We start from the raw sequence: 57,671 nt of genomic DNA, 5'->3' as shown, positions 1-57,671 counted from the left end.
CGTCAGCGGGGCGACCGGCAACCTCGGCAGCAGCGCCGTCGCGCTCGCGCTGGCGATGGGGGCGGGCCGGGTGGTCGCCCCCGGCCGCAACCGGGCCGCGCTCGACCTCCTCGCCGACCGGTTCGGCCCGCGGGTGCGCCCCGTGCCACTCACCGGGGACGAGGCCGGCGACCGCGCCGCGATGTCCGCGGCGGGCGACGGCCCGATCGACCTGGTGCTGGACCTGCTGCCGCCGAGCGCTCCCAGCTCGGTGGCGGCCACGGCGGCCATGACCGTGCGCGAATACGGACGCGTGGTCCTCATGGGCGGCGTCGGCATGCTCGGCGGCGACGACCTCGCACTCCCCTACCCGTGGATCATGCGCAACTCGATCACCGTGCGCGGCCAGTGGATGTACCCGCGTACGGCGAACGTCGGCATCATCCGGCTGCTCGCCTCGGGCGCCCTGGACCTCGCCCCCGAACGGGTCCGGTCGTTCGGCCTCGACGCGGTCAACGAGGCCGTCGCGTACGCCGCCTCGCACGGCGGCCCGTTCGACCGCACCGTCCTCACCCCGTCGGCCTGCTGACGGGGCCGCAGCGGGGAAGGCAGTCGGCCGGCGGGCAGCAGTCCGGTGGGGACGTGCGCGGGGAGGTGGTGGACGACCATCTCGGATCGTTTCGTGTCCGGGGCCGCCGACACGTTGTGGCGCTCGAAGCCGGTCTCCCGGTCACGGTAGACGGGGCGCTCGGCCCTGCGCATGACCACGGCCCCGCCGGAGGCGGCCGTCGGCCCTGTCCTGACCGGGTGCCAGGACAGGGCCAGATGTCAGGGCAGGGCCGGGGCCAGGACAGGGCCGACGGGCGACGGGCGACGGCGCACGGGCGGCCCGCTCGCGCTCCGCTCAGGCGGCGCCGAGCAGGGACGCCAGAGCGCCGGCCGTCCCCGGGTGCCGGCCGAGCAGCGCCGAACCCGCCGGGATGTGCGGCGCCGTCCAGGACCCGTCGCAGTCCAGGAGGCCGGCGAGCGTGTCGCAGGTGGCGGGGTGTGCCGCGAGCAGGGTGGATCCCCGTCCGGCGGTGCTGCTGCCGGGCCGGGCCGGCTGGGGCACCGGTGCGAGCCACGGCGGCACCCAGGCGTCCAGTTCGGCGAGTCGGCCGGGGAAGATCCGTCCGGCTTCCTTGGTGAGCTTCGGGGCGAGCTCGGCGCCGCCGCTGCGCAGGGTGGTGATCAGGGTCGGCAGCCAGGGCAGCAGGACCGGGTCGGGCAGGCGGGCGAAGGCCTGGGAGACGGCCTCGACGACGAGGTCGACCAGGCTGGGGACCGGCTCCAGCGCGTGGAGCAGCCCGCTGAGGTAGCGCGGGTAGGCGGGCAGCAGGAGCGGGTTCCCGAGCAGTCCGTCGCAGCGCTCGCGCAGGTCCTGGCGGGTGAGGTGGCCGAGTTGGACCTGCGCGGCCCACAGCAGGGCGCGCTTGGACTGGTCCTGCGGGTCGGACCGGGCGACGGCGAGCTCGAGTTGGGCGCGGTCGCCGCCCAGCGACAGGGCCAGGCCCTCCATGCTGAACAGGAAGCTCAGCATCGCCGCGACCTGGCGCGCCGTCGCCGTCTCGTCGGTGAACGCGGTGGGCAGCAGGGCGCAGTAGTGGGCGTACCCGGCCTCGGCGAAACGTTCGATCCAGCGCGGCAGGACCGGCTCGCTGGTGCGGTAGAAGGCCAGCAGTCTCCGTACCCGGCGCAGCACCTCGGGGGCGCCGTCGACGCCGCGCTCGGTGGTGAGCACCTGGAGGGCGCGGGCGCCGAGTTCGTCGGCGAGCCGCCGACTGCCGAGGTACCGGGTAGCGTCCTCCACGGTCCGCAGGACGAGAGCGGCGTCGGCCTGCGGGGCGGTGGCCTCGCGGCGCAGGCGCTGCTCGAGGACCTGTTCGAGGGTGACGCCTTCGTAGCCGAGCTCGATCAGGGCGCGCTGGTGGGTGCCGAGCGAGAGGTCCCAGGACTCCTGCTTGGGTTCGTCGCCGAGGGTGCGCTCGCCCATGATCGGGCGGGCGGCGTCGGGAATCAGGTGGCGCAGCATCCAGAGCACGTCGGAGCAGGGGCGCAGGTCGGGCTGGGACTTGATGTCCAGCAGAGCGCGCTTGACGCCGCGGGCCTGGAGGTTGAGGCCGAGCGGGGCGAGGCGGTCGTGGACGTCGCGGGCCAGTGGGGGCAGCGACTCGTAGCCGACCTGGCCGATCCGGTCGCCGCCCATCATGATCTCGACCAGGCGGCGGACGTCGCGCCGGCCGGGCACGGTGTCCTTCTCGATGCAGGTGACGGCCGCGTCCTGGAAGTCGTACGGGGTCGGGCGGGCGCGGTCGCGCAGGCCGGCGAGGAGGATGGACGTCTCGTAGACGGCGATGGCGTCGGCGGTGGAGGCGAGGTAGCCGTTGCGGCGGGCCGCCCGCACGATCTCCACGGACCAGCCGAGCAGTTCCTCCTGGTCGAGCCGGTCCAGGACGGGCGGGCGCTGCAGGAACCCGGACAGCCTGTCGGTGCTGTCGACGCTGTCGGTGCTGTCGGTGCTGTCGACCTCGGCGACGGGGGCGAGGGCGACGGCCTTCCGGGTGCGGGTGGCCGTCTTGCGGGCGCGGGGGGCCTTGGCACCGGCGCCGGCCTGGCCCTTGAGCCGGTAGGGCTGGACCTGGGTGCGCTTGAGGTTCTTCTCCCACTGGGCGGCGGCGATCGACACCGCCCCGCCTTCGAGGCCGAACTGCGTCTCGATGGCGGTGTGGCTGGAGGGGATCAGGCCGTACTGCCACTCGGTGGCGGTGCGCGGGGGCACGACGAAGGTGTCGGAGCCGTGGAGGCCGAACTCCTCGACCCGGCTGGCGGCGTGGAAGGCGCCGCAGATGTAGACGCTCTGCGCCGGGTCGGCGCCGGTGGCGGCCAGGTGCTCGCGGATGCGGGTCCACATGTACCGCTCGCGGTCCTCGTCCACCCGCACCCGGTCGGCGTCGCCGGGTGCCAGGCGGCGGAAGAGGCTGCCGATCAGGAACATGACCTGCCGGTAGGTGTCGTGGTCGGCGTCGCCGAGCGGCCCCTCGACGTACTGGTGCCACCACTCCGACCAGTGCCGCACCTTGCCGTGGCGCAGCAGGTGCCGTTCGAGGTCGGCGAAGCGGGGTCGTAGGTCGCCGAGTTCGACGCCGACCGCGTCGCCGTGCAGTGCGGCCTCCTCGGAGGGGGTCGCGCCCGGCCCGGCGGGGGTCGCATCCGGGACGGCCGGGGTCGCGTCCGGGGCGGCGGGGTTGTTTCGGCGGGCCTGCCACTGGAAGACGTGGTCCGAGGACCGGTCGACCAGGACCAGGTCCACGCCGGGCGTCTCCAGCGCGTACGCGATGGCCTGGTACTCGGCGGAGGCCTCGGTGATCGGCGCGACGACGGACAGCGGTGCCCAGTCGGCGGGGAACCCGTCGATGCGGGTGGCGAAGGCCTGGACGGCCACCGGCAGGCGGCAGTTGCGCAGCTCGGTGAGCAACGGGGCCATGTCCTCGCACAGTTCGAGGAAGACCGTCCTCGGCTGCCGGGCGCGCAGGTGGCGGGCCATGGCGGTGGCGGAGGCGGGCGAGTGGTGGCAGACCGGAAAGATCTCCAGCGGTTCGCGCAGGGCGCGCTCGACGTCGCTCACCAGGCCGTGGAGGATGCCGTCCAGGGCGCCGGGTCCTTCGGCGAACTCGGCTGCGGCTGCGTCGAGTTGGGCGCGAAGCGCGTCGAAGGCCTCGACGGTCTCGGGGCCGGGGTGCCCGCCGACGGCGGGCACCCGGGTGGTGGCGCGGCTCATGCGAGCGCCTTGAGGGTCTCCAGGCCGGCGGCGAGGAACTGCGGCCACTCGCCGCCCTCCTGCTCGCTGCGCTGGTGGACGGTGTTGGCCAGGTACTTGGTGAGGATGCTGGTGTCCTCGGGCGCGCGCCGGCTGAGCGAGGAGACCAGGGAGGAGCCGAGGGCCTGGGCGGTGAGCGCGCGTTCGCCGAAGAAGTTGCTGTGGAGGATGGCGTCCTCCAGCACGCCGATCTGCTCGGCGGTGGACAGGGCCGACTCCAGTCGCTCGTCGTCGCTGCCTGCCGCCGTCGCGACGGCGCGCAGGTCCTCGAAGGAGCGCAGCAGTACGTCCAGCAGGGTGGGCGGCACGTCCAGTTCGATCTGGTGGCGGCGCAGCAGTTCCTCGGTGCGGAAGCGGACGATCTCCGCCTCGCTCCGCTTGTCCGTCACCACCGGGATCTGGACGAAGTTGAAGCGCCGCTTGAGCGCCGACGACAGGTCGTTGACGCCGCGGTCGCGGCTGTTGGCGGTGGCGATCACCGCGAAGCCGGGCTTGGCGAACACGGTGCCGTCCTCGCCCTTCAACTCGGGCACCGACACGTACTTCTCGGAGAGGATGGAGATCAGCGCGTCCTGGACGTCGCTGGTGGAGCGGGTGAGCTCCTCGAAGCGTCCGATCGTGCCGGTCTCCATCGCGGTCATGATCGGCGAGGGGATCATCGACTCGCGCGACTGGCCCTTGGCGATCACCATGGACACGTTCCACGAGTACTTGATGTGGTCCTCGGTGGTGCCGGCGGTGCCCTGCACGACCTGGGTGGAGTTGCGGCACACGGCAGCGGCCAGCAGCTCGGCGAGCCAGCTCTTGCCGGTGCCGGGGTCGCCGAGCAGCAGCAGGCCGCGGTCGGAGGCGAGCGTGACGATCGCCCGCTCGACCACGCTGCGCTCGCCGAACCACTTCTGGGCCACCTCGCGCTCCAGGCCGTCGGAGGGCTCGGAGCCGAGGACGAAGGTACGGATCATCTTCGGGGACAGCCGCCAGGTGGACGGCTTCGGGCCGGAGTCGACCGACTCCAGGTAGTCCAGCTCGTCGGCGTACTTGGTCTCGGCGGGGGCGCGGAGCATGTCGGACATCGGACAGGAGCCTTTCTGTGGTACGGAGTTGGGGATTCGAGGATTTGTGGCTTCGGGCGTGACGTGGGTGCGGGGCGGGGCGCCGGGTCAGGTGAGGAAGGTCTTGAGCTCGTGGACCAGCTTGCTGATGTGGCCGGAGACCACCGGGGTGCCCTGGTCCTTGAACCGCGAGCGGAACCACGGGTTGACGCTGCCCCGGCCCCCGCTGGTGACCGAGCCGACCGGGATGAACTTCGCACCGGAGCGGTGCACGGCGGCCATCTGCGCGAACAGCTCCTCGCCGCGCCACTCGTAGAAGTCAGAGATCCACACGACGACGGTGTTGCTCGGCTCGGCGATCTTCGGCTGGGCGAGAGCCATGGCGACCGTGCCGTCGGTGCCGCCGCCGAGCTGGGTGCGCAGCAGCGTCTCGAACGGGTCGTGGACCCACGGGGTGAGGTCCACGGCACGGGTGTCGTAGGCCACCAGGTGCACGTCGACCTTGGGCAGGCCGGCGAAGATCGAGGCGAGGATGGTGCAGTTGACCATGGAGTCGACCATCGAGCCGGACTGGTCCACGACCACGATCAGGCGCTGCGGAGTCGTCTTGCGGGTGGTGTGCCGGTAGTAGAGCCGGTCGACGTAGAGCCGCTCGTCCTCGGGGCTCCAGTTGACGAGGTTCTTCTCGACCGTGCGCTTGAGGTCGAGGTTGCGCCACACCCGCTTCGGCGCCACCGAGCGGTCGAGCTCCCCCACCGTGGCCTTCTCGACCTGGGTGCGCAGCACCTCGGCGACCTCGTCGACGAACCGGCGGATCAAGGCCTTGGCGTTGGCGAGCGCGGTGCCGTCGAGGTTGCCCTTGTCGTGCAGCAACTGCTCGATCAGCGACATGCTCGGGGTCAGGCGGGCGGCGAGCTTGCTGTCCGCGAGGACCTCGCGCAGGCGCATCCGCTTGACCAGGTCGGCCTCGATGGCGGCGAGTTCGGGGCCGATCACGGGGATCAGCGTGGACAGGTCCGGGGTGCCGGGGGTGCCGGTGCGTATGCCGGTGCCGGCGTGGCGACCGGCGTGGCGGCCGGCGCGCAGCTCTCCGGGCTTGCAGCCGAGGGCGCGCTCCAGCCATCCCGCGTCGGACTGCCAGCGGGAGAGCTGGCCCGCGGTCACCGTGCCGGAGCCGGTGGCGAGGGCGTTGAGGAGGATCTTGGAGTACAGGGCCGCGCGCCGTACCTCGGCGGCCCGGTCGCGGGCCCCGGCGGGGGCGGCGGCATCGGCGTCGGCCCCGGCGTCGGTGTCGGCATCGGGTGCCAGGAGGCCGTCGAACTCCGCTGCCAGGCCGGGGTGGCGCTGGACGAGCGAATCGACGGACGTACGGGGGTCCAGCAGGCCCGCGGGCAGGCCCAGGTCCTCGACGACGGCCAGGCTCGCCGTCTCCAGGGCGGGCTGCTCCGCCGGGTCGAACAGGCGCGCCAGCAGCTGCCAGTACAGCACCTGTCGGCGGTTCCCCTCGGGGTCCGCGAGGGGGACGCCGTTCGCGTCGGTGGTGGTCGTGGAGATGGTGGTGGTGGAGATGGTGCTGGTGGTGGTCATGGGTCCGGTCACTTCCGCAGCAGCTTGCCGGCGCGCTCGCGCAGCACGGTCACCGTCTCGGTGGCGGCGGTCTCGGCCTTGGCGCCGCTCTTGTCGGTGGTGCCGCCCGCCCACGCACCGGCGTGCAGGCCCACCGCCCGGCGCTTGACGGTGGTTTCGACGGCGAGCGGCTGGAGGACGAAGGCCCCGGCGTCCCAGCGCAGCAGGCCGATGCACGCGGTGGACGCGGCCACTGCCTGCGGCGTGAGCGGGCCGGCCGCCGGGATGCGGTCGGTGTCGACCGCGAGCGGGTGGCCGGCAAGGTCGAAGGTCAGCACCCCGTCCTGCTCCCTGGCGGTGTAGCCCTCCAGGAAGACCGGTTCGGCCAGGCGGACCGGGTGGCGCTCCAGCGGCGCGACCGGCGCGCCCACGGCAGTGGGCAGCACGACCCGGGCGGTGGCGAACGGGTCGGCCTCGGCCGCGGTGCGGGCGAGGTCGTCGCTCCACAGCAGGTCGCCCTCGGCGGTGAGCGGCATGTCCGTCACCGTCATGGCGCGGCCCTCCCCCGCCGCCGCGAGGAGCGACATCCGGGGCCGCAGCAACTGCCAGACCCCGGCGCCCAGGACGCTGTCCGGCTTCGGGACCGACACCGACGCCCGGACCAGGCGGGGCACCGAACCGTCCGCCGGCTCGAACACGGCATGGACCTGGGCCTGCGCGGCCGTCGCGTGCTCGTGCAGGTCGACACCGAGCGGCAGCAGCCGTCCGCTGACCGGCTGCGGGTCAGGGACGGAGCACGCCCCGGGAGTCGTCAGCAGCACCGCCCGCGACCACAGGTCGGCCCAGCGGCGGACCGGCACGCGTTCCAGGCTCGCTCCCGGGCAGGACGCGGCGAGTTCGCCCGCGAACCCGTCCAGCAGCACCGCCAAGCGGCGCAGCCGCGGGTCCGGGAGCATCGCGGAGACGACCTGCGCCGAGGCCGACACGAGATCGTGGTCCATGCCGAGCCAGCCGGCCCGGGCCAGGTCCGCCAGCCAGGCGCGGGCGGCGGTGAGCACGTTCGACGAACCGGCCGGGCCCGCGGCGGGCACCGTCCACGGGGTGGTGGGGCGGCCGGTCGCCTCGGCCACCACGCCGTGGAGCGCGTCGTGGGCCGCGCCCAGCAGAGCGGTGCGGGCGGCGGCCAGGGCGAGCAGGTGGTGCTCGTCCGCAGTGCCGGCGGCCGCCTTCTCGGCGGCCTCGGCGACGAGAGCGGCCAGCGGCGAGTCGGCGACGGCCCCGGCGAGCTCGGCCAGCGCCTGCGCCTGGGCGGGCCGGGGCCGCATCAGACCGTCGGACATCGCCCGGTCGAAGGCGTCGACGACGGCGAGCGCCTCGTCGAGGCCGTCGACCGGCGCGTGGAGGAGGTCGGTGCGCATCACGCCACCGCCGTCCGGGTGGTCGGGAACCAGTGCATGTCCGGCAGCGGAGTGGTCACCGGCTCGAACTCCAGGTACTCCAGGTGGTTCAGGAACCGGGTGAACACCGCCGCCGCAGGGGACTCGGCGGCCTTCGCCGGGCGGGTGGCGGTCATGGCACCGGTGATGACCGGGGCGGTGGCCTCCGCCGTGCCCGGGTCCACCCGCAGGTAACGGGCGACGCGGTCGCCGCCGAACTGCACCACGGCCTCGCCGACCAGCGCCTCCAGGTGCTTGCAGTAGCTGCCCCGGGCGCCGCCGCAGGGACGGTTGTTGTTGGTGCTGCACGAGAACGCGAAGGAACCGGCCTCGACGGCCGACACGTAGACCCGGCCGATGTCCGAGCCGCTGGACACGACACCCTGCAAGCGACCGTCCGCCAACTGCACGAACGGCACCTTGGCGAGCTTGCGGGGCCGGGCGGGCGGAACCACCCGGACCGTACTCGAACCTTCCCAGGCAGGCAGAAGCACACCATCTCCAATGGGTTTGGGGGGGACAGCGCGCCGCAAACACGGCGGCGGCGCTTGTGGTGATGAACGTAGTGGTCACCACCGACAAACGGGCCCGCCGGACGCTCTCCCGGTCCGCAGACACGCCCCCGTGGCACGATGTCCATCGCTCCTTGGCGCCTCAACAGCCCTGCGACTCACGAGCGATGGCTACTGGGCCATCGGTCAGGAACGGGCGAAGCCACTCCATCGCTGCAGTTCGCGAAGGGTCCCTCACCGCACCTGCGGGGGTCAGCGCTGTGGTTCGGCGGATTCGGTGCTGCGTTCTGCGGAGGTCACGCGGTTCTCGCCCCGAACCCCGTTCGGGTGTCCGGGCCTGCTTGCGGGCGTCTGGGGCCTGTCCCGGCGGAGCGTCAGAGCCGGCCCGGTCAGGGTGTCAGCTCGTGGAGCGTTCCCGGCGTGGGGCGGATGTCGAGGCGGGTGAAGTACTCGGTGGCGATGATCCGTTCTCGGGCGTCCGGGCTCAGGCGGGACAGCAGGCCCGGCAGCGGGCGCTCCCGGCCGACCTGGCTCGCGTGGGCGAGCACCGCGGACCATTTCTGGGTCAGCCAGGGGCGGACGTCGACGGTCGCGGTGATGTGCTCGTCGGGAACGCTGAGGACCGTCTTGCTCACCCCGGTCAGCAGCGGGCCCAGGTCGCCGACGGCGGAGTCCGGGTGGGTCGCGCAGTAGAGGGCTCGGGGCTGCCAGGGGTCGCCGGCATCGGGGTAGGCGTGCCGGAGTGCGGCCGCCTGGACGGCGAGCAGCGTGGCGCGGTGGGTGTGCACGTGATCGGGGTGTCCGGTCAGTCCACCGTGGGAGTCGTGCGTGACGACGATCTCGGGCCGAACCTCGCGCAGGATCCTGACAAGTTGTCCGACCACCACGTCCAGCGGCGCGTCGCACAGCCGCGTCCGCCCGGGGGCTGACGCGGGGACGCGGTGGTCGGCCCATCCGAGCAGCCGGGGCTCGCCCGCTCCGAGGAGCTGGGCCGCCTCGGCCAACTCCCGTGCGCGCTGCGTCCCTTGTTCCCAGGTCGCGGTGACGACGGTGGTACGGGCTCCGGCAGCCGCGTGCTGTGCGAGTACGCCTCCGGCCACGAGCGACTCGTCGTCGGGGTGCGTCATCACGGCGAGCAGGCTGGGCAAGCGGGGCAGCGGCACGGAATCCTCCCGACCGGGTTGCGGCGTTGGACCCGGTCGGGCCCCACCGGTCTTGGCGCGACGCGGGTTTCGGGACGGGTGGTCACACACCCCCCGTGCGCCAGACTCCGTACGTCCACTGGCCGTCGCCGGCGTCCTGGAGGCCGACGCGGTGGCGCTGGTCCGCGCCGCTCATGGCGGTGTAGGTCGGACCTGACATGACGGTCGTCCCGTCGTAGGAGACCTTGCTGGTCTGCAGTCGGAAGCCCCAGCCGTTCGACTGGTCGGCCTGTGCCCAGACGGCATGGCACTTCTTGGAATAGCGCAGCCACGCGTGCACAGCCTCGGCATGTCCCGGAGGGACCGCGGTGCCGGGAATCGTCTGCGCGTCCGCCGCGCAGCCCGTCGCCTTCGGGCTCAGGCCGTCGCAGGCGTTGCCGTGACAGGTCTCGGCGGCGACCGCCGGGGCGGGCGCCAGCAGGGGCGGTACCAGCGCCGTGGCGGTCGCGAGAACCAGGGCAAGGGCCGCACGTGATACGCGCATTGTCCGTCCTTTCCGCAGGCAGCACCGGGAGGGGCTGCTCGTCACCCCCTGTGAGTACTGCCGACACCACCCTGTCCGAGCAGGGGACTTCGGGCATTCACCCGAACGGGGACATCGCGCGACAGCATTGACCGCGCGGGAACGCCGGTCCGCCGCCGGTGACGGGAAGAGGACGAGGAGGAGGACGAGGAGGAGGACGAGGAGGACCTCTGCCCGCATCCGCGCAACCCTGGTCGATGTCAGTGGTACCGGGCAACCTGTGCGTATGCGTGCCCCGAGAGTTCAATGCCCGGCCTGCGAGCGGCCGGTAGCCCTCATGCCGACCCGCCGTGCCGGCTACGGCGTGATCCATGACCACAAGCGGGACCGTCGCTCCCTCATCCTCTGCGAAGGCAGCATGAGGCAGGTGCCGCTGGCCGACGCCGTCGTCTGGCAGGACGCCCTTCCGGGGCTCGGCGGGGCCGAGCCCACCCTATTCTGAGCTCGGAAGCCCACGGACAGGGACGCCGAACGGGCCGGTCGGACCCCCCCCTTCCGGGGCGAACGAGGGGCCCGTGGCGGGCGCGGCGCCGTGGCGCGCGCCCCGTGGGCGCTCCCGCGCGCCCACTACCGTGCGGCACCGGGGTGGGCCAGGATGAGCGGCCGACCGTGTCCCCTCCGCGACCGAAGGGAATCCGCATGGGCAAGCACGAGAAGCCGGCGCCGGACCCCGGAACGGCAACCCCGCCGCCCGGGAACAGGGACGGGCAGGTCCCGCCCCCTCCGCCGGGCACCGGCACGCGGCGCAAGTAGGGCACGATGCCGGACGACGAGGACCTGGCGGGCCGCCGGACGCGCCTGGACGCGGTGATGGAGCGCGACGGGGCGTGGCCGGCCGCGTCCCCGTGGGTGCGCGAGGCCATGGCGGCGGTGCCGCGGGACCGGTTCGCACCGGACCGGCTGTGGCGCTGGGACGGCCGGGCCTACCTGCCGCTCGACCGTACGACGGACCGGCGGGGCTGGGCGGACGAACTGTTCGCCGGCGTCCACGACGCGGCCGTCACCCAGGTCCACGGCGGCCTGCCGTCCTCGTCGCTGTCGGCGCCGTCCGTCGTGGCGGACATGCTGGACAGCCTCCGCCCGGAGCCCGGCCACCGGGTGTGGGACATCGGCACCGGGCAGGGGTGGACGGCGGCACTGGCCGCGTGGCGGGTCGGTCCCGGGCTGGTGGTCTCCAGCGAGTTGGACGAGCACCTGGCCGCCGCCGCCCGCCGCCGCCTGGCGGCCGCCGGCCTCACCGTCGAGGTGGTGACCGGCGACGCGACCGGCGGCGGGGTGCCCGGCGGGGTGCCGGTCGACCGGATCCACGCCACCTACGCGGTGGAGGCCGTCCCGTGGGCCTGGGTGGAGGCGGTACGGCCGGGCGGCCGGATCGTCTATCCCTGGGGCCTGTTGGGGCACGTCGCCCTCACCGTCGCCGACGACGGCAAGAGCGCGACCGGCTGGGTCCAGGGCCTCGCCCAGTTCATGGCCGACCGCACCGCCCCCGCCCCGGGACCGGTCGGCCACGCCGCCTACACCGCGGTGCGCGGTACGGCCGAACCGGACACGGAGCGCCTGCTGCCGGCGTACGACCTGGGCCCGTTGGAGAGCGACTGGGACCTGCGCTTCGCCCTGCGCGTGGCCGTACCGGACGCGACGCTGCTCACCGGCCGGGACGAGGACGGCGTCAACGCCTGGATCCACGACGGCGACCGGTCGTGGGCCGCGTTCACCGCGCGCGGCGACGGCTCCGTGCTGCTGTACCAGGGCGGGCCGCGCCGCATCGGCGACGAGGTGACGGCCGCCCGGTCCGAGTGGGAGGAACTCGGCCGCCCGGACCGGTACGACTACGGCATCACCGTCACCCTCGACTCCCAGTGGGCGTGGCAGGGCGGCCCGGACGGACCGCGTTGGCCGATCGGACGGTCGGCACCGGCAGGGCGGCCAGCACCGGCCGGACGGTCGGCACCGGCAGGGCAGTCGACACCGGCCGGACACTGATCGGCGCGCGTGGGCGAAGCGGCCTCCACCCTGGTGGCTGCGCGGGGGTGATGACCGCCGTGCACGTCACCAGGGCACTACGCCGGCGTCCTCGAAGAACTGGCCCGTCGGGCCGTCGTCGGGCAGGGTCGCGAGCTTGATGGCGATGGCCGCGCCCTGTTCGGGGGTGCGCACGCCCCGGAAGCCGTTGAGGTCGGTCGCGACGTAGCCGGGGCAGCCCGCGTTGATCAGGATGTTCGTGCCGCTCAGCTCCCGGGCGTACTGGACGGTGACGGCGTTCAGGAACGTCTTCGAGGGCGAGTACGCCACGGCCACCGGCCCCGTGGTCAGCTCACCGCCGGTCCCGGACTGCCGGGTGAGGGAGCCGACACTGCTGGACATGTTCACGATCCGCGGTGAGGCAGAGCGGCGCAGCAGCGGCAGCATCGCATTGGTGACGCGGATGACGCCGATGACGTTGGTCTCCACGACCGCGCGGATGGTGGCGAGGTCGACGCGGGTGGGCTCCTGGGGCATGCCGCCGGTGATGGCGGCGTTGTTGACGAGCACGTCGAGGCGCCCGGCCTGTTCCTCGACCAGTTGTGCGGCGGCTGTCGCGCTCGCGTCGTCGGTCACGTCCAGCGGTACGCCGAACGCGTCGACGCCGGCCGCGCGCAGTCGCTCCACCGCGGCCTGGCGACGCTTGTCGTCGCGGGCGCCGACGCCGACGCTCCAGCCGAGGGCGCCGAGGCCTGCGGCGATCTCGTAGCCGATTCCCTTGTTCGCGCCGGTGACCAGCGCAATCGTTCGTTCGCTCATGGAGACCATGCTGCTCTCGGACCCCGGCGGGGGTCCAAGACCGATCGGGTGGGCAACGATACCTGTCAGGTATCGATCCGGAGTACCGTGGCCGGATGGAGACCAGGGAACTGCGCTACTTCGTCGCTGTCGCCGAGGAGTTGAACTTCGGGCGGGCCGCGCAGCGGCTCGGGATCGCACAGCCGCCCCTGTCGCGGGCGATCCAGCAGCTCGAACGCCGGCTCGGGGCAACGCTGCTGGATCGGACCAGCCGCAGCGTCACGCTGACCGAAGCCGGCGCGGTGCTGCTGGCCGAGGGCCGGGCGGCTCTCGACGCGGTCGAAGCGGCCGAGCGCCGGACCCGCCGCGCCGCCCTTCCCCCGACCGGCCGTCCCGGCCTGGTATTGGTTACCAAGGCCAGCGCGTCCCGTGAACTGCTGGCGGAACTCCTGGACGCGTACGCCGCCGAACCCGGCGCGGTCCCCGTCGACGTCATCCTGTGCGGCCCGGGCGAGCAGGAACGACTCCTGCGCCAGGGCCGGGCCGACGTGGCGCTGCTGCACCGGCCCTTCGACTCGACGGCCGGGTTCCACACCGAAGAGCTCAGCACGGAGGGCCAGGTGGTGGTCCTCCCGGCCGGGCATCCGCTCACCGTCCGGACCCACGTGCACATGGCCGACATCACCGGGCTGCCCGGCCTGCCCCTGCCGCGCTGGCCCGGCCCCGACGGCTCCTACCCGCCCGGCCCCGGGCCGCAGGTCCGCGACCACGCGCAGTTGTTGCAGCTCGTCGCCCTCGGCCGTGCCTGCGCGGTCTCGCCGGAGTCGTGCCGAACCCAACTGCACGGTGACCTCGCCGCCGTACCCGTGCTGGACGCGCCGAAGGTCACCACCGTGATCGCCTGGCCGCCGCACCTTCGGTCCAGAGCCGTCGCCGACCTGGTCCGGACTGCGACCGGTCTCCGGTAGTTCCCATCCGCCTGGCCCACTACGAGAGCACCTGGCCACCCTCCCCCCGCGCCCCCGGGACGCCGGCGCCCAGCACCCAGGCCGGATAGTGCTGCGCCGCCAGCGCGGGCGAGGGCGGACTGCCCGGGTGCAGCACACCGGCCGGGAAGAACGCCGCCCGGCAGCGCCGGCACCACCAGCCGCACCGCCACCGCTGCACCAGGTCCTGCCAGCGCGCGTGCTGGACCCGTAGCCGCTCCTCCTCCCGCCGCCGAGCGCGCCGCCGGGAGACGGTGCGCACCACCAGGGCTGCGGCCGTCAGCAGCGCCGGGCCGACCAAGCCGCCCAACAGGTAGCCCGCCCGGTAGACGTCGTCGTGACGGCCCAGGTCCGGATCCGGACGCAGCATGGCAAGCACCCCCAGCAGCAGCCACAGCGCCGCCAGCACCACCAGTACGGCCACCGCCGCACTCTCCCGTACGGGCGCGGGCCCCGGCGCGGGCGGCGGGGCCAGGTGGGCGGCCGCCGGTGGGTCCACGGCGGCCGCGGCCACGTCCTCCAGGGCCTCGGGCACGGGCAGGGCGTGCTCCCCGGCGGCGCAACCCGGGCATACGGCGCTCATCGAACAGTCCACTCCTCGGGGTGACTTGTGCGCGAACGAACCTGGCACGCAGTAGACCACGAGGAACTGACGGAACGTCACCTATTTTCCGCAACCGCCGGTGGCGGACGGCCACCGGATGACCCCGGCACCCGGCCAGGACCCTGACCTCCTCGGCCTGCCCCGCCCCCGCCCGGCGGTCCTCAGGCCGACGCCACCGCGCCCGGACCGTACGCCTCCAGATAACCGTCCACCTGCGCACGCCGGTAGCCCCGGGGCACCACCGCGAACACCGCGAACACCGCGGCCGCCGGGTGCCGGTTCGAGGCCTGCGCCAGGTGGGCGTCCACCTGGGCCGGGTCGTAGCCGCGCCACGCCGGGGCGAACACCGGCACCGCTCCCGCCGCTACCCCGGTCGACCTGTGCGGGGTCGTAACCGCGTCGCACGACGCGAAACCGCGGCCCACCCGCACGCCGCCCCGGCGCGGACGCCGACGCCAGGTACGCATCCACCTCGGACCGCTCGTAGCCCCAGCGCACCAGGTCGAACCCCCGGCGGGCGACCGCGTCCACCGGCACCGCAGCGGTGGCACTGGCAGTGGCAGTGGCAGGAGCACCGGCGCCGGCGGGGTGTCCGGCGGCCAGCGCGCGGTCGACCTGGGCCCGGTCGTAGCCGCGCCGGGCGATGGTGAAACGCGGGACGTCCGGGCGCTGGGAGGCTGCCAGGGCCAAGTAGGCGTCCACCTCCGCGCGTTCGTAGCCGCGCCGCACCACGTCGAACCCGCTCCCGCCGCCCTCGGCCATTCGCCCCTCCCGCTGTCCCACCGGCCGTCTGCCGTCCCGTCAGCATCGCACAGACCCGCCCACCGGCCCCAGGACCGGGAAACAGGACCAGGGCCAGGACCGGCACAGGACCAGGCCGACGCCCGCGGCGCCGGGCGGGTGGGTGTCCGTTCCTCGGTCACCCCGCGTCGGGGGCGGGGTGCGGGCAGTAGGATCGTCGGCGTTGTCAGTCGTACACCGCTGGTAGGAGGCTTTTCATGGCTCAGGTCACGCTCAAGGGGAACCCGGTCGAGATCGGCGGCGCGCTGCCCGCCGCCGGCACCCAGGCCCCCGCGTTCACGCTGGTCGGCGAGGGCCTCGCGGACACCTCGCTCCAGGACTTCGCCGGCCGCCGCAAGGTCCTCAACATCTTCCCCAGCATCGACACCCCCACCTGCGCCACCTCGGTGCGCACCTTCAACGCCAAGGCCGGCGCGCTCGACAACACCGTCGTCCTCTGCATCTCCGCCGACCTGCCGTTCGCCCAGGCCCGCTTCTGCGGCGCCGAAGGCCTCGACAACGTCAAGACCCTCTCCACCCTGCGCGGCCGCGACTTCCACGACACCTACGGCGTCGCCATCAACAACGGCCCCCTCGCCGGCCTCACCGCCCGCGCCGTCGTCGTCCTCGACGAGAACGACACCGTCCTCCACACCGAACTCGTCGCCGAGATCGCCGAAGAACCCGACTACGAAGCCGCCCTCGCCGCCCTCAACTAACCCCACACAGCACCACCCCCGGGCCCGCCCCGCACCGCCACCACCAGCGGCACGAGGCGGGCCCAGCCACACCCACAGCAGCGACGCGTCGGCACCGAGATGCGCGCCGCCGTCCTGCACCTGGCCTTCGCGGGCCTGGACGCGCTGGAGGCGACGTCGGGAGCCTTCGAGGACAATGCCGCCTCCTTCGCCGTGTCCCGGAGGCACGGTTATGAGCTCGACGGCATCGACCGCCATGTGGTCCGCGGCCGGCCCGTGACGAACAGACGGCTGCGGCTGACCCGTGACGCCTGGCAGGCGCGGGCGCGCGTCCCCGTCTCGGTCAGCGGGCTGACTCCCTGCCTGTCGATGTTCGGACTGCCGATGGTCAGGTCGGCGCCGGAGATGATGTGACGTCTCGTCACGTGAAGGACTCCTGAGCGGTCGAGCTGGTGTAGAAAGAGCACGAGCGGCACGACCGAGCAGGGGGCTGGGAGAATGGAATCGGCGCGCACACTCGCCCTGGTGGCGGCCACCGTCACCTGCGGACTGACCGCCGGGCTGTTCTACGCCTACGCGTGCTCGGTGATGCCGGCGCTCGCGCGGGTCGAGGACCGGACGTTCATCGAGGTCATGCAGCGGGTCAACGTGGCGATCCTGAACGGCTGGTTCGTGCTCGGCTTCGTCGGCGCCCTGCTCAGCACGGCCGCCGCGGTCGCCCTGCACCTGCCCTCGGACGGTCACCCCGCGCTGCCCGCCACGATCGCCGCCCTGGTGCTGTACGCGGCGGCGATCGGGATCACCCGTGTGGTCAACATCCCGCTGAACGACGAGCTGGAGAAGGCCGGGGCACCGCAGCGGCTCGCCGACCCGGCGGCGGTGCGCACCCGCTTCGAGGCGCGCTGGGTGCGCTTCAACGTGCTGCGCGCGCTGCTGTGCACGGCCGCACTGTGCTGCCTCGCCTGGGCGCTGGTCCTCAACGGGCAGCGCTGAGCGGCCCGTTGACCTGGACCGCCCCGGACCGACCTGGCCGGACTCCCGTGCGGCCCACCGGCGGATCGCCCGCCGGTGGGCCGCACGGGAGGCACGGCGGTTCCCCTCCTTACGCGCCCGCGACCTGCGTCACGAGGGGCTGGCGCCGCGCTGTACGGGACACCCTCGGGCGGACCAGGTCCGTGGCCGTGGCGATCCGGGCCGGTACGACGGTCGGAACCAGCGCGGCGGCCTCTCCCCCAGCGACCTCGACCGAAGCGACCTCGACCGAAGCGACCTCGACCGAAGCGGCCCGGACCGAAGCGGCCCGGACCGAAGCGGGCCGCTGGAGGGTGAGTTCGAAGTCCCGGTGCGCCTTGGCCGTCGGCGTCAGGGCTGGCGGCAGCTGGATCCGCCCGTCCGCGACCATCCGCCGTACGGCGGTGCGGCTGAGGCCGAGCCCGAGCATCAGCAGCCGCTCGACCCGGACCGGCACGGGCAGTTCGAAGCCGACCAGGACGGTGAGCGGCGTCGGGTCGTCGAGCAGGTGCAGGGGCGTCCGGACCTCCAGCTCCCAGGTGCCGGTCCAGTCGAGGCGGTAGCCGTTCCGGGCGGCGAGCGAGGCGCTCGTCGTCAACTCCCGGACCACGGCGGCGTCGTTGGTCTCGTAGGCCACCAGTCGGGCCGGGTCGAGCGAGGAGACGTGGGCGCGTTCGTGGACGGGCACCTTCGAGGTCCGGTCGCAGCCCGCGCAGCTCAGCAGCAGCCAGACGTCCAGCAGCTTCCCGCTGGCGTTGACGCGGATCTTCCCCGAGGGACGGTGCCGGGTGCCGGGGCAGTCCGGGCAGGGACGGACGACGGTGGGCAGCGCGGACTCACGCACGGCCCAGTGGGCCTTGCGGTCGGTATTCATGGTGGTGGTTGCTCTCAGGACTCTGCGGGAACGCCCCACGGGCCCCGCCCCCGCGCGGCCCCGACCGTGACGGGCCGGAGCAGGGCAGGGCAGGGCGGATCGCGGGCGCTCCCGGGATGACGGATGCACACGTGGGCGCGCGTCATCGCCTCGGTACCGAGCCGTCAGGCTCCGAGGTCGATCGCGCGACAGGGTTCGCTGGTGCTACGTGGCAGCTGTTAAAAGTCCATGCGGGTGATCGTGGTCGAGGATCGGCCCGCGAGCAACTCATTATTCGGCGGGGCCGGGCCCGGCCGGCCCGGGCCCCGCCCGGTCAGCAGAGCGTCGCGAAGCGGTACCCGCGCGCCTTGAGGGTGGACAGGATCGTCGGCAGGGCCGCCGCGGTCTGACTGCGGTCCCCGCCGCCGTCGTGGAGCAGGATCACCGAACCGGGGCGGACGTTGTCCAGCACCCGCGACCGGATCGCCGCCGCGCCCGGCCGGGACCAGTCGGCCGGGTCGACCGACCAGAGCACGACCTGCTTGCCGAGCGCCGCCGCCCGGGAGCGCACCGTGCCGTTGACCGCCCCGTACGGCGGGCGCAGGCACGTCGGGGTGTGCCCCGCCCGGGCACGGATGGCCCGGTCGGTGTCGCCGACCTGGGAGTTGAAGGAGGAGCCGGAGAGCCGGCGCAGGTCCGGGTGCGACCAGGAGTGGTTCTGCACGCTGTGGCCCTGCCGGGCGACCTGGGCGGTGAGCGAGGGGTGGGCGGCGACGTTCTCGCCGAGCTCGAAGAAGGTCGCGCGGACTCCGTAGCGGTCGAGGATCGAGAGGATCCTCGGGGTGTAGGCCGGGCTGGGGCCGTCGTCGAAGGTGAGGTAGACGACCTTGGCGCCGCCCTTGCCCCCGGAGGGACCGGCAGCCTCCGCGGTGTCGGCCGGCACCGCGACCACCGCACCCGCCGCCAGCGCGGCGACGGCGAGCGCGCCGACCACCGCCCGGAGCCGCCCACCCGCCCGCCGTCCAACTCCACTACGCCCAAAGGCTGGTAAGGCCATGCCGCCCCCTGGTGTCGGAACTGCCGTGTACCGACCAGTCTGCGCCGCCGACCGCCGGCACCGCGACCAACCCGAGGGCGAAGGGGGACGAAATCGGCCAGCCGGACCACCGCCCTTGACCTGCCCTCCAGCGGTTCCTGAGCGGACCGGCGGACGCACACCGGCAGGACGGACCCGCACCGGAGCCGTGACGAAAAGCTGTGGCGCGACGGCGAGGGCGGGCGCTATGCTCCCCGGCGATGAACACTTTCGCTGCTCTCGGATCGGAGGTCCCGTTCGCCAAAGGTGAGTGCTGATGCTCACTCACACCGCGAACGAGGATGACTCCCGCTTCTCCTTCTGGCGGCGCGTACGCGAGTACGCCGTGCCGCCCTCCATGATCGAAACCGCCACCGCGCGCCGACTCGCCGGTGACTGGGCCGGGGCCTGCGCCGCCGCCAACGTCGAGGTCGACTTCCGCCTGCGGGACGTCGCGCACGCCCACGGGCACGCACTGGCCGAACGGGTACGTGAGGACCTGCGTCGCCTGGCGCCGGACCTGCTGCGCTGGCACCTGCCGCGCACCGCCCCCGCCGGACTGCTGCGCGCCGGTCTGACCGTACCGCTCGCCCGCTATCCGGGCGAACGGCCGCTGCACCTCGTCGTCCGGACGCCGCCCGCCTGGGCGGAGTACGGGCAGCGGATCGGCCTGGCGCTCTGGGACGGTTCGGATCCCGGCCCGGCCCCGCACCCCCATCCGCGCCCCAGCCGCCGGTACCGGCTCGACCTGCACCGGCACCTGTGGGACGCGGACCGCAGCGGGGAGTTGGCGGCGCGAGCCGGCTCCCTCCCGCCAACTGGGCCACCGCACAGCGGAGTCGGGCCCCACGGGCTGCGTCGGGCCGTCGACCGCTGGGCCGCCGAGGCCGAGCTGCTGCTGCACGCCGAGGGGCTCCCGCCCGGGCCCGTCGCAGTACGGCTCGGGCGCGGCGAGCGGCTGGTGCTCGGGACCGACGGCCACGCCGAAGCGGCGGTCGGGGACGTCCGGGCGCTGCCACTGCTGCCCGACGCGGCGACCTGGGTACCGCCCGACCTCGACCTGCTGCACAGCGGCGAGCTCGACGCCGACCGGCTGCACCCACTGGTCGCGGCCGCGCTGGCACCCGGCCACCGACCCCGGCAGGAGGACCGACCACCCGCCGGGCAACGGCTGGTGGAGTGCCGGGGCGCCCGGCACCGGATCGCCGTGGTCGACGGGGTGCTGACCGCACTCGACCACGACCCGGAACAGCTGCGCCGCGAGGAGCTGCTGGCCGCGCTGTCCGGCACCCCGCTGCCCTGCCTGCGCGCGATCGACCAGGCGCACCGCGATCCGGCCGAACTGGACGACGTGCGCCAGCGGTTGAACCACGGCGACACCGCCGGAGCCCTGGCCGTGGTGGAGGACCTGCTCGGCCGACAGGCGGCACTGCGCGAGGGCCCGCTGCGGGAGGAGCTCGCGGCGGCCGCCGAGCGCCGGGTCGCCTACGGCCTCTACCGCTCCGGCCTGACCGTCGACCGGCAGGCCAGGACTGCGAAGCCCCTGACCCACTACGACTTCTACCGGTTCGGCCTGCCCCGACACCGGGGCCGCAGCCACGCGTTCCCGCGGCCCCCGCACACCGCCGCCCGCTGATCCACTCGAAACCGCGTACCGCCGCCCGCTGATCCGCCGATCCGCGAGAAACCCGCGCACCGCCACGCTCGGAACCCACTGACGTCCTCCGACCTCCAAAGGTGATCACCCATGCCCGTGACCATGTCCACCCCCGCCACCCCCGCCCGCCTCGACGTCGCCCGCCGGCTCCTCGACCTGCTCGCCGACACCCGCACCGAACCCCGCCCGGACGACCAACTGGAGGCGCTCACCCTGGCGGTGGCCGCGGACCTGCCCGTGCTGCTCTGGGGCGAGCCCGGCATCGGCAAGACCGCCGCCCTCAACCAGCTCGCCGAGGCCCTGGACCTGCCACTGACCACCGTCATCGCCAGCGTCCACGAGCCCTCGGACTTCTCCGGCCTGCCGGTCGTCGGCGACGACCCCGCGCAGCAGGGCATCCCGCTGGCCCCGCCGGACTGGGCGGTGCGCCTGGTCCGGGCCGGGCACGGGCTGCTGTTCCTGGACGAGCTGTCCACCGCGCCGCCCGCCGTGCAGGCGGCGCTGCTCCGGCTGGTCCTGGAGCGGCGCATCGGATCGCTCCAACTGCCTCCGGGCGTACGGATCGTGGCGGCGGCGAACCCGCGCTCCTCGGCGGCCGACGGGTGGGAGCTGAGCGCACCGCTGGCGAACCGCTTCGTCCACCTCCAGTGGGTGCACGACCACGAGGTGGTGGTGCGCGGCCTCGGCGGGGTGTGGCCGGTCGCCACCCTGCCGCAGCTCGATCCGGCGGAGCTGTCGGCCGCGGTCGGTTTCGCCCGCCGGGTGGTCTGCGAACTGCTCACGGTGAGGCCGGAGTTGGTGCACCGGCTGCCCACCAACGAGACCAGGCGCGGCGGTGCCTGGCCGTCCCCGCGCAGCTGGGACATGACGCTGCGGCTGATCGCCTTCGCCACCGCGGCCGGCTCCTCCCGGGAGGTGCTGTCGCTGCTGGTCCGGGGCACGGTCGGGGACGGGCCGGGGCTGGAACTGATGGCGAGCATGGACCGGATGGACCTGCCGGACCCCGAGCTGCTGCTCGCCGACCCGGCCGCCGCCGTGCTGCCCGAACGCGGGGACCTGCGCCAGGTGGTGCTGGACGGAGTGGTGGCCGCGGTGCGCAACCGGCCGGAGCGGGCGCGCTGGGACGCCGCCTGGGCGCTGCTGGTGCGGGCGATGTCGAGCGGCGCGCCGGACGTGCTGGTCGTCCCGGCCACCACGCTGGCCTCGCTGCGCCGGGAGGACTGGGAGGTCCCGGCGGCGATCGAGCACCTCGCCTCGACGGTGGCGCTGTCCCGGCGGGCCGACCGCGCCGCCGTCCGGACCGCCGCCCGCACCGACGTGACGGCCGGCCGATGAGCACGAGCCGCACGCCGAAGGGCACCGTGCCCGAGGGCAGCACGCCGCCGGGCACCACCCCCACCGGCGACACCCCGCCGGACACCGGCTGGAACACCCGGACCCGGCCCGCCGCCACACCGCTGGACGTCCGCAGGCGCGGCAAACCGCTGACCGCCCGCCCCCTGGTCGTACCGCTACCCGTACCGCGGTCCCCAGCACTGTCCGCACGGGCGCGGAAACCGGTGCCGGAGCCGGTGGACGCGCGTCAGGCGAGCGCGCGCCCGCTGGACCGCGACAAGCTGTACGCCGCCCGGCTCCAGGCCGCCCGGGCCCGCCCCTACCTGGCGACCGCGCTGTTCGCCCTCCACCTGGTGGAGGACCGCCAGGTCCCGACCATGGCCGTGGACCGCCACTGGCGCTGCTACGCCTCCCCCGCCTTCGTCGACCGCACCCCCGTGGAGGACCTCGCCTCGATCTGGGTCCACGAGGTCTCGCACCTGCTGCGCGACCACCACGGGCGCAGCGACCGCCTGGCCCGCGTCCTCGGGCTGACCGAACCGGCGGACCGGCTGCGGATGAACATCGCCGCCGACTGCGAGATCAACGACGACGCCTTCGGCGACGGCCTGGTCACGCCCGCGGGCGCACTGACCCCGAAGCTCCTCGACCTGCCCGGGGGCGAGCTGATGGAGGACTACGTCCGCAGCTTCCGCTTCGACCTGCGCCGGCTGAACCTCGCCTGGCTGGACTGCGGCAGCGGCGCCGACGGCGTGGACCGCCCCTGGGAGCTGGGCCCGGACGGCGCCCACGGGCTGACCGCCCAGGAACAGGACGCGGTCCGCTTCCGGGTCGCCGAGGGCATCCGGGGCCGCCCGGGGAACGCCCCGGCGGGCTGGCGGCGCTGGGCCGAGGAGGCGTTCCACCCGCCGCAGCCGTGGCGCCAACTCCTGGGCGCGGCACTGCGCTCGGCGGTCTCCGGGCCGGGCGCGGGCGGGGACTACAGCTACGGCCGTCCGGCCCGCCGCGCGGTCTCGCTGCCGGGCGTGGTGCTGCCGAGCCTGCGGCGGCGCCCGCCCCGGGTCTCGGTGGTGATCGACACCTCGGGGTCGGTCTCGGACCAGGAGCTGGGCAGTGCGCTGCTGGAGGTCGCGGCGATCGGCCGGGCGGTCGGCGGCCGGCACGACCTGGTCACCGTGCTGTCCTGCGACGCGGCCCCGCAGTCCGTCGGCGCGCTCTGCCGCGCGGCGGGCGTTCCGCTGGTCGGCGGCGGCGGGACGGACCTGCGGACGGGCTTCGCGGCGGCGCTGCGGACCAGGCCGCAGCCGGACGTCGTCGTGGTGCTGACGGACGGGCAGACGCCCTGGCCGTCGGTCGCGCCCTCCTGCCGTACGGTGGTGGGCCGGTTCCGGCGCGGGGCCCGGTACAGCGAGAACAACGGCGAGTACCGGCCGGGCGCACCGCCGAGCTGGGCCCGGGTGGTCGACATCGGCTGAGGGGCGCGACGAGAGGAGATCCCCGTGCACGACGACGGGCTGACCGCGAACCCGGAGCAGGGCCCGGACGAACACACCGCCGGGACGGCCCCCAGCGGCCCTGTGCTGGACCTCCTGGCCGAACACGGACGCACCCGGCGGATCCGCACCACGGCCACGGCCCGGCTGCACCGGCGCTGAGCCACCGCCCGGCGAGGGCGCCCCAGCACGGCGAAGCCGGCCCCGGCAAGGGTGTCGGCCCAGCCCGGGGCGTCCGAGAACTCCTCCGTGCAGTGGCACCGCCGGTCCGGAACGAAGGCGAAGCTCAGGACGTACCACCCGTCGAACGGCGGCCGGCCCCCGGATCGGAGCTGGCCGACCGCCGCCCGGCGGGCACCGTCAGCCGACCATGGCCGCCAGCACGCTGCGCCAGTCCTCCCCCGGCTCCGGCTGGAGCGCGGCCGCGAGGGTGTCCGCCCGGTAGTGCCACGGGCGCCACAGCTCGGGGTCGGCGTCGGGGCGCAGGTCCAGGGTGCTGTCCGAGCCGAGCAGCCGGATCAGCTCGGTCCCGAACTCCGCCCAGGAGACGTGCCCGGTGATCGCGTTGACGATCCGGCCGGCGGCGGGGCTGTCGGGCAGGGCACAGGCGGCGAGGGCGCGGGCCAGGGCGGCGGAGTGCACCCAGGCGGCGCCGTTCCACTGCTCCGGCTCGCCGTCGGCCGCGGCCGGCAGGGCGATCGGCCGGCCGGCCAGGGCGGCCTGGTAGAGGTCGCCGGTGGAGCCCCAGCGGAGCTGGTCGCGCAGGCGGTGGTGCGGGCCCCAGACGATGGGGGCGCGCACCACGGTGGCCGGGCCGTGGCCGGTGGCCTCGGCGGTCTCGAACAGCATCCGCTCGCAGTCGAGCTTGGCCTGCCCGTAGGCGGTGACGGGTGCACCGCTGGGGCCTCCCTCGGCGACCTCGGTGCCGGGCGGGCGCCCGTAGGCGTCGATGCTGCTGACGAAGACGAACGGGCCGCCGGACCAGCCGTCCAGCAGGGCCCGCATGGCGGCCCGGTCGACCTCGTGCTCGGTGAAGGTGCAGGCGGCGTGGATGACGGCGTCCACGCCCTTGACCGCGCGCTCGAGGCTGTCGAGGTCGGCGAGGTCGCCCTCGGCGATCTCGGCGCCGTGCAGGGCCGGCAGGTGGGCCGACTCGGGGCGGACCAGGACGCGTACCGGCCGCCCCTGGGCCATCAGTTCCTGGAGCACGGCGGCACCGACGCCGCCGGTGGCGCCGGTGAGCAGCACGGTGCCGGTGCGCGGCTCGGTGCTGTGGAAGCCGTCGACGCGGGTGAGGGCGGCGCGGCGCTCCTCCTCGCGGGCGGCGAGCAGGGCCGCGAGGGCGCGCGGGGTGCGGTGCTCCAGGATGTCGAGGCCGGTGAGCGGCACGCCGACGCGGGTGCGCAGGCGTTCGGCGAGCTGGACGGCGACCAGCGAGTAGCCCCCGAGGGCGAAGAAGTCGCCGTCGGCGGGCGGGACGCTGCCGAGCAGTTCGCCGAAGGCGGCGCGGACCAGGTCGAGCGGGCCGGTCGCCGCCGTCGCCCGAGCCGCCGTGGCCCGATCCGCCGTGGCCCGATCCGCCTCCGCAGCGCCCGAGCCACCGGGAGCCGCCGCACCGGCGGCGCCGGGCAGCCGCCCGCGGTCGACGGCGCCGTCCGCGCCGCGCGGGATGCGGTCCAACAGGGTGACGGCCAGCGGGAGTTCGGCGGCGGGGACGGCGGCCCGGAGCAGGGCGCGCAGGTCGGTGCCGCTGGGGGCGACCGCGCCGCGCACCACCGCGTAGGCGAGCGGCGGGCCGTCGGCGGTCTCCACCAGGGCGGCGTCGGCTACCCCGGGGTGGGCCGCGAGGGCCGCCAGCACCGGGTGCCGGTCGGCGCGGACCAGCGGTTCGCCGGGGAGTTCGGCGAGCGGGCGGTCCGGGTCCTCGACGGCCGCGCGGAGCACGGCGGCGAAGGCCTCGGCCAGCCGGGCGGCGGTGGCGCCGTCCAGGGCCGCGTGGTCGTGCTGGACCAGGCAGCGCGGCCGCGGCCCCTCCTCCAGCACCAGGGTGAGGTCGAACTTGGCGAGTTCCAGGTCGACGTCGACGTGTTCGGCGTCCAGGCCGGGCAGCGTCAGGGCGGTCGCGGGCTGGACCAGGTCGCAGCTGGCCGACAGCAGCGGGGTGCCGTCCGCGCCGCGTGCCGCCGCGCCGAGCCGCTCGACCACCAGGTCGAAGGGCACCTGGTGGTGCTGCTGGGCCTCCAGCAGGGCGCCGCGCACCAGGGCGATGGCCTCGGCGAAGGAGGCGTCCCCGGCCGGTTCGGCGCGCACCGCGAGGGTGTTGACGCCCAGGCCGACCGTGCGGCGCAGTTCGGGGCGGGCCCGGTGGCCGCTGGCGCAGCCGAGGGTGAGGTCGTCCTGGCCGGCGGCGGTGCGCAGGGTGGCGAAGGCGGCGGTGAGGACGACGGCGAACAGGGTGGCGCCGTGCCGGGCGCCGAGCTGCCGCAGGCCCTCGACGGTGGCGGGGTCGAGCGGCACGGCGTGCAGGCCGGCCCGGCGGTCGCGGGCGCCGGGGGCGACCGGCCGCAGCAGCGGCAGCGGGCGGGCACCGGCCAGCCGGGCGGCGAGGGCGTCGGCGGCGGCGGTGAGTTCGGCGTCGCGGGCGCGCTCCTGGCGGGCGTACTCGGCGTACGGCATGCCGGGCGCCGGGAGCCGGGGCTCGACGCCGTCGCGGGCGGCGGCGTACAGCTCGGCGAGGTCGGCGGCCAGGACGGGCAGCGAGCCGCCGTCGACGGCGATGTGGTGGATCGTCAGCAGCAGGGTGTGGTCCTCGGGCTCGTGCCGCAGCAGCAGCGCGCGCAGCACCGGGCCTTCGGTGAGGTCGAAGGGGCGGGCGGCCTCGGCGGTCAGCTGCTCGGTGCCGTCGCCGGTGGCGTCCAGGACGGCCAGCGGGACGGGACCGGCCGGTTCGAGGTGCTGGTACGGCTGTTCGCCGCGGCGCGGGTAGCGGGTGCGCAGCACGGCGTGCCGCTCGGTGAGGCCGGTGAGCGCGGTGGCGAGGGCGGCTTCGTCGAGCGGTCCGCGCAGCCGGGTGGCGATCGGGACGTTGTAGAGGGTGCCGCCCTGGCCGAGCTGCTCCATCAGCCACATCCGCTGCTGGGCGTGGGAGAGCGGGGCCGGGCCGGCGTCGACGTCGTCGGCGGCGGCCGGGCGCTGCGGGGCGAGGGCGGTGCGGCGGTTGCGGGCGCGCCGCAGCAGGTCGTTCTGGTCGTTGCTCATCGCTGGGGTGCTCCCTGGGTGTCGTCGGCGTCCCGCAGGGCGCGCTCCAGTAGTTCGGCCTGGCCGGCCACGGTGGGGTGGCCGAGGAAGTCGGCGAGGGACAGGTCGATGCCGAACTCCCCGGCCAGGTCGTCGACGACCCACATGGCGAGCAGCGAGTGCCCGCCCTCGGCGAGGAAGTCGGCGGCCGGATCGGTGATCGGGCGTTCCAGGGCGCGGCTCCAGGCCTCGGCGACGACCTGCTGGATCGGGGTGAGTTCGGCCGCCGCGCCGGTGTGCTCCGCCGCCGCGCTCGGGCGCTCCGCCGCCGGGTCCGGGGCGGCGGCGAGCGCGCGGCGGTCGACCTTGCCGTTGCCGGTGAGCGGCAGGGCGGGGAGGACGGTCCAGGCGGTGGGCACCAGGTGGGCGGGCAGTCGCTCGGCGAGCCGGGTGCGCAGGGTCTCGGCGGCCGCCCCGGCGCCCTCGGCGAGGACGACGCAGGCGGTGAGCGCGGCGTCGGCCTGTCCGGGGCGGCGGACCACCACGGCCGCCTCGGCGACCTCGGGGAACCGCAGCAGGGCCTGCTCGACCTCGCCGGGCTCGATCCGGAAGCCCCGGACCTTCACCTGGTCGTCGGTGCGGCCGTGGAACTCCAGTGCGCCGTCGGGGCGTTGGCGCACCAGGTCGCCGCTGCGGTAGGCCCGGCCGCTGCCGGGGAGTTCGCGGAAGCGCTCGGCGGTCAGCTCGGGCCGGTTGAGGTAGCCCTGGGCGAGCCGCCCGCCGCCGATCCACAGTTCGCCGACCTCGCCGGGCGCGACCGGGGCGAGCCGCTCGTCCAGGACGAGGGTACGGGCGCCGCCGAAGGGGCGTCCGATCGGGACGGGCCCGCCCGCGCAGTCGGCGGGGGTGATCCGGTGGGCGGTGGTGAAGGTGGTGGCCTCGGTGGGCCCGTAGACGTTGTACAGCTCCAGCCAGGGGAAGGCCCGCAGCACGGCCCCGGCGTACTCGGCGGCGAGCGCCTCGCCGCCGACGGCCAGGGTGCGGAGCACGCCGAAGATCCGGGACTCCTTGGCGGCCAGGTGGTGGAAGAGCGCGGTGGTGAGGAAGGCGGTGGTGGCGCCGAACCGCTCGACGTCGCGGACGAGTTCCTCGGCGCTGGGCCGTTCGGTCGGGGAGACTGCGACGGCGGCGCCGTGGGCGAGCGGCGCCCACAGTTCGAAGGTGGCGGCGTCGAAGGAGGGGGTGGAGTGGAAGAGCACCCGGTCGCGCGGGCCGAGGGCGAGCCCGTCGGGGGCGGTGACCAGGTCGGTGACGGCGCGGTGCGGGACGAGCACGCCCTTGGGGCGGCCGGTGGAGCCGGAGGTGTAGTAGAGCAGGGCGGGCGCGTCCGGCTCGGCGGCGTCGGGCACCGCCGCGCCGGTCTCCTCGGTGCCGCGCTCGGTGAGCACCAGGGTGCGCTCGGCGGGCAGTCCGGCGTCGGCGAGCAGCGCCTTGTCACCGAGGACGAGGCGGACCTCCGCGTCGGCGGTCATCTCGGCGATGCGCGGGCGCGGGTAAGCCGGGTCGAGCGGGACGACGAGGCCGCCGGCCCGCCAGACGGCGAGCTGGGCGACGGCGAACCTGGCCGAGCGGGCGCACAGCAGGCCGACGGCACTGCCGGGGCCGATCCCGCGCGCGGCCAGGACGGCGGCCAACCGGCCGGCGGCGTCGTGGAGTTCGCGGTAGGTGAGGTAGGTGGCGCCGTCGGTCAGGGCGAGCGCGCTCGGGTGCTGCTCGGCCTGCCGGGCGACCAGCGCGGGGAGGGTGGGGAGGACGGGCGTCATGGCTGGGTCCCTTCCGGGCGCCCCGGCGCTGGGGCCGGGGCGCCGCTGTTCAGATCGGGAGGTGCGACGGGGGCGCGGCGGGGGCGGAGCCGTCCCGTACACAGAGGGCCGGACGGGGCCCGGTGCACGGGACAGCTCCGGGTCCTCAGGCGAGGGACGCGCTGGGCATCCGCTCCTCGACGAGCCGTGCGACCGCCCGCAGATCGGGCTGGCGCAGCAGCAGCGGGGCGCGCAGCCGTACGCCGTACTCCCCCTCCAGGGACTCCAGCAGTCGGGCGGCGGCCAGCGAGTTGCCGCCCGACGCCAGGAAGTTGTCGCCCGGGCCGAGGTCGGCACGGCCGAGCAGCTCACGGCAGAGCTTCACCAGGGTGCGCTCGACCGCGGTGTCGCCGTCCTCGCCGACGGCCGCCGGGGCGGTGGGCTCGGCGGCGAGCGCGGCGAGCAGCGCCGCGCGGTCCACCTTGCCGTTGGGGTCCAGCGGGAAGGTGTCGACCAGCCGTACGGCCGAGGGCACGGCCTGCTCGGGCAGCCAGGGCCGGACGGCCTCCAGCAGGCTCGCGGTGTCGGCGTCGGCCTCGGCCTGGAGGAAGGCGAGCAGCCGGACGCCGCCGGTGGCCGCGGTCTCGGCGGCGACCACGGCGCGGCGCACCCGGTCGTCGCGCTCGAAGGCGGCCTCGACCTCGGCGGGTTCGATCCGTACCCCGCTGACCTTGACCTGGTCGTCCAGTCGGCCGTGGAACTCCAGCACGCCGTCGGCGCGCATCACCACCCGGTCGCCGGTGCGGTAGACCCGGTCGGTGCCGTCCACGCCGGGGGGCGCCTGGACGAAGCGGCGGGCGGTCAGCTCGGGGTCGAGGTAGCCGGCGGCCAGGCCCCGGCCGCCGATCCGCAGCTCGCCGGCCGTCCCTCTGGGCACCGGGTCGCCCTGCTCGTCGGTGACCAGCAGGACGGCGCCGGGGATCGGCAGGCCGATCGGCGGCGCGCCGGCGCCGTGGTCGCCGCCGGGCGCCATGGTGTGCACGGTGGTGGCGACGGTGGCCTCGGCGGGGCCGTAGGCGTTGTGGACGGTCGCGGTGACCTCCGGCCCGGGGGCGCGGCGCAGCCGGTCGCCGCCGACCACCAGGTGGCGCAGCGCCAGCCCGGCGGGCCAGGGCCGGTTGAGGATCGGCTCGGCCAGCGGGGTGGGCAGCAGGGAGACCGTGATGCCCGCCTCGCGCCACCAGTCGGTGAGCGCGCCGGAGTCCCAGCGGACGCTCTCGGGGGCGACGACGAGCGCGGCGCCGGAGGTGAGGGTGGCCCACAGCTCCATCACGTGCGGGTCGAAGGCGACGCCGACCAGCAGGCTGTGCCGCTCGCCGGGGCCGAGGCCGGTGAGCTCGCGGTACCAGTGCAGCAGCGCGCCGAGCGCCGGTTCGGTGACGGCGACGGCCTTGGGGGTGCCGGTGGAGCCGGAGGTGAGCACGGCGTAGTGGGTGCCGACCGGCACGCTCACCTGCTCACCGGGCGTCAGGGCGGCCAGCAGGCCGGGGGTGGGCAGCCCAGGGGTGGTCGGGCCGGGGCTGGGCAGGTCGAGTTCGAGGCGCTCGCCGCCGGGCGGCAGCACGGCGGCCTCGCCGATCAGACAGGCCGGGCGCAGCTGCTCGGCGACGGCCTGGAGGCGCTTCTCGCCGGGGCGCGGGCCGAGCGGCAGGTGGACGGCGCCGAGCTTGGCTATCGCCAGGGTGACGGCGGCCAGCTCCGCCGAGTGGCCGAGGCAGACGCCGACCAGGTCGCCGGCGCCGACCTTGCCGCGCAGGGACTCCGCCACGGTGTCGGCGAGGCGGTCGAGTTCGGCGTAGCCGAGGGTGCGCCCGCCGTCGATCAGGGCGGGCGCCTGCGGGGTGCGGTGCGCCCAGGTGGTGAACAGGTCGAGGACCGCGCCGTCCTGGTGCGGGCGGCCGTAGCCGATGCTCAGGGATTCCATCATCGTCTCCAGATGCGTGCGTGACGTCAGTTCAGGCCCATGGAGCGGGCGATGATCACCTTCTGGACCTCGGAGGTCCCTTCGATGATCGTCGTCATCCGGACGTAGCGGTACAGGAATTCCAGGGGGTGGCCACGCACCCAGCCGGTGGCGCCGTGGACCTGGAGCGAGCGGTCCACCGCGCGGACGGCGGTCTCGGAGGCGGTGAGCTTGGCGAGCGCCGCGTTCTCGGGCGCCTCGGTGCCCTCGTCGACCAGCCGGGCGCAGGCGAGGGTGAGCAGCTTGGCGCACTCCACCTCGGCGCGGGTGGTCACCAGGTGCTCCTGGATGTGCTGGTACTCGCCGATCACCTTGCCGAAGGCGCGCCGCTCGCGGGCGTACTCGACGCCGATCCGCAGCGCGTACTCGGCGATGCCGTTGCACATCGCGGCGACCACCAGGCGGCCGCGGGAGAGGCTGTCCATGGCGAGGGCGGTGGCCGCGGCGATGCCCTCCTCGCCGCCGATCACGGCCTCCGGGCCGACGGTGACCCCGTCCAGCAGCAGCTCGAACAGCGGCTCGCCGGACATCCCCTCGTAGCGCTGGCCGATCCGCAGGCCGGGCTGGTCCATCGGCAGCACGAAGGCGGTCGCGCCGGCGGTCGGGCCCTTGCCGTCGCCGAGGTCGGTGGCGGCCACCACCAGGGCGATCCCGGCGTGTTCGGCGTTGCTGACGAAGGTCTTGCGCCCGTTCAGCACCCAGCCGTCGCCGGTGCGCACGGCGGTGGTGGTGAGGTGGAAGGCGTCCGAGCCGGCCTGCGGCTCGGTGAGCGCCAGGCAGCGGGTCTGCTCGCCGCGCACCAGCGGGATCAGGTGCCGCTCGATCTGCTCGGGGGTGCCGTGCCGCAGCAGCGGGCTGGGCCCGTCGGAGCCGGCCAGCGCGTAGGGGGCGAGCACGCAGCCGCTGCGTCCGGCGGCGTGGTGCAGCAGCACCACGGCGGTGAACGGCATGTCGGCGCCGCCGAGTTCCTCGGGGTAGTCGCCGGCGTAGAAGCCGAGCGCGGCGGAGCGCTTGCGGACGTAGGCCCGCAGGTCGCCCGGGACCTGGTCGGCGGTCTCCGGCAACTCGGCGGCGAGCGGGACGAGTTCGCGGCGGATGAAGCTCTCGAAGGCGTCCACGAGCTCGCGGTGGCCGTCCTCCAGGACGGCGGAGGGGGCGGTCACTTGACGTCTCCGGTGAGGACGCGCGCCTGGTCGGCCAGGACGGCGTGCCGGAACAGGGTGCGCAGCGGCGGGCGGCTGCCCAGGTGGGGCTCCAGGAAGGCGGCGAGCTGGGCGGCGAGCAGCGAGTGGCCGCCGACCTCGAAGAAGTGCGAGTCCGGGCCGAAGCGGTCGTGGCCGAGCACCTCGCGCCAGGCGGTGGCGATCAGCTCCTGGCCGGGGTCGGTGAAGGCGCTGGGCGTGCGCTCCTGTTCCCGCTCGGCGGGGGCTTGGTCGGCCAGCCGGGCGAGGGCGGCGCGGTCGGGCTTGCCGCCGGGCAGGGTGGGCATGGCGGCGACGGCCGTCCAGGTGGCGGGGACGAGTCCGCCGGGCAGCCGGCGGGCCAGCGCGTCGTGCAGGGCGGCCTGGTCGGGGCGGTCGGCGCCCTCCAGGAAGCCGACCAGCCGGGGGCCGGTCTGCGGGTCGTGGTGCAGCAGCACCGCGCAGGAGCGGCCGCCGAGTTCGGCGGAGGCGGCGGCCTCGATCTCCTCCAGTTCGATCCGGTGGCCGCGCAGCTTGACCTGGTTGTCGGCGCGGCCGAGGAAGCGCAGGCGCCCCTCGGTGTCGCGGTAGCCGCGGTCGCCGGTGCGGTAGACCCGGGCGCCGTCGAGGCCGGGTACGGTGATGAAGCGGGCCGCGGTGGGCTCCGGCAGGCCGACGTAGCCTTCGGCCAGCAGGCCGCCGCTGACGGCGAGTTCGCCGACGCAGCCGTACGGGAGCGGGCGCAGCGTCTCGTCCAGGACGTGCAGGCGCACGCCGTCGAGTTCGGCGCCGAGCGGGATCTCGCCGTCCTCGGCGACGTCCTCGGCGGTGACCCGGTGGACGGTGGAGGTGACGGTGGCCTCGGTGACGCCGTAGGCGTTGAGCACCGTGGTGGCCTCGGTCAGCCCGGCCAGGGCGCGGGCGGGCAGCCGCTCGCCGCCGAGGACGAGCAGGCGCGGCGTCCAGCGGCCGTCGCGCAGCGCCTCGCGCAGGTCCTCGCGGACCGCGAGCAGGTAGCTGGTGGGCAGGTTGGCGACGGTGACGCCGCGGGCGGCGAGCACGGCGACCAGCTCGGGCCCGGTGGGCACCTCGCGCTGCGGCACGACCAGGGCGGCGCCGACCGCGAGGGCGGGCAGCACCTCCTCCAGCGACACGTCGAAGGAGGGCCGGGCGAACAGCAGCACCCGGTCGGCGGCGGTGAGTTCGTAGCGGGCGGCGATCGCGGCGACGTACCCGGCGAGGGCGTCGCGGCCGACCAGGACGGGCTTGGGCACGCCGGTGGAGCCGGAGGTGTGGATGACGTACGCGCCGCCCTCCAGGACGGCGGCGGGCTCGGCCTTCGGGAAGGCGGGGCCGTCCAGCAGCGCCGGGGTGACGCCCTCGGCGGGCAGCGCGAGCGCGCTCTGCCGGGTGGCGAGGACGAGCGCGGGGGCGAGCCGCTCCAGCAGCAGGCCGAGCCGGGCGGCCGGGTCCTCGGTGGACAGCGGCGCGTGGACGGCGCCCAGGCGCAGGCAGGCCAGCAGGGCGACCACGCTGTCGGTGCCGCGCGGCAGCACGGCGGCCACCGGCTGGCCGGCGGTGACTCCGGCGGCGCGCATCCGGTCGGCCAACTCGCCGACGCGGCGGTCCAGTTCGCCGTAGGTGATCCGCTCGGTGCCGGCCAGCAGGGCGAGCGCGGTGGGGTCGTGGGCGGCGGCCGGGTCGAGTCCGACCGGGACGACCGGGGTGGCGGGCTCGGCCGCGGGCTCGGGGGCCAGCGCGGCGAGCACCGTCTCCGGGTCGTCCAGGTAGCGGCGCAGCAGCTCCAGCAGGCGCTCGGACAGCAGCACGGCCCTGGCCTCGCCGAACAGGTCGGCGTCGTAGTCCCAGATCAGGGTCATCCCGGCGGCGCCGTGCTTCTCGCCGACCACCCGGCGGTCGTCGGGCAGCAGCACCAGGTCGAGGTCGAAGCGGGTGGTGCCGGTGTTGAAGCCCTCGTACAGCGAGACGTCGAGCCCGGGGGCCTGGACGTCGGGCAGCGCGGCGTCGTGGGCGCTGAACATCACGTTGAACAGCGGGTTGTCGGCGCCGCCGGTGTGCAGGCCGAGCCGGCGGGTGAGCTCCTGCACCGGCAGGTCCTGGTAGGGCAGGGCGCGCATCAGGACGTCGGTGACCTCGTCGACGGCCTCGGTGCCGGAGGCGGCCGGGTCGAGCCGCAGGCGCAGCGGCACGGTGTTGACGAACATGCCGACGGTGCCCTCGAAGCCCTCGGGGCGGTTGCCGACGGCGGTGCCGACGGTGACCTCGCGGTGGCCGCTGTGCCGGCGCAGCAGTTCGGCGAACAGGGCGAGCAGGGTGCTGAACGGGGTGTGGCCGTCGGTCCGGCTGCGCTCGCGCAGCCGCTCGGCGAGGTCGGCGCCGATCGACTGGCGCAGCTGCCCGCCGCGGTGGCGGCGCTCGACCCCGGGGTGGGCCAGCCCGGGCAGGGTGACCTCGCGCGGGGCGTCGGCCAGCTCCTTGGTCCAGAAGGCGAGGGCGCGCTCGCGGGCCTGCGGGTCGGCCTCGGTGCGGGCGTGCTGCTCGTACGAGGGGGCGGTGGCCAACTCGTAGGACTCGCCGAGGACGTGGGCGCGGTAGACGGTGAACAGGTCGCGCAGGAAGATCGCGAAGGAGTGGCCGTCGTGGACGAGGTGGTGCTCGACGTGGATCAGCCGGTGGTGGTCGTCGGCGAGCCGGACGAGGTGCCAGCGCAGCAGCGGCGCCCGCTCGGTGTCCAGCGGCTCCTCGGCCTCCGCGGCGAGCAGGGTCCGGAACTCGGCCTCCGGGTCGGCCTCGGCGGTGAAGTCGCTGTGCCGCAGCTCCGGCCGGCAGTCCTCGGCGACCCGCTGGCCGGGGAGGCCCTCCGCCCGGGGCACCAACTCCAGGCGCAGGCCGGGGTGCTGGTCCAGTACGGCGGTGAGGCCGGCGTGCAGGGCGTCCCGGTCGAGGGTTCCCCACAGGTCGAGGACGCCGGTGAAGTTGTAGGCGCGGCTGCCCGGCTGCATCTGCTCGTGCAGCCAGACGATCTCCTGCGAGGGAGAGAGTGCGAACATGGGTGATTCCCTTGTGTGGTGGGCGTGTCGGCACTGCGGTGGCCGGGCGCGGGCGTGGGGTGGTCCCGGCGCGGCCGGTGGGGGCCGGACCGCACCGGGGTGGGGGCGCGGCCCGGGGGTCCTGGGAGGTGGAGGCGGTCCTGGAAGGTGGAGGTGGTCCTTGGAGTGGTTGTGGTCCCTGGAGTTGGTGGTCCTGTGAGGTGGATGTGGCCCTTGGGGAGGATGGGGTCTGAGGGGCCGTAGCGTCTAGAGGTGACGGCGCAGCACGGCCAGCAGCTCGGCGAAGGCGGCCTCGGCGTCGGCGGCCGGGAAGCGCTCGTCGTCCCAGGCCAGGCGCACCGTCAGCTCCTCGCCGTGGGAGGCGGAGACGGCCGTCGGCGCGGCCAGCGGGCGCCCGGCGAGGTGGACCTCGCGGCCGGGGACGCCGCCGAGCACCAGCGGCGGGCGGCGCTGGAGGTCCTCGAAGGTGAGCATCGCGTCCAGCCCGCCGGACCAGGGCGATCCGGCGACCCGGGCGGCCCGGACCACCTCGTCGAAGGGGGTTCCGGCGTGGTCGAGGTCGTCCCACCAGTCGTCGCAGAGCGCTTCCAGGTCGGTGGCGGGCCGGGTGGGCACGGCGTGCACCAGGGTGTTGAGGAAGCAGCCGAGCGCGGCGGGCGCGCCGGGCGGGCGGCCGCCCCACGGATAGCCGAGCGCCAGCGGGCCGTCCGCGCGGTGCAGGCGCCTGGCGGCGGCGCCGACGGCGTCCAGCAGGGCGGGGAAGATCGCGCCCCGGGCGCTCGCCGGGACGGCGGGCAGCCGCTCGACCAGCATGCCGGTGGTCCGCGCGGCGCCGCCGCCCGCCCCGGTCAGGCCGCCGAGCCGGCGCCCCCAGTGGGCCTGGGCGGCGGGCCCGGCGGCGGACTCCTCTGCGGCCAGCTGGAGTTCGACGGCCTCCCGGAAGTCGGCGACGGCCTGCGGGCCGGGGCCGGGCGCGGACGGCTCGTCCCGCCGGTAGGCCTCGGTGAGTTCGCCGACCAGCACCCCGAGCGACTGCTCGTCGCAGGCCGCGTGGTCCAGCGCGAGGGCGAGCAGGTCCTCACCGCCGTCCGGCTCCCGGGCCACCAGCAGGCGCAGCGCGGGCCCGTCGAGCGGCCAGTCCAGCAGCGCCGCGCGCAGCGCCCGGTGGGTGCCGGCGCCGGAGTCCACCTCGATCCGGGCGACCTCGACGGAGGGGCCGCCGGTGCGCAGCACCGGGGTGCCGCGGACGGTCACGAAGGCGCCGCACAGCGCCGGGTGGGCGGCCGCGACGGCGGTGGCGGCGCGGCCCAGCCGGTCCAGGTCGAGGGCGCCGGCCGGGTAGGCGAAGAACAGCGGGGCGACGTCGGAGCGGGTCTGCGGGGCGAGTCGGCGGGTGATCAGGAACCGCCGCTGGGCGCCGGTCAGCGGGAGCAGTTCCATCGGGGAGTCGGCGGCAGCGGCGCGGTACCGGGCGAGGTAGGCGGCGGTGATGCTGGCGTGCACGGAACGGTCTCCGGTCTCCGGTGTCGGCTCGGTCGGGTCGGTCAGGTCGGGTCGGGTCGTCGGGCGATCAGGGGGTAGCGCTGGGGCTCGCCGCGGGTTGCTGGGCGTCGTCCTGGCTGCCCTGGCTGCCCTCGCTGCCCTCGCCGTCCTGGCCGCCCTCGCCGCCGGGTCCGGCCGGCGCCGTGGGCAGGTCGCGCATCCGCCGCAGCGGCGAGAGCAGCAGCGGCACCGGCACCAGCAGGAAGCCCAGTGCGCACAGCCACAGCGCGGCGCGCGGCCCGGCCCAGTCGGCGACGGCCCCGCCGCCGAGGGCGCCGATCGGCAGGGTGCCCCAGACCAGGAAGCGCATGGTGGCGTTCATCCGCCCGAGCAGTTCGGGCGGGCAGACGCTCTGCCGGAAGCTCACCTGGGCGACGTTGTAGGCGACCGCGCCGAACAGCACCACGCCGGAGCCGATGCCGAACAGCACGGCGCCGGGGCCGCCGCCGGACAGCGGCCACAGCAGCGCGAACGGCGCGGTGACCACGGTGGCCAGCCAGATCAGCCGGGCCTGCCCGACCCAGCGGGACAGCTGCCCCGCGCACAGCGCGCCCGCCAGCCCGCCGACGGCGGAGGCCGACAGCAGGGCGCCGATGGCCCCGGGCGACAGGTCGAGCACCCGTACCCAGAAGACGGTCTGAACGGCCATCAGCACGGCGGCGAACAGGTTGGACACGGCGGTGGCGGTGGCGATCGCCCGCAGCAGCGGGTGCCCGAGCACGAAGCGCACGCCCTCGGCCACCTCGGCCCGAAGCGAGCGCCCGGGCTCCGGCTCCGGCAGCTCCTCCTCGACCCGGATCCGGGCCAGCAGCAGCGCCGAGGCGAGGTAGCCGCAGGCGTCGGCCACGATGGCGAGCGGTGCGCCGAGCAGTTGGACCAGCCCGCCGCCCAGGCCCGGCCCGGCGATCTGCGCCGAGGAGCGGACGGTCTCCAGGGCGCCGTTTCCGGCGACCAGTTGCTCGCGCGGCAGGACAGCGGGCAGGAAGGACTGGTGGGCCACGTCGAAGAAGACCGTGGCCACCCCAGTGACCAGCGCGACCAGGTAGAGCTGGGGCATGGTGAGCACCCCGAAGGCCGCCGCCGGGGGGATCGAGCCGACCGCGAGACAGCGCACCACGTCGGCGCGGATCAGCACCGGGAGCTTGCGCATCCGGTCCAGCCAGGCGCCGGCCGGCAGGCCGACCAGCAGGAAGGCCGCGGTCTCGGCGGCGGTGAGCAGGCCGACCTCGAAGGGGGTGGCGTCGAGCGCCACCACCGCCACCAAGGGCAGGGCGACCAGGGTGACCTGACTGCCCGTCTGGGCCGCCGCTGCCCCGGACAGCAGGAGCCGGAAGTCGCGGTGGCCGAACAGACGGGCCTGGCGGGGGTGAGGCTTCTCGTTCATCGATGCGACTCTCGGTCACGCATTCGACACAGGGCAAGCAACAGGTCCCTTTCCGGACGTTCCCCGGCTCGGCCGGATCCCGCCACCACGGTGACCGGCCCCGGCACCTCCCTTACGAGCCCTTATCCCCCGGCGCCGCTCCCGCGTGCACCCGGCCCGGCCTGCCCGCCAAGGCCTTCACCGCTCCCCGGGGTTTCCCGGACGGCTCCCGACCAGGGCGTCCATTTCCTCGTCCGGTATCCGGACACCCGCTTTCCGGCCACCGGCCAACACCCGCCAACTTGGCCGGAATCCATGGAGTAGGCAGCTTCCGTAACCTCACCGTGATATCGGCGTAACCGTTCGGAGCCGTGCCCCGCCACTCTCGGTCGCCGCCCTCGGCCCGCCGCACTCAGCCGGCCGGGTCCACCGGAGCCAACGGAGCCACCGGAGCCACAGGGTCCGCCCGCCGGAGCCGGGTGACCGCCAGCACCGCCATGTCGTCGTCCCGCGGGCCGCCCGTCCACCGGGCCACGTCCGCCACCAGTGCCGCGACCGCCTGCCCCGCCCCCGCGAAGGGCCCGAGCGGCGCCAGTCCGCGCACCGGGTCGTAGAACTCCCCCGCCGCGTCCCGCGCCTCGGTGACCCCGTCGGTCACCAGCAGCAGCGTGCTCCCCGGCGGGAACGGCCTGGTCTCCACCTCGGGCCGGCCCGCCCCCAGCGCGCCCATGCCGAGCGGCAGCCCCGGGTCGGCCGCGTCCCACCGGCTCACCCCCGCCCCGCCGCCGTCCAGCAGGTACGGCCCGGGGTGGCCGCAGTCCACCGTCCGGGCGACCGCCTCCCCCGGCGGGAACTCCACCAGCAGCGCCGTGATGAACCCCTCCAGCCGCAGTTCCTCGCCCAGCCCGGCGCTCTCCCGGGCCAGCGTGCGCTCCAGGGCCTCCGCGAGCCCGGCGAGGTCCGGCTCCCGGTGCGCGAGCTCCCGGAAGGCCCCCAGCAGCACCGACACCGCCCCCACCGCGTGCAGCCCCTTGCCCCGCACGTCCGCGATCAGCACCCGGACCCCGTACGGAGTGGCCTGCAACGCGTACGCGTCCCCGCCGATCAGCGCCTCGTCCTGCGCCGCCCGGTAGCAGGCCGCGACCTCCAGCCCCGCCACCCGCCCCGGCGGCTCCGGCAGCACCGCCCGCTGCGCGGCCTCCGCCACCGACCGCACCCGCTCCAGCCGGCGCCCGTGCCGGGCCAGCAGCCGGTTCACCCCGATGCCCAGCAGCGCGGCGAAGGCGGTGTTGACCAGCTCCAGGTAGCCGCTCCCGGTCCCGATCGAGCCGTCCCGCGCGGAGAGCACCAGGATCCCGGCCACGTTCGCCAGCGCCACCGCGACGACGTCCCGCAGCGGCAGCAGCGCCCCGGCCAGCACGGCCGCCGCCGCCAGCATCGGGTCGCCCCAGTAGTCGGCCGGGTCCAGCGCGTCCCACACCAGCCCGCCGACGATCAGCAACCACGGCGCCAGCCGCACGTACGGCGGCCACTGCGCGGACCTCGGGGCCATCGGCCACCTGGCTTCCGTCTCGCCTGCACCCACGCGCTCGTCCGGCGAGCGGGAGGCTCCTCCGATCGTAGGCACGGAGCACGGCGCGGCGCGCGAGGTGGCGGGAAGGGCCACGGGCCCCGGCGGACGGCGGCCCCCCGGCCCCCGCCGGGCACGGAAACCAAGACCCTCGGCCCCTGCCACCGGCGGATCGAAGCTGACAAGGTGTCAGCGTCGAAGATTTTCAGCCACACCCGCCCGCGCGACCCACCCCGGGGCAGGGCCTCGACGTACCTCCGGGAAACCGCCGCGACCCGCTCACCGGACCTCCACCCGACGTACCCCGTGGCGTGAACGAGGAGGTCAGCCCGACGGCCACCTCCCCGACCAGGGCCCGGATCCCGCGCACCGGTCCACCCGTCCGCCCACGACCGACGACCCACTGTCACTCCCCGCCACCGGACCGCCACGGACCGGTGACCCTCGGAGTGGCACCCAGTGCCCAGCCGGACCGAAGCATTCCGGCCAGAAGCCGGGAGGCCCTTGTCCGGCGCGACGAATGGTCCTTACGTTGTTGACGCGACACGATCATCTTTTGGTTCACAGGGGGACAGGCACAGTGGGTTCAACTCGAACGACGCTCTCACCCGAGGCAGTTCACCCCTCGGGCGGCTGTCGCCTCCCCCGCCCCGTGTGACGGCCTAGCCCACGGGCGCCCGCCACCCGGCGCCTCCGCGCGCCCAACCCGCCCGACGGCCCCGCGTGCCCCGCGCCCCGTTCGCTCCCCGCCGTGCGGCGCCCCGCACGCCCGCCCGAGCGACCACCGTCGAGAATCCCTGAGCCGTACCCCGCGCACGCGGTCCGGGCGGTCCCCCCTGGGGCCGTCCGCCCGCGGGCTGCCGTCGCGCGCCCGGGCCGACTCCCATCATCCGGACCTTCATGCCCACCGCCCTGGGCATGCCCTTCGTGAGGACTTGACATGGAAGCGTGGCTGAGAGAGCGGAACGACACGGCGGCTCCCCTCCCGGAGGGGAGCCTCCCGCAGGTCTTCGAGAAGCAGGTGGCCGAGACCCCCGACGCCGTCGCGATCGAGGCCGCCGACGGCGAGCTCCTCAGCTACGCGGAGTTGAACACCAGGGCGGACGTGCTCGCCCGACGCCTGGCCGGGGACGGGGTACGGCCCGGGGACCGGGTCGCCGTCCTGATGGAACGCTCGGCCGCGCTGGTGGTGGCCCTGCTCGCGGTGGCCAAGACCGGCGCCGCCTACGTGCCGCTGGACCTCCGCTCGCCCGAATCCCGGCTGCGCTCGATCCTGCACCGGCTGGACTGCGCGCTGCTCCTGGTCGACGGCACGACCGAGCACCACGCCCTCGCCGCCGAGGGGCGGACCCTGCTGGTGGGCCCGGGCGCCGCGCACGACACCGCACACGACACCGTGGACGGCACTGCCCTGGACACGCCCGACACCGTGGGCACCGCAGCCACCGAGGCCGAGACGCTTCCCGGCCCCGACAGCGTGCTCTACGTGATGCACACCTCCGGTTCCACCGGCGAGCCGAAGGGCGTCCAGGTCACCCACCGCAACGTGGTGGCGCTCGCCTCCGACCGGATCTGGCGCGGCGGCGCCCACGAACGGGTGCTGTTCCACTCCCCGCACGCCTTCGACGCCTCCACCTACGAGCTCTGGGTGCCGCTGCTGTCCGGCGGCCGGGTCGTGGTCGCCCCCGAGGCGGTCAACGCCGTGCTGCTGCGCCGGCTGGTCGGCGGCGGCCGGGTCACCGGACTCTGGCTGACGGCGGGGCTGTTCGGCGCGCTGGCCGCCGGAGACCCGGGCTGCCTCAACGGGGCGCGCGAGGTCTGGGTCGGCGGCGACGTGGTCTCCCCGCTCGCGGTGTCCCAGGTGGTCGCCGCCTGCCCCGGCATCTCCCTCGTCAACGGCTACGGCCCGACCGAGACCACGACCTTCGCGACCCGCTACCGGATCCACCCGGGCCCGCCGCTGGGCGACGACGTCCCGATCGGCAGCCCGATGGACAACACCCGCGTCTACGTCCTCGACGAGAACGGCGCGCCGGTGGCGCCCGGCGTCGCGGGCCAGCTGTACATCGGCGGGGAGGGCGTCGCCCTGGGGTACGCCGCCAGGCCGGATCTCACGGAGGAACGTTTCCTCGCCGACCCCTTCGGCGCCCCCGGCGACCGCATGTACGCCACCGGTGACCTCGCCCGTTGGGGCGAGGACGGGAACCTGCGCTACCTGGGCCGCGCCGACCGCCAGGTGAAGATCAACGGGTTCCGGATCGAGCCCGGAGAGATCGAGGCCGCCGTCACCGCGCACCCGGGGATCGCCCAGGCCGCCGTCGCGGTCGAGAAGCTCGACGACGGCAGCGGGCGCATCCTCGCCTACGCCGTCGCCGCCGGCGCCGTCCCCGACCGCGAGTCGGTCCGCCGGGGCCTGACCGAGCGGCTGCCCGGGTTCATGGTCCCGGCCGAGCTGGTGTTCCTCTCCGAGCTGCCGCTCACCCGCAACGGGAAGATCGACCGCGACCGCCTCGGCGATCCGGCCCTGCGAGTCGACAGCGCCGGCGGAACGGGCCGGGCCGTCACCGGCCGGAGCGTCACCGAACTGGTCGCCGCCCAGGTCCTGGCCCGGCCCGAGGCCCCTGCCGTCCAGGACCCGGTCACCGGCGCCGCCCTGACGTACGCCCAGCTGTGGCACCGGGCCGGCACGCTCGCCGACCGGCTGGCCGCGGCCGGGGTCGGCCGGGGCGCGGTCGTCGCCGTCGACCTGGACCGGTCGGTCGAGCTGGTGGTGGCCTTCCTCGGCATCGCCCGCAGCGGCGCCGCGTACCTGCCGCTGGACGCCGGTGCCCCCGAGGACCGGGTGGCCGACATCATCACCGGCTCCGGCGCGGCCGCCGCCGTGGTCGGCAGCCGGCGGCGGATGCCCGCCGGGCTCACCGTGCTGACCGCGGACGCCGACCCGGGCACCGGCGAGCCGCAGCCCGGTGCGCCTCAGCCCGGAACGGCCCAGCCCGGACAGGCGCAGCCCGGCCCCGCACTCCCGGCGGCGGGCGGCGAGGACCCCCTCTACGTCTGCTACACCTCCGGCTCGACCGGCCGCCCGAAGGGCGTCCTGGTGCCGCACCGCGCGGTCATCCGCCTGGTCGAGGGGGCCGTCTACTGCCCGATCGAGCCCGGCGACCGGGTGGCCAACACCTGCAACCCCGCCTTCGACGTCACCACCTGCGAGATCTGGTCCACGCTGACCTCCGGCGGCACCGTCGTCCCGCTGCCGCTGCTCACCGACCTCACCCTGGACGAGTGGACGGCGCTGGTCCGCGAGGCCCGGATCGCCACGATGTTCCTCACCACCTCGCTGTTCCACACCGTGGCCTGGGAGCAGCCCGACGCCTTCGCGTCGCTGCGCAACCTGGTGGTCGGCGGCGAGCAGCTGGACCTGGCCGCGACCCTGCGGGTCCTGGCCGCCGGGCCGCCCGCCCGCCTGGTCAACGGCTACGGCCCCACCGAGGCCACCGCGTTCGCCACCTGGTTCGAGTGCACCGCCGAGAGCCTGGCCGGCCGCGAGCGGGTCCCGATCGGGCACCCGCTGCAGCAGACCACCGCGTACGTGCTCGACGACGACCTCGCCCCGGTGGCGCCGGGCGAGCCGGGCGAGCTGTGCCTCGGCGGCCCCGGCGTGGCGCTGGGCTACCTGGGCCGGGCCGAGCTGACCGCCGAGCGCTTCGTCACCGAGCCGCGCACCGGCGAGCGGATCTACCGCACCGGCGACCTGGCCCGCGAACTCCCGGACGGCGCGCTGGAGATGACCGGCCGCCGGGACCGCCAGGTGAAGCTGCGCGGGTTCCGGATCGAGCTGGAGGAGATCGAGCAGGCCGCCGTCGCGACCGGGCTCGTCGAGGCCGCCTTCGTGGAGAAGCTGGGCGAGGGCACCGCCGCCGAACTGGCCGGCTGCGCCGTGGTCGGCGCCGCGTCGGAGCCGGCCGGGGACGACCTGCCCGCGGCCCTGTCGGCCCGGCTGGCCGACCGGCTGCCCGGGTACATGGTCCCGGCGCGCTGGCTGGTCCTCTCCGAGCTGCCGATCGGCCCGACCGGCAAGGCCGACCGGGCCCGGATGCTCGAACTCCTGGAGCAGGCCGGGACGGCGGCCGCCCCCGCCGGGCAGCCGGACGCCCCGGGGCGCGAACTGACCACGCCCACCGAGCTGTTCCTCGCCGAGATGTGGACCGAGCTGCTGGAACGGCCGGTCACCTCGGGCGACGCCTCCTTCTGGTCCCTGGGCGGCCACTCGCTGCGCGGGGTCACCCTGCTGGCCCGGATCCGCGAGCGGCTGGGCGTACGGCTGAAACTGCGCGACCTGTTCAAGCACGGCGTCCTGTCCGACCTCGCGGCCCACATCGACGCCCAGCGGGGCGCCGCGGCCACGCCCGCCGCACCCGCCGCCGCGCGCGAGGAGTCCGCGGCCTCGGGCTTCCAGCAGCAGATCTGGCTGGCCGAGCGGCTGGACCCCGAACCCGGCCGCTACAACGTGCCGTTCGCCTGGCGGCTGACCGGTGAGCTCGACCCGGCGCGGCTCGCCGAGGCACTCGCCCGGGTCGTCGAACGGCACGAGGCGCTGCGCACGACCTTCGAGCAGGGGCCGGACGGCGTCCGCCAGCTCATCGGCGCGCCGTGGCGACCGGAGATCCGCCGGGACCGCTGCGCCGGCGTGGCCGAACTCGACGGGCTGCTGCGTGCCGAGGCGGACCGCCCCTTCGACCTGTCCGCCGGGCCACTGCTCCGGGCGGGGCTGGTCGACACTCCGGACGGCCAGGTCCTCACTCTGACGATCCATCACATCGTCTTCGACATCTCCTCGTTGCCGCTGCTCCTCGCCGAGCTCCAGCGCGGCTACCAGGGCACCTCGACCGAGCCGGGCAAGCAGTACCGCGACCTGGTCGCGGCCGTGGAGCAGGGCGACCCCGAGGGCCTGGACCGCTGGGTGGAGCGGCTGACCGGCGCGCCGAGCCGCCTCCCGCTACCGGCGCCGCCCGCCCCGCAGCCGCACGGCAGTGTCGCCCTCGACCTGCCCGCGGACCTGCTCCGGCGGATGCGTCCGCTCCAGGAGGAGCTGGGCGTGTCCTGGTTCATGGTGGCTGCCGCCGCCCTGATCGGCACCCTGCACCGCTGGACCGGCAGCGGCGACCTCACCTTCGGGTTCCCGACCGACACCCGGACCTCGCCCGAGTTCCAGGACGTCATCGGCCCCTGCCTGAACACCGTCGTGGTGCGCTCCCGGCACACCGACGGCGACACCCTCGCCGACCTGCTCGAAGCCACCCGGGACGGCATCCTGGACGCGCTGGACGACCAGCACGTCCCGTTCGGGACGGTGGTCACCGCGCTCAACCCGCCGCGCTCGGCCGGGTCCACGCCCTACCTCGACGTGGTGCTCGCCCCGCAGGCGCACGCCGAGGCCCCCGCCCGGCTGGGCGACCACGAGCTGCTGCCGCTGACGGTCGGCGAAGGCACCGCGACGGTGGGCAAGTTCGCGCTGACGCTGGGCCTGACCGTGGTCGGCGAGCGGATGTCCGGCTCGCTGCTGTACCGGGGCGACCGGCTCTCGGCCGAGTCGGCCGCCGAGCTGGCCCGGCGGTACGCGACCGTGCTGGAGGCCGTCCTGGAGGACCGCACCCGCTCGCTCGTCGGGCTGGTGCCGAACGCGCCGGCCGTCGCCACGCCCGTCTCCACCCCGGCCTCGACCCCTGCCCCGGCCCCGGCCCCGGCCTCGGCCGCCGAGGACGTGGTCGAGCGGGTCACCGCCCTCTGGTCGACGGTGCTCGGCACCGCCGACCTCGGCCCGGACGACAACTTCTTCGACCGGGGCGGCAACTCGCTCAAGCTGGTGACCCTGCACGCCGAGCTGTGCCGCGCCTTCGCGGTGGAGCTACCGGTCCAGCGCCTGTTCGAGAACTCGACGATCCGGACGATGGCCCGCTTCCTCGCGGCCGCCTCCGGCCCGGCGGGCCCGGCCCAAGCCGCGCCCGCGCCGGCCGCCGCCCGCGGTCTGGACGCGGACGCGCGCGGCGCCGCCCGTCGGAAGATGCGGCCGCGCGCCGCGGGAAGGTGATCGTGGACACCGAAGCCGAGCTCGCCGAGGGAGCCGTCGCCGTCGTCGGCATGGCCTGCCGCTACCCCGGTGCGGAGGACGTGCGCTCGTACTGGGCCGCCCTGCGGTCCGGCACCGAGGGGATCACCCGCTTCGACCCGGCCGCCCTGGTGGCGGCCGGGGCCGACCCGGAGCTGGTCCGGCGGCCCGACTACGTCCCGGCCCGCGGAGTGCTGCCGGCCTCGCGCGGCTTCGACTGGTCGTTCTTCGGCTACAGCCGCGCCGAGGCCGCGACCATCGACCCGCAGCACCGGATCTTCCTGGAGTGCGCGTCCCAGGCCGTCGACGACGCCGGGATCGACCCGACCCGCTTCCCCGGCTGGATCGGCGTCTTCGCCGGCGCCGAGGGCAGCACCCTGCCGCCGCGCGACGACGTCGACCCGATGGCCCAGGTCATCGGCGGGCGGCCGGACTTCCTCACCAGCCGGGTCGCCTACCGCCTGGGCCTGCGCGGCCCGGCCATCACCGTGCAGACCGCCTGCTCCACCTCACTGGTGGCGGTGCACCTGGCCGTCCAGAGCCTGCTCGCCTACGAGTGCGACGCGGCGCTGGCCGGCGGCGTCTCGCTGGCCCCGCACGGCGAGTTCGGCTACCTGTACCAGGAGGGTGGGATCCTCTCCCCCGACGGGCACTGCCGGCCCTTCGACGAGGAGTCCGCGGGCACCGTGCCCGGCGAGGGGGTCGGCGTCGTCGTCCTCAAGCGGCTGGAGGACGCGCTGCGCGACGGCGACCGGATCGCCGGCCTGGTCCTCGGCTCGGCGCTGAACAACGACGGCGGGGACAAGATCGGCTACACCGCGCCGTCCATCCCCGGCCAGCGGGAGGCGATCCTGCTGGCCCAGAAGGTGGCCGGGATCGACCCGGCCGACCTCGACTACGTCGAGGCCCACGGCACCGGCACCCGGATCGGCGACCCGGTCGAACTCCAGGCCCTCACCGACGCGTTCCGCCGCTCGACCGACGCCGTCGGCCAGTGCTGGATCGGCGCGGTGAAGAGCAACCTCGGCCACACCGGCTCCGCCTCCGGCGTGGCGGGGATGATCAAGACGCTGCTCATGATGGAGCACGGCGAGGTGGTCCCCACCCTGCACTACCGGCGGCCCAACCCGCTGCTGCGGCTGGCCGAGACGCCGTTCCGGATCGCCGACCGGCTGCAGCCCTGGCCGGAGCGCGGCGACAAGCTGGCCGCCGTCAGCTCCTTCGGCGTCGGCGGCACCAACGCCCATGTGGTGCTGGGCGGTTCGCCGCAGCGCAGCCGCCCGACCGCCCGGGCCGGGCACCGGCTGCTCGCGGTGTCCGGCGCCTCCTCGGACGGACGGGACCGGCTCGGCCAGGCCCTGGCGGACCGGCTGGAGTCCGACGCCGCGGCCATGGCCGGGGGCGGCACCGGATCCGTCGCCCTCGCCGAGGCCGCCCGCACCCTCGCCGGGCGGCGTCGGCACGACTGGCGCCGGGCCGTGGTGGCCGACAGCCCGCAGGAGGCGGCCCGCCTGCTGCGGGAGGCACCCGCCACCCGGGCCCCGGCCACGCTCGACCGGGTCGCCTTCCTGTTCCCCGGCCAGGGCACCCTGACCGGCGCCGCCGGCGCGGCCGCCTACCGGCTGCTCCCCGGTTTCCGGGCCTCCTTCGACGAGTGGTCCACCGTGGTCCGGGAGACCTGCGGGCTCGACCTCTCCCCCGTCGTCACCCCCGAGCGGGCACCGGCCGACTGGTTCGTCGACACCGTCCACCAGCAACTCGGGCTGCTGGCCCTCGGCCACGCCCTCGGACGGCAGCTCGCGGACTGGGGCATCACTCCCACCGCGATGCTCGGCAACAGCATCGGGGAGTACGTCGCCGCGACCCTCGCCGAGGTCTGGACCCCGGCCGAGGCGGCCCGGCTGGTGCACGCCCGAGCCACCGCCATGCGGGACACCGAGCCCGGCCGGATGGCCGCCGTCACCGCCTCCCCCGAGGAGGTGACCCGCCGGATCGGCACCGGCGGCGCCGTCACCCTCGCGGTGGCCGGCCCGGAGCGGGTCGTGGTCTCCGGACCTGCTGCCGCCGTGGACGAACTCCTGGCCGGCGACGCCCTGGCGGGCCTCGACGTCCGGGTGCTCGACGTCGGCCGCGCGTTCCACTCCGCGACCATGGAGCCGGCGAGCCGGGCGCTGCGCGAGGCCGTCGCCGCCGTCCCCGGCCGGGAGCCCCGGCTTGGCCTGGTCTCCAACACCACCGGCGACTGGGCCGACCCCAGCGCCGTCCGCACGCCCGACTACTGGGCCGAGCAGCTGCGCCGCACCGTCCGGCTGGACGACGGCCTGGCCACCGTGCTCGCCGCGGACTGCGACACCTTCCTCGAACTCGGCCCCGGCACCTCGATGACCGGAGCCCTGCGGCGCCACCGCGACTGGGACGCCGCCCGCACCGCCGTGCCGCTGCTCGGCCGCAGCGGCGGGGACGGCGAGCGCGAACTCCTGCTCGCCGTCGGCGCGCTCTGGGAGCGCGGCGCCGACCTCGACCCGGAGGAACTGCTCGGCGCGGACCGGCCGTTCCGGACCTCCCTGCCGGCGCACCCGTTCGACTCCCGGGACCCGGCCACCGAACCCGTGCGCCCCGCCCGGGCGCGCGCCCGGACCACCGTGGTGGCCGGGCCCGTCCACCAGGTCCTGGAACGCCTCTGGCGGACGGCACTGGGCGTGGCGTCCGCGGCCGAGGGCGACGACTTCTTCACCCTCGGCGGCGAGTCGCTGATGCTCGTGAGCCTGATGAGCGAGGTGCGCCGGCACACCGGGGCCGCCGTCCCGGTCGCCGACTTCACCGCGACGCCGACCTTCGGAGCGCTGGTGAAGCTGGTCGAGCAGCACGCCACCGAGACCGCGCCCACCCCGCCCGGTCTGGTGACGCTGCGCTCGGGCGTCGGCCGGCCGCTGTTCCTCGCCGCCGACGCGATGGGCAGCACCGGCAGCTACGGAACCCTCGCCTCGCTCGTCGACACCACCCGTCCGATCCTCGGGCTGGAACCCGACGGGGCCGACCGACCAGTGGGCAGCACGGGCCGGTTCGGCCGGTTCGGCCGGCCCGTGACCATCGAGGCCGTCGCCGCCCGGAACGTGGCACTGCTGCGGCAGGCGCAGCCCTCCGGTCCGTACACCCTCGGCGGCTGGTCCTTCGGCGCGGTGGTGGCGCACGAGACGGCGCGGCAACTCACCCGCGCCGGAGCGGAGGTCGACGTCCTGTTCTGCCTCGACGGCTTCGCGCCCGACCGACGCGGGCTGCCGATCGCCACCGACCCCGGCTTCCTCGCCGGGAACCTGCGGCTCCAGCTGGACGCCGTCCTCGGCACCGGCACGGTCGGCGGGCGGCTGCGCCGACTCCCCGCGCTGCGACGGCAGTTCGTCGCCAACATCGGCGCCGTGCTGCGCTACCGGCCCCGCCCGGTCGGCTGCCCGGCGGTGGTGCTCAAGGCGGCCGCCGACGAACGCACCGCGGCCGTGCTGCGGCGCGACCTGCGGCAGCTGTACACATCGGTGGAGGTGCACCCGGTCCGCGGCGACCACTGGTCGGTCCTCGCCGAACCCGACGCCCGTCCGGTCGCCGCGCACCTGGCGACGATCCTGGCCGGGACCACGGCCGCGACCGGAGGTGAGTGACCCCGTGAAGCCCGTCGAACCCGGCACCGCCGAATCCGGTACCGCCGAGCCCGCTGCCGCCGAACTCAGTGCCGCCGAGCCCGGCACCGCCGAAGCTTCGGTCCTCGGACCGGCAGGCCCCGGAGGCAGCACCCCGGACACCCCCGCCCAGGACGTGCCGCTGATCCGCAACCGCGACTTCCAGGCGCTGTGGATCAGCCGCTTCCTCGCCAGCGTGGGCAAGGAGTCGGCCGAGGTCGCCTATCCGCTGCTGATGCTCGCGATCACCGGTGAGGCCGCCTACGCCGGCGCCCTCGGCGCGACCCAGCTCATGGTCACCGGAGCCGTGTCGATCGCCGGCGGCACCCTCGCCGACCGGATGGACCGCCGGAAGCTGCTGATCGCCTGCGACGCCACCCGGGCCCTGATGCTGCTGCTCTTCGGCGCGCTGGTGCTGGCCGACCGGACGAACGTGCCGGCCGTCTTCGTCCTCGCCGTGGTCTCCGCGGTCTGCCTCGGCCTCTCCGAACCGCCCGCCCTCGCGGCGATCAAGCAGGTGGTGCCGGCCTCCCAACTCACCCGCGCGACCGCCCAGAACCAGATCCGGCCGCTCGGCGCGACGGTGGCCGGCGCCCCGATCGGCAGCTCGCTGTTCGGGGTCGCCCGGGCCCTGCCCTTCGTCGCCACCGCGCTGACCTTCGTCTGCTCGGCGCTGACGCTGCTGTTCATCCGGCGCCCGATGCAGGCGGCGCCGACCGGCAACGACGAGCGGCGCAAGGCCCTCGACGGCTTCCGGTTCATCCTGGGCCGCCCGGTGCTGGTGATCTGGATCGTCTGGATCATGGGCTCCAACATGGCCTTCAACCACACCGGGGCCTTCCTCGCGCTGATCGCCACCGCCAAGGAACGCGGCGCCTCGGAACCCGAGATCGGCATGATGCTGAGCATCGCCGGCGCCGGCGGGCTGGTCGGCGCGGCCCTGGCCACCTGGGTGTTGAACCGGCTGCGCCCCGCGACGATCTTCCTCGCCGCGGCCTGGCTGGGCCCGGTCGCCGCCGTGCTGCTGATGACCGTGCCCGGAGTGCTGCCGCTCGGCGTCCTGCTGGCCTGTGTCTTCCTGCGCGGTCCGATCGTCAACGCGCTCTTCTTCGCGTACGTCGCCGTCCTGGTGCCCGACCGGCTCCAGGGCCGGGTGATGGGCGCGGTGATGTTCCTGTCCTACGTCGCCCAGCCGCTGGGCATCCTGGCGGTCGGCTCGATCTTCGACCTGGGCGGCGCGCCCTGGGTCTTCGCCTTCATGGCCCTGGTCTCGTCGCTGGCGGCACTGCCGACCCTCACCCGGCTGATCCGCCGGCTGCCCCACCCCGACGCGCTGGCCAGCGCCCCGTCCTGACACCCGCAGCTCCAGCAGTTCCCGCCGTTGCAGCACCTCCTGACCGCCCGAATGCGCCTAGTCGAGGGAATCACCGTGTCCGAAACCCGTTCCGAAGCCCGTCCGGAAGCCCGTCCGGACGGCGCCGTCTGCCCCTTCCGCGTCCCCACCGAGTTCGTCACCGACCCGGGGCCGAACCCGCACCCGGCCACCGCCGAGCTGCGCGCCCAGGGCGCGGTGCACCCGATCGACTTCCCCGCCGGGGCCGACGGCTCCTACGTGGTGATCGACCACGACAGCGTCACCCGCGCGTTCGGCGACCCCCGGCTGTCCAAGCGACTGGACGCCGCCCCGGCCTGGTTCCGCGACCAGACCCTGCAGAACAGCTCGGTGCTGGCCAGCAACATGCTGCTCGCCGACGGCGCCGAGCACACCCGGCTGCGCAGCCTGGTCAGCCGCGCGTTCGTGCCGCGCCGGATGGAGCTGCTGCGCCCGCAGATCCAGCGGATCACCGACGACCTGATCGACGCCTTCCCGGAGTCCGGCGAGCTCGACCTGCTGGACGCCTTCGCCCTGCCGCTGCCGCTGATGGTCATCTGCGCCTTCCTCGGAGTCCCGTACGAGGACCGGCCGTTGTTCCAGCACTGGGGCAAGGTGCTGAGCCAGGACCCGAGCCAGGAGGGCGACGCGGCCCGCGAGCGCAAGCTGGTCAACGACGCGGTGGTGGAGTACTTCACCGACGTCCTGGCGAAGCGCCGCGCCGAGCCGCAGGAGGACCTGCTCGGCGACCTCGTCCGGGCCGCCGACGAGGACGGCGTGTTCACCGACGCCGAGCTGATCTCCACCGCGATCTTCCTGATCATCGCCGGCCACAAGACCACCGCCAACCTGATCGGCAACGGCGTGTGGGCCCTGCTGACCCACCCCGAGCAGCTGGAACTGCTGCGCTCCCGGCCGGAGCTGATGGAACCCGCGGTCGAGGAGTTCCTCCGCTACGAGGGCTCGGTGGACCGCGGCACGCTGCGCACCACCACCGAGGACGTCCGGATCGGCGACGTCGAGATCCCCAGCGGCAGCTTCGTCCACCTCTCGGTGTCCGGCGCCAACCGCGACGCGGCCGTCTTCCCGGACCCGGACCGCTTCGACATCACCCGCAGCCCCAACCGGCACATGACCTTCGGTCACGGCCCGCACTTCTGCGCGGGCGCGCCGCTGGCCCGACTGGAGGGCCAGATCGCCTTCGCGACGCTGCTGCGCCGGCTGCCCGAGCTGGAACTCGCCGTCCCTGCGGACCGGTTGACCTGGGTCGCCGACAGTTCGATCAGTCGCGGCCTGGAGGACCTGCCGGTACGGTTCACCAGTCGCCTGCCGCGCTGATCCGCCCGGGCGGCCGTAACCGAGAGCGCCGGACCATCGGGCGCCGAACCGAGGAGCGCTGCACTGCGGAGCGCTGCACCGAAGAACAAGGAGCACCACCTCATGACCGACTCCCCCGTCACCCTCATCACCGGCGGTTCGAGCGGCATCGGCGCCGCCACCGCCCGCCGGCTGCTCGCCGAGGGCCACCGGGTGACCGTCACCGGCCGTGACAGCGACCGGCTCGCCCGCTTCGCGGAGGAGACCGCCGCGAAGCCGGACACCCTGCTCACCATCGCCGCCGACGCCGCCGACCACGAGGCCGTCGAGGCCGCCGTCCAGGCCACCGTACGGACCTTCGGCCGGCTGGACACCGTCGTCGCCAACGCCGGTTACGCCACCCACGACTCGCTCGCCGACGGCGACCCGGCCGGCTGGCGCGACATGGTCCTCACCAACGTGCTCGGCCCGGCCCTGCTCATCCGGTCCTCGCTGGCCGCGTTGAAGGAGTCCAAGGGCCGGATCGTGCTGATCGGCAGCGTCGCCGGCGTGGTCTACACCCCCGGCAACATCTACGGCGCCACCAAGTGGGCGGTGACCGGCCTCGCCGAGAACACCCGCCGGATGGTGACCGCCGACGGGATCGGCGTCACCCTGGTCGCCCCCGGCCGGGTGGAGACCAACTTCTGGGAGGGCGCCGGCGGCGCCCCCCAGGGCCTCAACCTGACCGCGGACCAGATCGCCGACTCCATCGTGTGGGCGGTCCGCCAGCCGGCCGGCGTCGACGTGAACACCGTCGTGATCCGGCCGGTCGGACAGGCCGTCTGACGGCTCGTCCGCCCCTGCGGGCAGGCCGTGCCCAACGGCCTGCCCGCCCCCGCACTCACCTCGCCGAGATCGGCCGCCGCACTTCGTACGCCTTCCGGTGACGCCCAGTCGCCACCCGCGAGACTCCAGGAGCGCCAGCACATGACCACCGACCCCGGGACGACCACGGGACCGGACCTCGCACCGACCTCCCCCGACGGCCTCCGAGACGAGCTGGCCCGGCTGTGGGCCGAGATATTCGGGGTGGCGGCCGTCGACCCCGCCGTGGACTTCACCGAGCTCGGCGGGAACTCCCTGCACGCGGCGCGGGTCGCCGCCAGGATCCGCGGGCGCCACGGCGCCGACCTCACCGTGCGGGAACTCTTCGAGGCCCGGACCGTCACCGGCCTGGCCCACCTGCTCGACCAGCGGCTGCGCCACCGCGCGGACGGCTCCCCGACCCGGGCGGCCGCCCTGCCCCCGGTGCGCCGGGCGCCCGGCGAGGGCCCCGCGTACTCGCTCGGCCAGCGCCGGCTCTGGTTCCTCGACCACCTCAGCCCCGCCGCCGGCGTCTCCTACAACGTGGCGGCGGCCACCCGGTTGCACGGTCCGCTCGACCGGGCGGCGCTGGAGGCCGCCTGGGCGTCGGTGGCCCGCCGGCACGAGCAGCTGCGCACCACCTTCCTCCTCGTCGACGGCGAGCTCGACACCCGGGTGCACGACGCCGTCGCACCGCTGCGGACCACCGACCTGAGCGGGCACCCGGCCCCCGAGCAGGAGGCCCTGGACCGGGCGGCGCGACTGGCCGCCGAGCACATCGACCTCGGCCGGGAACCGCTGCCGCGGCCGGCCCTGTTCCGGCTGGGCGAGGACGACCACCTGCTGGTGCTGGTCCTCCCCCATCTGATCGCCGACGGCCGCACCCTGGACGTCATCGACCGCGACCTCGCCCGGGCCTACCGGCGGCACACCGGCGGCCCGGACGAAGCCCTGCTCGAACCGGCGCTGTCCTACCGGGACTTCGCCCACTGGCAGCAGGAGCTCGCGGCCGCCCCGGACGCCGACGCCCGGCTCGCCCCCTGGCGCAGCTACCTCCAGGACGCCCCCACCACCCTCGACCTCCCCGCGGACCACCCGCGCCCCGAGGTCCGCAGCCACCGCGGCCGCCGGGTCACCCGGCGCACCGGCTCCGCCCTGCTGACGGCGGCCCGCGAGCTCGCCGCGGCCACCCGCACCACCCCGTACGCGGTCTGCCTCGCCGCGTACGGCCTGCTGCTGGGCGAACTGACCGGCCGCCGGGACCTCCTGGTCGCCTCCCCGACGGACGGCCGGCCGGAGCCCGCGCTGGAGGACGTCGTCGGGTTCTTCACCAACACCGTGCCGGTCCGGCTGCGGCCGGGCGGCGGCAGCTTCCGGGAGGCCGTGAAGGAAGCCCACGGTTCGGCGCTCGACGCCGTCGAGCACCAGTACGTGCCCTTCGAGCGGCTGGCCGCCGAGTTCGCCCCGGCCGGTGACCTCTCCCGCACCCCACTGGCCCAGGTCGCCCTCGCCTACCAGGGGCCGCTGCGCCCGCACGCCGAACTGGCGGGCCTGACCGTGCGGCCGCGGACCGTGGACAACGGCACCGCCAAGTTCGACCTGACCCTCGAAGTCCACGAGGACGGCGAGGAGTTCGTGCTGAGCGCCGAGTACAGCACCGACCTGTTCACCGAGCAGCGGACCGCGGCCCTGCTCGACCGGTACGTGGAGCTGCTCGCCTCGGCCCTGGACGGGCCCGACCACGCGACCGGCCCGGACCGGTCGGCCGTTCCCGTGCAGGCCGCCGCCGCGACGTCGAACGGCGCGCCGGACTGGCAGGGCCGCTGCCTGCACGAGGTCTTCGCCGAGGTGGCCGCCCGCCACCCGGAGGCGATCGCCGTCACCGACGGCACCCGCCGGCTCAGCTATGCCGAGCTCGACCGGGCCGCCAACCGGCTGGCGCACCGCCTCCGCCGGCACGGCGCCGACGTCGAACAGCTCGTCGGCCTGTGCGCCGAGCGCACCGTCGACCTGGTCGTCGGCCTGCTGGCCATCCTCAAGTCCGGCGCCGGCTACCTGCCGCTCGACCCGCGCCACCCGGCCGCCCGGCTGGACGCCACCCTCACCGACGCGGGTTGCCGCCTGCTCGTCGGGGACGCCGAGTCCTGCGAGCCGCTGCTCGGCTCCGCGGAGCGCACCCTCGTCCGGCTCGACGAGCCGCTCGGGGACGGGCCGCTCGGGGACGGGCCGCAGGGCGGCGAACCGGGGGACGGCCGGTCGGCCGACGACGAGTCCGTGCGGCCGCCGCAGTCCGGGGTGGGACCGGACAACGTCGCCTACGTGATCTACACCTCCGGCTCGACCGGAAAGCCCAAGGGCGTCGTCGTCACCCACGCCAACGTGACCAGGCTCTTCACCGCCACCACCGCGGACTTCGGCTTCGGCGCCGACGACGTCTGGACCCTGTTCCACTCGATCGCCTTCGACTTCTCGGTCTGGGAGCTCTGGGGCCCGCTGCTGTACGGCGGCCGCCTCGTCCTCGTCCCCTACCTGGTCAGCCGTGACCCGATGGCCTTCCTCGAACTCCTGCGCACCGAGCAGGTGACCGTCCTCAACCAGACGCCGACGGCCTTCCGGCACCTGGCCGCCGTCGCCGAGGACGCCGGCTTCCCGCCGCTCGCCCTGCGCACGGTCGTCTTCGGCGGCGAGGCGCTCGACCCGGCGATGCTGCGCGGCTGGGCCGGCGGCTACGGCACCGCCCGGCCCCGCCTGGTCAACATGTACGGGATCACCGAGACCACCGTCCACGTGACCGTCCGCCCGATCGGCATCGCCGATCTCACCGGATCGACCAGCCCGATCGGCCGCCCGATCGGCGACCTGCGGGTGCACGTCCTGGACGAGCGGATGGCCGAGGTCCCGCCGGGCACCGAGGGCGAGATGTACATCGGCGGCCCGGGGGTGGCCCGCGGCTACCTCAACCGCCCCGAGCTCACCGACGAGCGCTTCGTCCAGGACCCGTTCGGCGCCCCGGGCGAGCGGCTCTACCGCTCCGGCGACCTCGCCGTCCGCCTGCCGGACGGCGAACTCGAGTACCGGGGCCGGGCCGACCAGCAGATCAAGCTGCACGGCTTCCGGATCGAGCTCGGCGAGATCGAGCGCGCACTGCTCGACCAGCCCGGGGTGCGCAGCGCCGCCTGCGTGCTGCGTGAGGACACCCCCGGGGTGCCGCGGCTGGTCGGCTACCTGGTGCCCGCCCCCGGCCGGCCGCTCGACGCGGAGTCCGTCCGCTCCGCGCTGGCGCAGCGACTGCCGGCGCACATGCTCCCGGCGGCCTTCGTCCAGCTGCCCGCCCTCCCGCTCACCGCCAACGGCAAGCTCGACAAGACCCAGCTGCCGGCGCCCGGCACCGAGGCGGCGGCCGCACCGGGCACCCAGGCCGCCCCGGCCGCCCGCACCGCTCCGCGGACCGAGACGGAGCGCCGGCTCGCCGAGGTGTGGCACACGGTGCTGCGCGGCGACGAGCCCGACGTGCACGCCAACTTCTTCGCCGTCGGCGGCGACTCCATCATCGCCATCCGGCTCGGCGTGGCCGCCCGGGCGGCCGGACTGCCGGTGACCATCGAGAGCATCTTCCGCAATCCCACGGTCGCCGAGCTGGCCCGCCACTGCGAGCTCACCGCCGCCGCCGAGGAACCGGCCGGACCGGCCGAACCGGCGCCGCTCTCCACCACCCTGGCCGACCTCGACCCGGACTCGCTGCCCGAGGACGTGACGGACGCCTACCCGACCGCGGCAATGCAGCTGGCCATCGTCTACGAGTGCGAGCTCGCGGACGACGAGGAGTCGGGCCTGTACCACGACCTGATCAGCGTCCGGGTGGACGGCGCCTTCGACCGGACCGCGCTGGAGGCCGCGCTCGCCGACCTGGGCCGACGGCACGAGATCCTGCGGACCTCCTTCCACCTCGGCCTGTTCCGCGAGCCGATGCAGCTGGTGCACCGGCAGGCCCTCGTCCCGCTCACGGTCGAGGACCGCCACCACGGCCCGGAGCTGGGCGACAAGGAACGCGAAGCCCTGCTGCACGCCTGGTGGGAGCGGGAGAAGGCGGATCCGTTCTACCTCGACGAGCCGCCGCTGGTGCGCTGCGCCGTGCTGCACGACAGCCCACAGGCCTTCCAACTGTCCTTGGCGGTCCACCACTCCATCCTCGACGGGTGGAGCCTCGCCCGGCTGATGACGGAACTCCTGCTGGCCTACGACGCCCGGCTCGGCGCGACCGACGCCGCCCTGCCCGAGCTGCCGCGGACCAGGTACCGCGACTTCGTCGCCGCCGAGCAGGCCGCCCTCGCCGACCCGGCGGCCCGGGACTACTGGGCCGGGCTGCTCCCGGCCACCGCACCGGCGGCCGAGCTGCCGGTGCTGCCCGGCGGCGGCAGCACCGACGAGTTCGCCTTCCACGCGCCGCTCCCGGCCGAACTCGACGCCGAACTCGACCTGGTCGCGGCCGAGTTGGGCATTCCGGTGAAGAGCGTCTACTACGCCGCCCACGCCTGGGCGCTGGGCCGGCTCACCGGCCGCGCCGACACCGTCGGCGCGATGCAGGTCAACGGCCGGATGGAGCAGGAGGGCGGGGACCTCGTCCTGGGCTTGCTGCTCAACATGGTGCCGGTGCACGTCCGGGTCGACGGTGGCCGCTGGGCCGACCTCGCCCGGGCCGCCTTCGACGCCGAGCGGGAGCGGCAGCCGCACCGGCGGTACCCGCTCGCCGCCATGCAGCAGCTGGTCGGGCGCGACCACCGCCTGTTCGAAGTCGCCTTCAACTACACCGACTTCCACGCCTTCGACGACCTCGACGCGCTCGCCCGGATCCGCACCGGCGACTGGTGGTTCTCCGACCGGCACAGCTTCCCGCTGATGCTGGAGCTCACCCGCTCCCCACACACCGGGGAACGCGCGCTGTCCGTCACCGTGGGGGTGGACAGCCCCCTGGCGGGCACCGGGGCACGGCTCGGTGAGCTGGTCCTCGAGGCCCTCCGGCAGATCGCCGCCGACCCGCACGCCGAGTACCCCGCCGTCGGCGGGGCGTGACCGGTCCTGCCCTGACCCGGTGGCGGCCCGGGGGGGGCCCCCCGGGAGGGGACCCGGTAGGCGGGTACCCGGGGGGGGGGGGGAGCCCTGGGTGGGGGGGGAGGGTTTGGTTCGCAGCTCCC

The 57,671-nt window shown here is 75.2% G+C and carries 36 protein-coding genes (1 of these 36 only partly in view); 16 read left to right on the top strand and 20 right to left on the bottom strand.

Translation table 11 applies throughout. From position 1 onward, the window contains the following. Nucleotides 1-568 carry the 3' portion of an alcohol dehydrogenase catalytic domain-containing protein gene (locus ACZ4W5_RS15560; protein WP_465654937.1) on the top strand. 521 nt of this gene lie to the left of the window's left edge, so 568 of the gene's 1,089 nt are visible here — the last part of the coding sequence; its start codon lies off the left edge, out of view; the stop codon is at nt 566-568. Between the two features lie 315 nt (nt 569-883). On the opposite strand, the gene ACZ4W5_RS15555 is transcribed toward ACZ4W5_RS15560, so the two are convergent. The 7 genes from ACZ4W5_RS15555 to ACZ4W5_RS15525 all read right to left on the bottom strand — a co-directional run bounded on the left by ACZ4W5_RS15555 (nt 884) and on the right by ACZ4W5_RS15525 (nt 10,087). After that, nucleotides 884-3,796, bottom strand: coding sequence for a DUF5682 family protein (locus ACZ4W5_RS15555; protein ID WP_465654935.1), 2,913 nt, complete (start codon nt 3,794-3,796; stop codon nt 884-886). Next, complete coding sequence (locus ACZ4W5_RS15550) at nt 3,793-4,908, bottom strand: ATP-binding protein (protein ID WP_465654933.1); 1,116 nt, start codon at nt 4,906-4,908, stop codon at nt 3,793-3,795. The genes ACZ4W5_RS15555 and ACZ4W5_RS15550 overlap by 4 nt, the downstream gene beginning before the upstream one ends. Before the next feature lie 87 nt (nt 4,909-4,995). Continuing rightward, nucleotides 4,996-6,474 carry a VWA domain-containing protein gene (locus tag ACZ4W5_RS15545; protein WP_465654931.1) on the bottom strand — a complete coding sequence of 493 codons (1,479 nt, stop codon included), beginning with the start codon at nt 6,472-6,474 and terminating at the stop codon, nt 4,996-4,998. A gap of 8 nt (nt 6,475-6,482) precedes the next feature. After that, nucleotides 6,483-7,871 carry a hypothetical protein gene (locus ACZ4W5_RS15540; protein ID WP_465654929.1) on the bottom strand — a complete coding sequence of 463 codons (1,389 nt, stop codon included), beginning with the start codon at nt 7,869-7,871 and terminating at the stop codon, nt 6,483-6,485. Continuing rightward, entirely contained in the window at nt 7,871-8,377 is a 507-nt protein-coding gene (locus ACZ4W5_RS15535; RefSeq protein WP_465654969.1) for a hypothetical protein, read from the bottom strand. Before ACZ4W5_RS15535 ends, ACZ4W5_RS15540 begins: the two co-directional genes overlap by 1 nt. A gap of 413 nt (nt 8,378-8,790) precedes the next feature. Continuing rightward, complete coding sequence (locus ACZ4W5_RS15530) at nt 8,791-9,528, bottom strand: PIG-L deacetylase family protein (RefSeq protein ID WP_465654967.1); 738 nt, start codon at nt 9,526-9,528, stop codon at nt 8,791-8,793. Between the two features lie 118 nt (nt 9,529-9,646). After that, nucleotides 9,647-10,087 carry a DUF2690 domain-containing protein gene (locus ACZ4W5_RS15525; protein WP_465654927.1) on the bottom strand — a complete coding sequence of 147 codons (441 nt, stop codon included), beginning with the start codon at nt 10,085-10,087 and terminating at the stop codon, nt 9,647-9,649. A gap of 798 nt (nt 10,088-10,885) precedes the next feature. Between ACZ4W5_RS15525 and ACZ4W5_RS15520 the strand changes: the two genes are divergently transcribed. Continuing rightward, a complete protein-coding gene (locus ACZ4W5_RS15520; RefSeq protein WP_465654925.1) occupies nt 10,886-12,109 on the top strand; it encodes a methyltransferase domain-containing protein in 1,224 nt (407 codons plus the stop codon). Between the two features lie 66 nt (nt 12,110-12,175). Here the strand turns inward: ACZ4W5_RS15520 and ACZ4W5_RS15515 are convergent, their stop codons facing one another. Further along, entirely contained in the window at nt 12,176-12,907 is a 732-nt protein-coding gene (locus ACZ4W5_RS15515) for an SDR family oxidoreductase (protein WP_465654924.1), read from the bottom strand. 95 nt (nt 12,908-13,002) lie between these two features. Here ACZ4W5_RS15515 and ACZ4W5_RS15510 point away from each other — a divergent pair, with 95 nt between their 5' ends. Beyond that, nucleotides 13,003-13,854, top strand: a complete 852-nt coding sequence (locus tag ACZ4W5_RS15510) for a LysR family transcriptional regulator (RefSeq protein WP_465654922.1) — start codon at nt 13,003-13,005, stop codon at nt 13,852-13,854. A 19-nt stretch (nt 13,855-13,873) separates the two neighbouring features. On the opposite strand, the gene ACZ4W5_RS15505 is transcribed toward ACZ4W5_RS15510, so the two are convergent. Together ACZ4W5_RS15505 and ACZ4W5_RS15500 are read right to left on the bottom strand one after the other, a co-directional pair. Beyond that, the gene (locus tag ACZ4W5_RS15505) at nt 13,874-14,455 is read right to left on the bottom strand and encodes a hypothetical protein (RefSeq protein ID WP_465654920.1); all 582 of its coding nucleotides are present in this window, start codon (nt 14,453-14,455) and stop codon (nt 13,874-13,876) included. 182 nt (nt 14,456-14,637) lie between these two features. Then, nucleotides 14,638-14,823 (bottom strand): DivIVA domain-containing protein, encoded by a 186-nt coding sequence (locus ACZ4W5_RS15500; RefSeq protein WP_465654919.1) that lies wholly within the window; start codon nt 14,821-14,823, stop codon nt 14,638-14,640. A gap of 651 nt (nt 14,824-15,474) precedes the next feature. Here ACZ4W5_RS15500 and tpx point away from each other — a divergent pair. The 3 genes from tpx (at nt 15,475) to ACZ4W5_RS15485 (ending at nt 16,947) form a co-directional block, all read left to right on the top strand. Continuing rightward, complete coding sequence (tpx, locus tag ACZ4W5_RS15495) at nt 15,475-15,975, top strand: thiol peroxidase (RefSeq protein ID WP_360229407.1); 501 nt, start codon at nt 15,475-15,477, stop codon at nt 15,973-15,975. 99 nt (nt 15,976-16,074) lie between these two features. Then, nucleotides 16,075-16,368 (top strand): GNAT family N-acetyltransferase, encoded by a 294-nt coding sequence (locus ACZ4W5_RS15490; protein ID WP_465654917.1) that lies wholly within the window; start codon nt 16,075-16,077, stop codon nt 16,366-16,368. 84 nt (nt 16,369-16,452) lie between these two features. Next, nucleotides 16,453-16,947, top strand: coding sequence for an anthrone oxygenase family protein (locus ACZ4W5_RS15485; protein WP_465654915.1), 495 nt, complete (start codon nt 16,453-16,455; stop codon nt 16,945-16,947). A 109-nt stretch (nt 16,948-17,056) separates the two neighbouring features. Here the strand turns inward: ACZ4W5_RS15485 and ACZ4W5_RS15480 are convergent, their stop codons facing one another. Together ACZ4W5_RS15480 and ACZ4W5_RS15475 are read right to left on the bottom strand one after the other, a co-directional pair. Continuing rightward, a complete protein-coding gene (locus ACZ4W5_RS15480) occupies nt 17,057-17,839 on the bottom strand; it encodes a DUF1062 domain-containing protein (protein WP_465654913.1) in 783 nt (260 codons plus the stop codon). Between the two features lie 313 nt (nt 17,840-18,152). Then, nucleotides 18,153-18,812: a polysaccharide deacetylase family protein gene (locus tag ACZ4W5_RS15475; protein WP_465654911.1), complete on the bottom strand. Its 660-nt coding sequence runs from the start codon at nt 18,810-18,812 to the stop codon at nt 18,153-18,155. A 358-nt stretch (nt 18,813-19,170) separates the two neighbouring features. Here ACZ4W5_RS15475 and ACZ4W5_RS15470 point away from each other — a divergent pair, with 358 nt between their 5' ends. From ACZ4W5_RS15470 to ACZ4W5_RS15455, 4 genes are all read left to right on the top strand, one after another. Beyond that, on the top strand, nt 19,171-20,529 hold the full coding sequence (locus ACZ4W5_RS15470) for a hypothetical protein (RefSeq protein ID WP_465654910.1): 1,359 nt from the start codon (nt 19,171-19,173) through the stop codon (nt 20,527-20,529). 111 nt (nt 20,530-20,640) lie between these two features. Further along, nucleotides 20,641-21,885, top strand: a complete 1,245-nt coding sequence (locus ACZ4W5_RS15465) for an AAA family ATPase (protein ID WP_465654908.1) — start codon at nt 20,641-20,643, stop codon at nt 21,883-21,885. Beyond that, nucleotides 21,882-23,360, top strand: a complete 1,479-nt coding sequence (locus ACZ4W5_RS15460; RefSeq protein ID WP_465654906.1) for a vWA domain-containing protein — start codon at nt 21,882-21,884, stop codon at nt 23,358-23,360. Before ACZ4W5_RS15465 ends, ACZ4W5_RS15460 begins: the two co-directional genes overlap by 4 nt. Nucleotides 23,361-23,384: 24 nt before the next feature. Further along, nucleotides 23,385-23,540: a hypothetical protein gene (locus ACZ4W5_RS15455; RefSeq protein ID WP_465654905.1), complete on the top strand. Its 156-nt coding sequence runs from the start codon at nt 23,385-23,387 to the stop codon at nt 23,538-23,540. 198 nt (nt 23,541-23,738) lie between these two features. Here the strand turns inward: ACZ4W5_RS15455 and ACZ4W5_RS15450 are convergent, their stop codons facing one another. The 8 genes from ACZ4W5_RS15450 to ACZ4W5_RS15415 form a co-directional block, all read right to left on the bottom strand. Beyond that, entirely contained in the window at nt 23,739-26,636 is a 2,898-nt protein-coding gene (locus ACZ4W5_RS15450) for a condensation domain-containing protein (RefSeq protein WP_465654903.1), read from the bottom strand. Beyond that, nucleotides 26,633-28,438 carry a non-ribosomal peptide synthetase gene (locus ACZ4W5_RS15445; protein WP_465654901.1) on the bottom strand — a complete coding sequence of 602 codons (1,806 nt, stop codon included), beginning with the start codon at nt 28,436-28,438 and terminating at the stop codon, nt 26,633-26,635. The genes ACZ4W5_RS15450 and ACZ4W5_RS15445 overlap by 4 nt, the downstream gene beginning before the upstream one ends. A 145-nt stretch (nt 28,439-28,583) precedes the next feature. After that, nucleotides 28,584-30,401 (bottom strand): non-ribosomal peptide synthetase, encoded by a 1,818-nt coding sequence (locus tag ACZ4W5_RS15440; RefSeq protein ID WP_465654899.1) that lies wholly within the window; start codon nt 30,399-30,401, stop codon nt 28,584-28,586. Nucleotides 30,402-30,427: 26 nt separating this feature from the next. Further along, nucleotides 30,428-31,603: an acyl-CoA dehydrogenase family protein gene (locus tag ACZ4W5_RS15435; protein WP_465654897.1), complete on the bottom strand. Its 1,176-nt coding sequence runs from the start codon at nt 31,601-31,603 to the stop codon at nt 30,428-30,430. Then, nucleotides 31,600-34,692 carry a non-ribosomal peptide synthetase gene (locus tag ACZ4W5_RS15430; protein ID WP_465654895.1) on the bottom strand — a complete coding sequence of 1,031 codons (3,093 nt, stop codon included), beginning with the start codon at nt 34,690-34,692 and terminating at the stop codon, nt 31,600-31,602. Before ACZ4W5_RS15430 ends, ACZ4W5_RS15435 begins: the two co-directional genes overlap by 4 nt. A 246-nt stretch (nt 34,693-34,938) precedes the next feature. Then, the gene (locus tag ACZ4W5_RS15425; RefSeq protein ID WP_465654893.1) at nt 34,939-36,195 is read right to left on the bottom strand and encodes a non-ribosomal peptide synthetase; all 1,257 of its coding nucleotides are present in this window, start codon (nt 36,193-36,195) and stop codon (nt 34,939-34,941) included. 67 nt (nt 36,196-36,262) lie between these two features. Continuing rightward, nucleotides 36,263-37,618, bottom strand: a complete 1,356-nt coding sequence (locus ACZ4W5_RS15420) for an MFS transporter (protein ID WP_465654891.1) — start codon at nt 37,616-37,618, stop codon at nt 36,263-36,265. 391 nt (nt 37,619-38,009) lie between these two features. Next, nucleotides 38,010-39,149 (bottom strand): PP2C family protein-serine/threonine phosphatase, encoded by a 1,140-nt coding sequence (locus ACZ4W5_RS15415; protein WP_465654889.1) that lies wholly within the window; start codon nt 39,147-39,149, stop codon nt 38,010-38,012. Nucleotides 39,150-40,107: 958 nt separating this feature from the next. Here ACZ4W5_RS15415 and ACZ4W5_RS15410 point away from each other — a divergent pair. The 6 genes from ACZ4W5_RS15410 (at nt 40,108) to ACZ4W5_RS15385 (ending at nt 57,549) form a co-directional block, all read left to right on the top strand. Beyond that, nucleotides 40,108-45,255, top strand: a complete 5,148-nt coding sequence (locus tag ACZ4W5_RS15410) for a non-ribosomal peptide synthetase (RefSeq protein ID WP_465654887.1) — start codon at nt 40,108-40,110, stop codon at nt 45,253-45,255. A 2-nt stretch (nt 45,256-45,257) separates the two neighbouring features. Then, nucleotides 45,258-48,926: a type I polyketide synthase gene (locus ACZ4W5_RS15405; protein ID WP_465654885.1), complete on the top strand. Its 3,669-nt coding sequence runs from the start codon at nt 45,258-45,260 to the stop codon at nt 48,924-48,926. A 4-nt stretch (nt 48,927-48,930) separates the two neighbouring features. Then, the gene (locus ACZ4W5_RS15400) at nt 48,931-50,298 is read left to right on the top strand and encodes an MFS transporter (RefSeq protein ID WP_465654883.1); all 1,368 of its coding nucleotides are present in this window, start codon (nt 48,931-48,933) and stop codon (nt 50,296-50,298) included. Nucleotides 50,299-50,373: 75 nt separating this feature from the next. Continuing rightward, on the top strand, nt 50,374-51,654 hold the full coding sequence (locus ACZ4W5_RS15395) for a cytochrome P450 family protein (RefSeq protein WP_360229368.1): 1,281 nt from the start codon (nt 50,374-50,376) through the stop codon (nt 51,652-51,654). 102 nt (nt 51,655-51,756) lie between these two features. Then, nucleotides 51,757-52,461, top strand: coding sequence for an SDR family oxidoreductase (locus ACZ4W5_RS15390; RefSeq protein ID WP_402479791.1), 705 nt, complete (start codon nt 51,757-51,759; stop codon nt 52,459-52,461). Between the two features lie 141 nt (nt 52,462-52,602). Next, the gene (locus tag ACZ4W5_RS15385; RefSeq protein ID WP_465654881.1) at nt 52,603-57,549 is read left to right on the top strand and encodes a non-ribosomal peptide synthetase; all 4,947 of its coding nucleotides are present in this window, start codon (nt 52,603-52,605) and stop codon (nt 57,547-57,549) included. Nucleotides 57,550-57,671 lie beyond the last annotated feature (122 nt).

The sequence above is a fragment of the Kitasatospora sp. NPDC029367 genome (assembly GCF_055569135.1).
Note: the sequence above shows the minus strand (reverse complement) of the source record. Positions and strands in the feature narration are given on the sequence as shown.

Excerpts from the sequence above, each read along its gene's own strand:
- ACZ4W5_RS15555 (WP_465654935.1), bottom strand. The coding sequence starts at position 3,796 with ATGAGCCGCGCCACCACCCGGGTGCCCGCCGTCGGCGGGCACCCCGGC.
- ACZ4W5_RS15550 (WP_465654933.1), bottom strand. The coding sequence starts at position 4,908 with ATGTCCGACATGCTCCGCGCCCCCGCCGAGACCAAGTACGCCGACGAG.
- ACZ4W5_RS15545 (WP_465654931.1), bottom strand. The coding sequence starts at position 6,474 with ATGACCACCACCAGCACCATCTCCACCACCACCATCTCCACGACCACC.
- ACZ4W5_RS15540 (WP_465654929.1), bottom strand. The coding sequence starts at position 7,871 with ATGCGCACCGACCTCCTCCACGCGCCGGTCGACGGCCTCGACGAGGCG.
- ACZ4W5_RS15530 (WP_465654967.1), bottom strand. The coding sequence starts at position 9,528 with ATGACGCACCCCGACGACGAGTCGCTCGTGGCCGGAGGCGTACTCGCA.
- ACZ4W5_RS15525 (WP_465654927.1), bottom strand. The coding sequence starts at position 10,087 with ATGCGCGTATCACGTGCGGCCCTTGCCCTGGTTCTCGCGACCGCCACG.
- ACZ4W5_RS15520 (WP_465654925.1), top strand. The coding sequence starts at position 10,886 with ATGCCGGACGACGAGGACCTGGCGGGCCGCCGGACGCGCCTGGACGCG.
- ACZ4W5_RS15515 (WP_465654924.1), bottom strand. The coding sequence starts at position 12,907 with ATGAGCGAACGAACGATTGCGCTGGTCACCGGCGCGAACAAGGGAATC.
- ACZ4W5_RS15510 (WP_465654922.1), top strand. The coding sequence starts at position 13,003 with ATGGAGACCAGGGAACTGCGCTACTTCGTCGCTGTCGCCGAGGAGTTG.
- ACZ4W5_RS15505 (WP_465654920.1), bottom strand. The coding sequence starts at position 14,455 with ATGAGCGCCGTATGCCCGGGTTGCGCCGCCGGGGAGCACGCCCTGCCC.
- tpx (WP_360229407.1), top strand. The coding sequence starts at position 15,475 with ATGGCTCAGGTCACGCTCAAGGGGAACCCGGTCGAGATCGGCGGCGCG.
- ACZ4W5_RS15490 (WP_465654917.1), top strand. The coding sequence starts at position 16,075 with ATGCGCGCCGCCGTCCTGCACCTGGCCTTCGCGGGCCTGGACGCGCTG.
- ACZ4W5_RS15485 (WP_465654915.1), top strand. The coding sequence starts at position 16,453 with ATGGAATCGGCGCGCACACTCGCCCTGGTGGCGGCCACCGTCACCTGC.
- ACZ4W5_RS15480 (WP_465654913.1), bottom strand. The coding sequence starts at position 17,839 with ATGAATACCGACCGCAAGGCCCACTGGGCCGTGCGTGAGTCCGCGCTG.
- ACZ4W5_RS15470 (WP_465654910.1), top strand. The coding sequence starts at position 19,171 with ATGCTCACTCACACCGCGAACGAGGATGACTCCCGCTTCTCCTTCTGG.
- ACZ4W5_RS15465 (WP_465654908.1), top strand. The coding sequence starts at position 20,641 with ATGCCCGTGACCATGTCCACCCCCGCCACCCCCGCCCGCCTCGACGTC.
- ACZ4W5_RS15460 (WP_465654906.1), top strand. The coding sequence starts at position 21,882 with ATGAGCACGAGCCGCACGCCGAAGGGCACCGTGCCCGAGGGCAGCACG.
- ACZ4W5_RS15450 (WP_465654903.1), bottom strand. The coding sequence starts at position 26,636 with ATGAGCAACGACCAGAACGACCTGCTGCGGCGCGCCCGCAACCGCCGC.
- ACZ4W5_RS15445 (WP_465654901.1), bottom strand. The coding sequence starts at position 28,438 with ATGACGCCCGTCCTCCCCACCCTCCCCGCGCTGGTCGCCCGGCAGGCC.
- ACZ4W5_RS15440 (WP_465654899.1), bottom strand. The coding sequence starts at position 30,401 with ATGGAATCCCTGAGCATCGGCTACGGCCGCCCGCACCAGGACGGCGCG.
- ACZ4W5_RS15430 (WP_465654895.1), bottom strand. The coding sequence starts at position 34,692 with ATGTTCGCACTCTCTCCCTCGCAGGAGATCGTCTGGCTGCACGAGCAG.
- ACZ4W5_RS15420 (WP_465654891.1), bottom strand. The coding sequence starts at position 37,618 with ATGAACGAGAAGCCTCACCCCCGCCAGGCCCGTCTGTTCGGCCACCGC.
- ACZ4W5_RS15415 (WP_465654889.1), bottom strand. The coding sequence starts at position 39,149 with ATGGCCCCGAGGTCCGCGCAGTGGCCGCCGTACGTGCGGCTGGCGCCG.
- ACZ4W5_RS15410 (WP_465654887.1), top strand. The coding sequence starts at position 40,108 with ATGGAAGCGTGGCTGAGAGAGCGGAACGACACGGCGGCTCCCCTCCCG.
- ACZ4W5_RS15390 (WP_402479791.1), top strand. The coding sequence starts at position 51,757 with ATGACCGACTCCCCCGTCACCCTCATCACCGGCGGTTCGAGCGGCATC.
- ACZ4W5_RS15385 (WP_465654881.1), top strand. The coding sequence starts at position 52,603 with ATGACCACCGACCCCGGGACGACCACGGGACCGGACCTCGCACCGACC.